Here is a 52239-nt window from a genome sequence, read left to right on the forward strand (position 1 = left end):
CGATATCAAGCTAATAATGTAATCATTGCTACTGGTTATTATGATCAGCCGAATTACATCAATGTTCCCGGCGAAGAACTTGATAAAGTTATGCATTACTTTAAAGAAGCACACCCTTATTACAACAAGGATATAGTCATTATAGGCGGAAAAAACTCTGCTGTTGATGCGGCATTAGAGTTGCATAAAGCAGGGGCTAAAATTACGGTACTATATCGCGGCAGTACGTATTCCAAAAGCATCAAGCCATGGATCTTACCTGAATTCGATTCTCTCGTTAAAAAAGGTATTGTACATATGGAATTTAATGCACACGTTCAAAAAATCACCGAAAATGAGGTTTATTACACCGTAGACGGAAAAAGAAAAGAAATAAAAAACGACTTTGTATTTGCAATGACAGGATACAAACCCAATCTTCATCTTCTTAAAGAGATTGGAATAGAAGTGGACCCGAGAAACGGAAAACCACATTTCAATAAAAATAGCATGGAAACGAATATACCTGATGTATATGTAGCCGGAGTTGTTGCATCCGGATATAACAATAATGAAATTTTTATTGAAAATGGACGTTTACACGGTGAAATAATCGCAAAAGCGATTGTTAATCAATAACGGAGGTAAAAAATACCTCCGTTATCTTTTAAAATCATTTTATAAATCCTCTTCAAACATTCTTCTTACTAAATTGGTTTCGTTCGTTTCTTCTAAAGCAATTAATAATTTAATACGTGCTTTAGGACCTGAAAGCCCATTTGTAAAAATAACCCCCATTTCCCTTAACCGCTTACCGCCGCCTTCATAGGCATATGTTGGCTGCACAATACCTTGATAGCATCTAGAAACAAGCACAACAGGGATATTGCTATCGACCATCTGTTGTAAGGGGGGGATAGTTTCAATTGGTAAATTCCCTTGACCAAGACCTTCTACAACGATTCCATCCGGGTGCGTTTGTCGTACCGCATTCAATAATTTTTCATCCATTCCAGCAAAAGCCTTTAGTAAAAAAACATTCTTATTTACATCAGCTACGGAATGCTTTCGGCTTCGGTGTATCCGATGATGAAAAAATATAGATTCTTTTGTGACAATGCCCATTGGGCCGTATTGGGGACTTTGAAATGTTGCGATGTTACTTGTAGATGTTTTTGTTACATTTCTAGCAGCATGTATTTCGTCATTCATTACAACCAAAACTCCATTATTGGATGCTTTGTTCTCAGATGCTACCCGAATTGAACTAATTAAATTGTACATAGCATCTGAACCTATTTCATTACTAGATCGCATTGCACCTGTAAGAATGATTGGTTTACTCGTTTTGAGCACTAGATCTAAAAAATAAGCTGTTTCTTCTAATGTATCCGTTCCATGTGTGATGACGATTCCATCATAATAAACTATTTTTTGTTCTATTTTTTTAGCTAACTTAAGCATATGTTTAGGTGTAATGTGCGGAGATGGCAAATGAAACTCTATTAGCTCATCAACATTGGCATAATTATGTAAAAGAGCAGACAAATTTGTTAAAGGGTGCTTATCCGATGTTGTTACTTCCCCATTTTTTTTATTTTCTAACATCGAAATCGTACCGCCTGTATGAATAATTAATATGTTTTTTATTGTCCTCACCCACCTGCATGAAACAAATTTTTCAGTTCCTAGTTCAATACTACCTTCCAGCGCCAAAAACAACAAGTGTAAAACTATTATATATATATTTCATACTATTTTCTCTAAAACTTATTCGTTAATCATGAATAAAAAGAAGTTTTATTCAAAAAATAGGTATCACAATAAAGTTTTGGAAAAATAGGAGGAAAAAGTATGACCTATAGAAAGCTGTCTCTATTAATAATCATTGTCTGTTTTTTATTGACTGGGCTAAACACCCTAACTTCCCCGAAAGTTGTTGATGCTTTTAGCCCACAAGTAATTCAACACGGGGCTACTGGAGATGACGTTATCGAATTGCAATCAAGATTAAAACATGTAGGATTTTATAATGGGAAAATTGATGGCGTTTTTGGTTGGGGGACATATTGGGCATTAAGAAATTTTCAATATGAATTTGGTATGAAAGTTGACGGTCTTGCCGGAGCGGCAACAAAAGAAAAGCTCGTTAAAGCAAGTAAAAATTATGATGGGGCTACAGCAAATCAAAATGCTTCACAGGAGAAAAATACCACCGCAGTTAATGTACCCCAAGGTTATTCTCAAAATGACATTCAATTAATGTCTAACGCAGTTTATGGGGAAGCTAGAGGAGAACCTTATGAAGGACAAGTTGCTGTTGCAGCAGTTATTTTAAATAGGGTAGAAAGTGCTACTTTCCCAAATACTGTATCAGGGGTTATTTTTGAACCAAGGGCATTTACTGCAGTTGCGGACGGACAAATATGGCTAACACCAAATGACACTGCAAAATCGGCTGTTCTGGATGCAATCAATGGTTGGGATCCAACAGGTAATGCAGAATATTATTTTAATCCAGATACAGCGACCTCAGCTTGGATCTGGTCTAGACCACAAATTAAAAAAATCGGAAAACATATATTTGCAAAGTAGAAAAGGAGTGAGTCACATGATTCGTTGGATATTGATTACAATTCTGACTTTAGGTATTGCTGGAACAGCCTACTGGGGATACCAAGAACATCAAGAAAAAAATGCTGTATTAATCCAAGCAGAGAATACGTACCAACGTTCTTTCCATGATTTATCATATCGTATGGATTTGCTACATGATAAAATTGGTACCACACTTGCGATGGATTCGAATGAAATCCTCTCTCCGCAACTCGTAGAGATATGGCGCCTCACTTCGGAAGCACAAGCAGATGTTGGCCAATTGCCATTATCATTACTTCCTTTTAATAAAACAGAAGAATTTCTATCAAAAATAGGTGATTTTACTTATCGCACAGCTGTTAGAGATTTAGAAAAGGATCCTCTTTCAAAAAAAGAAAGCAAATCTCTTAAAAATTTATATAAACAAGCTGGTGAAATCAAAGATGAATTAAGAGAAGTTCAACACCTTACCTTAAAAAATAACTTACGTTGGATGGATGTCGAGCTTGCTTTAGCCACACAGGAGGAACCAGCAGATAATACAATTATCGACGGATTTGAAACCGTTGAAAAGAAAGTAGAAGGCTTTGCTGAAGCAAATCAAAATTCTTCCATTAATGGAGATACAAACGAAGATAAAGGCTATAAATATATAACAGGGAAAAAAATAAATAAACAAAAAGCCTTAGACCGCAGCAAAAAGATATTTAATGTTTCAAATGAAAATAATTTAAAAATCACAAACAGTGGTAAAGGATCGGAAATTCCTTTATACAGTATATCCTATAAAAACGGGGACAAAAGTGCCTATATGGATATGTCCCAAAAAGGTGGTCATCCGATATCACTTTTAGTTAATAGAGATGTGAAAGATAAAAAAATCAGCTTAAATGAAGGACAGGAGAGAGCGGAGGAATACATTAAGCAATTCGATTTTGAGAACATGACTGTTTATCAAAGCAGTGAATATGACAATGTAGGCGTATATTCATTCCTATATGAAGATGATGATGTACATGTATACCCCGACTCTTTAGAAGTAAAAGTAGCCTTGGATAATGGAGATATATTAGGATTTAATGCGAGGAACTATCTTAAAAACCATACAGATAGAGATATCTCTAAACCAAAGCTATCGCAGGAAGAAGCTAGGGAAAAAGTTAATTCTCAAGTGAAAATAAACGAAGAATCTCTAGCCATGATTGAAAATGAAATGGGAGAAGAAGTATTGGTCTATGAGTTTCTAGGTGTTTTAAATAATGAAACATATCGTATTTTTATAAATGCGATGGACGGAAAAGAAGAAAAGGTTGAAAAGTTAAACGGAAAGGAAATAAATTTTGCTAGTACGAGATAAGATCAAAAAAGGATTGGCCTACGCCTTTCCTTTTTTGGTATCATTAAACTATATGTACGTTTCCGCTAGCACCATATATTTTTTATTTTAAAAACTACGGATCCCTCTTCAATATGTTATTATTTAATCATATGGCTATGAAGAATTGAACAAGGAAAACTGAAACTTACATACATTTACAAGATTATGAGAGGGCTGAAGGGTATAATGAAGAGTAAATCGATCGCAATTGCTATTGATGGTCCTGCTGCAGCAGGAAAAAGTACAGTGGCAAAGTTGGTGGCAAACAAATTATCATTTATATATATTGATACTGGAGCAATGTATCGAGCTTTAACAAAAAAGGCGCTGGATGAAAAAATAAACTTAGATGATGAACAATCTCTCGTTGAATTACTGAAACAAACAGAAATAAATCTCAAACAAAATGAAAAAGGTCAAATGGTCTGTATAAATGGCAACGATGCCACTTTACAAATTCGGATGCAAGATGTAACAAATAATGTTTCTTACGTCGCCAAACACCCTCTCATTCGAGAAGAAATGGTGAATCGACAACAGAAACTAGCGGAAAAACGCAGTGTTGTGATGGATGGAAGGGATATAGGCACCCACGTACTCCCTCATGCCGAAGTAAAAATTTTTTTAGTAGCTTCTGCAGAAGAGCGTGCAAAGCGACGTCATAAAGAAAATCTTCAAAAAGGATTCCCATCAAATATAGAAAAATTGAAAGCGGAAATAGAGCGAAGAGATTCGATCGATACGAAACGGGAGATAGCACCGTTAGTCAAAGCAGATGATGCAGTTGAAATCAATACGACGACATTAACAATAGACGATGTTGCAAATCGAATTTTAAAAATTGCTGAACAAAAACTCCAGTTATAAGCATTTATGATAATCTTAAAAAAATATTTTGAATCTGCTTTGCTTGACAAATAATTAAAAATATTAGAAGTTATAAAAAAGAACGTTTATAATGGATTAATATATTCCATAAACAATTAGATAAAGGGTTTTTTTAATGTGATTAGGAGGGTAAGCATATGGATGAAGCAAATAACGAATTAGCAGAAGTGAGTGTAGGATCGATTTTAACAGGTACCGTTGTTAAAATAGAAGAGAAACAAGTTTTAGTTGATATTGGCTATAAAACAGAAGGAATTGTACCAATTAGTGAATTATCAAATCTTCATGTCGAAACATCTAGTGATGTTGTTCAAGAAGGAGATCAATTATCATTAAAAGTAAAGAAAGTAGACGACGATGAGGTAGTCTTATCTAAAAAGGCAGTAGATTCAGAAAAAGCATGGGATAAGCTAGAGCAAACATATCATAATAATGAAATATTTGAAGTGGAAATTAAAGAAGTAGTAAAAGGTGGACTTGTTGTAGATGTAGGTGTTCGTGGATTTATACCTGCTTCACTTGTAGAAACTTATTTTGTAGAGGATTTTTCCGATTATAAAAATAGAATCCTTAAGGTAAAAATTGTAGATCTAAATAGAGATCAAAATAGAGTTATTTTATCTCATCGAGCAGTTACAGAAGAAGAGGCTGATTCGAAAAAACAAGCTTTATTACAAACATTAGAGCCTGGACAAATTATAGAAGGAACCGTTCAGCGTTTAACAAATTTTGGTGCATTTGTCGATATTGGAGGGATAGACGGTCTTGTCCATATTTCTGAGCTAGCACATGAACATGTTGAAAAAGCTTCTGATGTTGTTTCAGAGGGGGAGAATATAAAAGTTGAAGTTTTATCAATAGATCGGGATAATGAGCGTGTTTCACTTTCACATAAAAAAACATTACCTGGTCCATGGGAAAACATAAGTAATCGAATTGCTTCAGGTGATATTATAAATGGAACCGTCAAGAGATTAGTTAATTTTGGAGCATTTGTAGAACTGCAACCAGGAGTAGAGGGACTAGTTCATATTTCTCAGATTGCTAATCGTCATATTGGTACCCCTCAAGAAGTTCTAGAAACCGGCCAGCAAATAGACGTGAAAGTATTAGATGTCAATGAGAAGGAAGAACGTATCTCGCTAAGTATTAAAGAACTTGAACAGGAACAAGAAGCAACTGAGTATAAGCAATATGAAAAAACGGAAGACCAATCCGGCTTTCAACTTGGTGATTTTATAGGGGATAAATTAAATAAATATAAATAAGAACACTGTTTTGTATCAGGAACCTTGGTACGTCTTCCACCAACGGCGTATGAAGTAGGCTATTATCAGAAAAAGGTTTTTCCTTAATAGGATAAGCCTTTTTTGTTTAAAAAATAATTGTTATAGTCATAATGCTAATGGTGGTGATCGATATGACGGAAGGACTGATATTCTATTGGTTCAGTTGGATCTTGTGGATCATAGTAACCTTTTTAATGAAAAAAAATAAAAGGAGAACATTACTGGCTTGCTATATATTAATAGCAATAATAAGCTCAAATACCTATATTTCAATTAATAGTCACAGTATTTCTGTAACTATTATATTATTACTGTTTGTAACAATGGTATTACTTTCCCGACCGCCTCATTTTATATATCATGTGTTCATTTCATTTACAATGATGATTGGTTATGCGGCTATGCTAATATGGAAAATGAATACGCCTATTTGGCTTCTTACTCATGATTTCATCATGATTCCATTCATCAGTGCACTAGTCATTACCTTATTGGTAAAAGGGGTGCGTAATAAAATTGTTACCGGATTCTTAGGCATAACTGCAGGAGAATTTATTTATAGTATCCTATTAATAGAATATGATTTACAGAAAACAATAGGAGAAATGAGTTTTTTTGATATGCTTATAGTTACGTTAATGTTCATTGTATTATTGGATACACTACAGAAGGTAAAGTCTAAATTATTCATCCTGCCTGTTCATCATAAAAAAATAATAAAATGGCAACATTAATCATTATACTTTTTATCAACACCATTCTTCAAAATCAATTGTTAATATCAATTTCTTTTGCTAGAATAAATTAATGTTGCTAAAAATATAAAAAATACTATAAATATAAGCACATTATTAAAGCGTTGTTTAGAACGTATAAAAGAAAGGGAGTTCCTTTCATGAGGAAATCTGTTGTAGCTATCGTAGGAAGACCTAACGTTGGAAAATCAACAATATTTAATCGCTTAGTAGGCGAAAGAATATCCATAGTAGAAGATACCCCAGGAGTTACTAGGGACCGGATATATGCTGAAGCTGAATGGTTAATGACTACATTTAGTGTTATTGATACCGGCGGTATAGAAATTGGTGATGAACCATTATTAAAACAAATGAGAAATCAAGCAGAAATTGCCATTGATGAAGCAGATGTAATCATTTTTATGGTAAACGGAAAAGAAGGGATTACAGCAGCTGACGATGAAGTTGCAAAGATTTTATTTAAATCAAATAAACCAGTTGTGTTAGCAGTTAATAAAATAGATAACCCTGAAATGCGTGATACCATTTATGAATACTATTCATTAGGATTTGGAGAACCATTTCCCATTTCAGGTGCACATGGACTTGGACTCGGAGATTTACTTGATGAAGTAGTAAAACATTTTCCAATTACTGATAAGGAAGAAGCAGAGGAGGATACCATTTATTTTAGCCTTATTGGAAGACCTAACGTCGGAAAATCCTCCTTAGTTAATTCCATTATAAATGAAGAACGGGTTATTGTAAGTGAGATGGAAGGAACAACAAGAGATGCCATTGACACTCCCATACGTAAAGATGATCAAAATTTCGTGATTATTGATACCGCTGGTATGCGCAAACGAGGAAAGGTATACGAAAAAACAGAGAAATATAGTGTTTTACGCGCATTAAAAGCCATTGAACGCTCTGATGTGGTTCTCGTTTTGATTGACGCAGAAACAGGGATAAGAGAACAGGATAAAAATATTGCAGGTTATGCACATGATGCTGGTCGTGCAATTGTCATTGTTGTCAATAAATGGGATATAGTAGAAACGACCGAAAAGACAATGAAGGATTTTGAAAATAAAATACGAGCACATTTTCAATTTTTAAATTACGCCCCAATCGTGTTTCTTTCAGCTAAAACAAAAAAAAGGTTACATACCTTAATGCCATCCATTAAAATCGCAAGTGAAAATCATACTAAACGCATTTCTACAAACATTTTAAACGAAGTAGTTATGGATGCTATAGCAATGAATCCGACTCCAACATTTAAAGGAAAAAGATTGAAAGTACTTTATGCAACACAAGTTTCAGTAAAACCGCCAAGTTTTGTCATATTTGTAAATGACCCTGAATTAATGCACTTCACGTATAAACGCTTTCTAGAAAATAAAATCAGGGATGCGTTTGGATTTGTTGGTACTCCGATTAAAATATTTTCCAGGAAAAGATAAGAAGGAGGAAGAATAATGGCAAAAGTGGCAGTACTAGGAGCTGGAAGCTGGGGGACAGCTTTAGGCATTGTACTAGCAGATAACGGACATGATGTTCGACTATGGACACATCGCAAAGAACAAGCAGACGCTATTAATTTAACACACAAAAATGAAAATTATCTAGAAATCATGATTCCTGAACAAATAAAAGCATACCATGATTTACAAGAAGCTATCACTAACGTAGAAGCAATTGTTATTGTTGTTCCTACAAAAGCAATACGAGAAGTATGTAAAAATTTAAATGGGTTGTTAGATTCATCTTCAGCAACTTTAATCCATGCTTCCAAAGGAATCGAACCTATATCATTAAAACGAGTATCACAAATGATTGAAGAGGAAATGGAAGGGTATCAATATGAAGATATTGTTGTGTTGTCCGGACCAAGTCATGCTGAAGAGGTTGCTAAAAGACAGCCAACAACCGTAACTGTATCTTCTGTTAATCGATCAAATGCTAAAATCGCTCAAGATTTGTTTATCAACGAATCTTTTCGTGTTTATACAAGTACAGATATGGTTGGGATCGAACTCGGTGGAGCCTTAAAGAATATTATTGCTTTAGGTGCAGGAATTTCAGACGGGCTAGGATATGGCGATAATGCGAAAGCAGCTCTTATCACAAGGGGACTAGCTGAAATAGCACGTTTAGGCACTTCACTCGGAGCAAACCCATTATCATTTTTAGGTTTACCAGGTGTGGGAGATTTAATTGTTACTTGTACAAGCGTTCATAGCAGAAATTGGCGAGCTGGGAATTTACTAGGTAAGGGAAACAAGCTTGAAGAAGTTTTAGATCAAATGGGCATGGTTGTTGAGGGCGTAAGAACAACGAAAGCCGCATATCAATTTGCCAAGAAGCAACAAGTTGAAATGCCCATTACAACTGGCATATATCAAATATTATTTGAAGACAAAAATCCGAAAGACGTGGTAGAACAGCTCATGAATAGAAATAAGCGCGAAGAAATGGAAGATCTAGCTGCATTATTAAGAAGCATAAATACAAAATAACATATTTATCCTCCTCGCATATACTATGTTGAAGAAATATTGCAAGGAGGAGAGCATGTGAGTAACCAAAAGGGACTTTTTGACAAAATACAGCAAAATTCGAATATCAATCCGGATGAAGTTTATAAAATCGCTAATTCTGTTAAAAACGCTGATTTTTCAAATGAAAAAACAGTAAGGAAATTGGTACGCCACTTAGCAAGGTTAGCAAATAAACCTGTTTCAAAGGCAAAAGAGGATAAAATTGTTCAAGCAATAACCAAAAATAATATGCCAATGGATATGCAATCTTTAAATCGTTTATTTAAAGATTAACGATGTCTGGGCAAGTGAGGATACATGAATTCGTGTACTCGCATAGAATATAATCGCACAGATGCATAGATATATAGAGTTGCTGTGGGTGTTATTTAGTTACACCGGGATGAAACTAGCCCCTTTCATCCCGGTTTTAAATTGTTCATTTTTTTATATTGCTTTTTATATCATATTTTAATGCCTGAATATACACCGTATGTTATAATACTTTGTGCAAAGAAAAAGGAACACAAAGTAAGAGGTGAAAAAAATGTCAGTTTCAATGCTTAAAATGTATGTATCATTTGCTGGTATGATACTCTTGCTTTTAGCAATTGGACTTATCTTACTAAGCAGATACAAATTAAAAGGCTTTTTAGCAGGAATTGTATCGTTCCTTGCATATATATCCTTCATTCTAGGCGCATTAATTATTTTATATATTGTTTTTAGCGGTCCAACGGGGTAGGCTGCATTAGGAGGCTATTAAATGAAATATACATATGTGCGACTCTTTAGTTTGCTATTTATGTTATTTATTCTAAGTGGTTGTTTATATCCACAAAGCGAGCTATCAAAAAATCAATCACCAAATGAAGCTCAACTAGAGTTAGTGCAGACAGCAGTCGATAAATACAAGGAACAAACGAATGGGCTGGTCCCAATAAAGACAAAAGAGAGCAATTCACCAATATTTCAAAAGTATTTAATTGATTTCAATGCATTAAAGGAACAAAATACTTTGGCTGAAATACCGGGAAATGCCTATGAAAATGGTGGTGTATATCAATATACAATCATAACCCCTGAGGATAACCCTCGTGTTAAATTAATTGATTTACGCAGTACGGAAGAATTAAGAAAAGTTAATATTAAACTTGAAATTTATCGAGATAAACATATTTATCCACCATTCGGTGAGGAAATTGCGAATGGAATATTTAAGATTGATTATAAAAAGTTAGGACTAAAATCTGAACCATCTGTGGTAAGTCCATATTCGAAAGAAAACTTACCTATTATTATGGATACGGATGGACAACTTTATATCGATTATCGAATCGATTTAAACAATGCACTAAAAGAATATGATAATCATTATAAAAAGGGCGAAGATATTCGTACTATTTTGCCGGAAAACACTCCCTTCGTTCCTGCATATTCACTACCATATACGGTGGACAACGGTGAACCAGTTTTTTTAGAACAAAATAAATAAATCATCATAATCATTCCCTTGTAACATAAAATGTTGCAAGGGTTGTTTATTTATCCTCTATTTTTGTTCATTGCACTGATAGAAACCATTCTTTTTAATTTCATGCAAAATTAAGTCATATTCTTATCGGACAACATCATAGACTTGTAATGTCAATTAATCGTAATTTGTTCATTATACAATGGTATAGGAGATCGGGAGGGGATCGTTTGGAAAGAATTGATGTTTTTAAAGATATTTCGAAACGAACGAATGGAGATATTTATCTTGGAATTGTAGGAGCAGTTCGGACGGGTAAATCAACTTTCATAAAGAAGTTTATGGAATCAGTCGTTTTGCCTAATATTGAAGATGAGAGTGAACGTGCTAGAGCACACGATGAACTTCCTCAAAGTGCAGCTGGTAAAACAATTATGACTACAGAACCTAAATTTATACCCAATCAAGCTGTATCTGTAAATGTGGAGGAAGGACTTGATGTCAATGTACGCTTAGTTGATTGTGTTGGATATGCTGTTGATGGCGCCAGGGGATTTGAAGATGAAAATGGCCCTAGAATGATTCATACACCTTGGTATGAAGACCCAATACCGTTTCACGACGCAGCTGAAATTGGCACACGTAAAGTAATTCAAGAACATTCTACTATCGGTGTTGTAGTAACAACAGATGGTACAATTGGTGAAATTGACCGAGCAGAGTATGTGGATGCAGAAGATAAAATAGTAGAGGAATTAAAAGAAGTAGGAAAACCTTTCATCATGGTTATTAATTCCTTAAGACCAAATGATCAAGAAACGGAATTTCTGCGTCAAGAATTAGCTGAAAAGCATGATATGCCAGTACTCGCAATGAATATAGAATCAATGACAGAACACGATGTATATAGCGTGTTGCGCGAAGCACTGTATGAGTTCCCGGTATTAGAAGTTAATGTTAACCTTCCTAGCTGGGTGATGGTTCTAAAGGAAGAGCATTGGCTAAGAGAAAATTATCAAGAAGCAATTCAATCTACGGTAAAAAATATTAGGAGATTGAGGGATGTAGATTATATTGTAAATGATTTTGCAGATTATGATTATATTGACAAAGCGAATTTAGCTGGAATGGAAATGGGAGAAGGTGTCGCTGAAATTGATTTGCACGCACCAGACTATTTATATGATCAAGTCTTAAAGGAAATTGTAGGAGAAGAAATCAGGGGCAAAGACCATTTACTTGAGCTCATGCAAGGGTTTGCGCATGCCAAAAGGGAGTATGACCAAGTAGCAGGTGCCCTGCAAATGGTGAAACAGACTGGTTATGGGATAGCAGCACCAACTATAGAAGACATGGCACTTGATGAACCGGAGATTATTCGTCAGGGTTCTAGATTTGGGGTAAGGCTTAAAGCAGTAGCTCCTTCTATCCATATGATTAAGGTAGAAGTAGAATCAGAATTCTCCCCTATAATCGGGACAGAAAAACAGAGTGAAGAATTAGTTAGGTACCTTATGCAAGATTTTGAGGAAGATCCATTATCGATCTGGGAATCAGATATCTTTGGCCGATCACTTAACTCAATTGTAAGAGAAGGCATACAAGGGAAAATATCACTTATGCCTGAAAACGCCAGATATAAATTAAAGGACACGCTTGAACGAATTATAAATGAAGGTTCAGGCGGATTAATAGCAATTATCCTATAGCAGCTGTTAATAGCTGCTTTTTATTTTTTAACATCACTAACCCATACGCTTATTTATAGGTGTTTTGGGTTTTTATCTGTTTGACACATTCTTAACAAATAAATACACTAAAATAGCAGGGATTTCATATTTTCCGTCGTATATATGTAATATAATAAAACAAGCTATTTTAATTAGAAAAAACCTCATAGCGACCAATTTTTTAATAAAAAACACAAAAATCCCGAAAAATAGATAAAAATTGTTGAATTTTATTTTGAAGTCAGTTAAGATAAGCCTTGTCATCCATTGATATAGATGGCTTGTAAGTTTAAAAGGTTGTAATTTGGTGAATAAATAATAAGAGTCTTATTATTTATTAGTGACAATTAAAAATATTGGGAGGAGGTGAATGTCATGAATAAAACAGACTTAGTAAATGCAGTGGCTGAAAAAAGCGAACTTTCAAAAAAGGATGCTGGTAAGGCTGTTGACGCAGTTTTTGAAACTGTCATGGATTCACTTAAAGATGGTGAAAAAGTACAACTAATTGGTTTCGGTAACTTTGAGGTACGTGAGCGTTCAGCTCGTAAAGGCCGTAACCCGCAAACTGGAGAAGAAATTGAAATCCCAGCAAGTAAAGTTCCTGCTTTTAAACCAGGTAAAGCCCTTAAAGATGCTGTAAAATAACATTACATAGGGCAAAAGGGTGCGTTTAAAACGTACCCTTTTTTATGTGTATATATGGACAACCTGCCTAATTTGTAGTACATATATTGCTTTTAAGATTATAGGTAAAATGCAAACAACTCTTCCAACAGGTATGAGGAAATAATTAATCATTTATAAACTATAATGGAGTCTTGCCATCTTTATTTTTTTGGTTATGATGATATATAATTTGTGCTATAATAACATTAAAGTTTGAATGAAAGGACCTAGGTGGTTGCTTTGCATGGCTCTAGACAAGAAATAGAAGAACTAAAAGTGCTGATTGAAGATAAAATGCAGCATACATATTTAGATAAAAACATAGAAAAATCGATGATAGATGAGGAAAAACTTTGTATCTTAAACGCAATGATAAATAATACATCTATGAAAGCTTCCGAAAAAAAGCAGACCATTATTACAACGATGCTAGTACAAATAGCATTAGATACCCATGATATGGTGCCCATATCCAATGATGAAAAAGAAAGTGAAGCAACCAGAGTTTCAAAACAATTAACAGTTTTAGCTGGTGATTACTATAGTGGCCTATATTATTTTCTGTTGTCGGAGCTGAAAGCTTATGATATGATACAGGTTCTTGCTTCAGCAATTAAAGAAATTAATGAATACAAAATGAAGCTATACTATAGAGAATTAGACTCTTTTGAAAGCTATATTTTACTTTTGAAAAAAATAGAATCATTATTGATTCTTCAAATCGCCGAGTATATAAAAAAACCTGTGTTAATACCGATTATTGAAGAATGGTTAGTGACGAAAAGATTAATGGAGGAAACAAATAATTTTGATAATAATCGTTTCTCTCCAATCATTCATACGTGGTTGAATTTTTCAAAAGAGCAAGATGATTCATCGATAGTAACGAGCATGAAAGATATCATTATAAAGAACACAAACCGAATAGAAGAACACACATTACGGCTTTCTGATCAGCATAAATTATTTAAAACATACATCCTTTCTGGTTTAAAAAAGCTGGGAGATAAAACCTCTGTGATGGAAGAAGGGTAAGATATGTACGGACAATCCAAAGAAGAACGTGTACATCACGTATTTGAAAATATATATAAAAAGTACGACAAGATGAATTCAATCATTTCTTTTCAAAAGCACAAGACATGGAGAAAAGATGTAATGAAACTAATGCAAGTTCAAGAGGGGGCAAGCGCCCTTGATGTTTGTTGCGGAACAGGAGATTGGTCCATCGCTCTTGCTAAAGCAGTAGGTGCTAATGGAAAGGTAATTGGCCTGGACTTCAGCGAGAATATGCTTTTAGTCGCTAAAGAAAAGAAAAAACAACTACCGCCTAACAAACGACTTCAATTCATTCATGGTAATGCAATGAAACTGCCATTTGACGATAATACATTTGATTACGTCACAATTGGCTTTGGTTTGCGCAATGTTCCAGACTATCAAACCGTTTTAGAAGAGCTCTATCGGGTTGTTAAACCAAACGGAAAAGTTGTTTGTTTGGAAACTTCCCAACCCACTATTTTCGGATTCCGGCAAATTTATTACTTATACTTTCGTTTTATTATGCCTCTACTTGGCAGATTGTTTGCAAAGAGTTATGATGAATACGCTTGGCTACACGAATCAGCAAAAAGCTTCCCTGATAAAAATGAGCTAAAGCAGATGTTTCTGCAAGCTGGATTTTCTAAAGTTAAGATGAAGACTTATACAGGTGGTGTAGCAGCAATGCATATGGGGATTAAAAGATAATTTCAAATAATAATAAGTGGACAGAATATTAAAAGGTGACACGCATGAAACTAGCCAAAACATACGGATATTTAAAAAAAGATTTGGATATTATTGAAGATGCTTTAAATGAAGCTATCCAGGCAAGGCATCCAGTGCTGAGAAAAGCATCAACGCAATTACTGCAAGCGGGAGGAAAGCGTATTCGTCCTGTTTTTGTTTTGTTATCAGGCAGGTTTGGTCATTATGATATAAACCGCATTAAAACTGTCGCCGTTTCCCTGGAATTAATACATATGGCTACGCTTGTCCATGATGATGTAATTGATGAAGCGGAATTACGAAGAGGAAAGCCCACTATAAAACAGCTTTATGGCAATAGAGTTGCTATGTATACGGGTGACTATATACTTGCACGTGCATTGGAGCATATTACAACTATCAAAGAGCCAGGCATTCATCATCTACTCTCAGAATCTCTAGTAGAAGTAGTTATTGGAGAAATAGAACAAATTAAAGACAAGTATATATGGGAACAGAACCTGCGCGATTATTTACGTAGAATCAAACGTAAAACAGCTTTATTAATTGCAACGAGCTGCAAATTGGGAGCTATAGCTACAGGAGTAACCGAGAAGGAAGCAAATATGTTATATCGATATGGATATTATATTGGAATGTCCTATCAGATTATAGATGATATTCTCGATTTCACCTCTTCAGCAAAAGTACTTGGTAAACCTGTAGGAAACGACCTATTACAAGGAAATGTGACACTACCTGTATTAATTGCTATGAGAGATATAGGGTTTAAAAATGAACTTAAAAAAACCTTCTCCAATCCTGAAACAATAGATACAGATCACTTTAACCATTTGCTGGATTTACTGAATACAACGAATGCCATTGAGACTGCATATAAATTAAGTAATCAATATTTAGATAAAGCTTTACAAGCGTTAGATTCATTTCCGAATCATAAAGCAAAACTAACTTTAGTAAATATCGCAAAATATATCGGAAAAAGGCGCTCCTAACTTTGTCTTTTTCGCTATAATTTGCTAAAATTCTAATTGCTGTGCACAATATTCTACTATACATATTGAAGAGGTGTTAAAATGGAAAAGACATTTTTAATGGTTAAACCAGACGGTGTGCAACGAAATTTGATTGGAGAAATCACTAGCAGATTTGAAAAGAAAGGCTTTAAATTAGTAGGGGCTAAATTAATGATTATTTCAGATGAGCTCGCTAAAAACCATTACGGTGAACATAAAGATCGACCATTCTTTGGTGAACTAGTTGATTTTATTACTTCTGCACCCGTTTTTGCAATGGTTTGGGAAGGTGAAGGAGTAATTAAAATCGCACGTGATATGATGGGTTCAACAAATCCACAAGAAGCAGCAACAGGAACTATTCGTGGCGATTTCGGTATGACTGTTGGAAAAAACGTCATTCATGGATCTGATTCTCCAGAAAGTGCTGAAAGAGAAATCAACTTATTTTTTGATGAAAAAGAAGTACTAAGCTACTCTAAAAACGATAGTGCTTGGGTGTACTAACAAAAATAGCAGCTTTTAAAGGTAACTTTGCTGCTTGAGCTTAGATGAAAACCTCCGTTATGACGGAGGTTTTTTTACAAAAACAAAGAGAGGCACACTGAAATGTCACAAGAATATATTGATTTCATTGAGCACATTAAATCAAAATTAGGTATTGATTTAAATTTATATAAACAGGCACAAATGCAACGTCGGATTACTTCATTACGTAACAAGAATGGGTATACAAATTTTCCGGCATACTATAAGGCACTGGATAAAAGTAAACCTTTACTAAAAGAATTTATCGATCGAATAACAATCAACGTATCTGAATTTTTTCGAAACGTAAAAAGTTGGGAAACGTTAAAAAAGGATATTTTTCCATTTATAATAAAAGATAATAAAAAAATAAGTATTTGGAGTGCCGCATGCTCAACTGGAGAAGAAGCCTATAGCATTGCAATCATGATGAAGGAATATTTTCCACATATTGCTTATGAAATTTTAGCTACAGATATCGATCAAAATGTACTTGATAAAGCTAAACAGGGAATTTATCAAGAGAAAGCTTTAAAAGAGGTTCCATTTATATTAAAGCGCAAATATTTCCATAAAAATAATGATCTCTTTTACATAAATCATACACTTAAACAAAACATTACATTTAAAAAACATAACTTATTAGCAGATCGTTATCCTCAAAATATTCAACTCATTCTTTGTCGAAATGTGTTAATTTACTTTACAGATGAAGCTAAAGAATCGATATATCATAAATTTAGCAGCGTATTAGCTCCAAGCGGGATTTTATTCATAGGAAGTACAGAACAAATTTTTAACCCACAAAAATATCATTTATCTTTATTAGAAACTTTTTTTTATCAAAAGAAATAATGCTCTTAAACTGGAGCATTTTTTGTTTTATTAAAATATAAAAATTTGCATAAATCTACAGAAACAATTATAATTAAAATTTATATTTTACTATAAATAAATATATTTTAAAATTGTACCAAAATTAAATAAAAATATGATATAGTAATACAAAATTAATTTAGATGGAGGATGTTTTATGCGCTATTTAACTGCAGGAGAATCACACGGAAAACAATTAACCACAATCATTGAAGGAATTCCAGCGCGCATGCCTTTAGTGCAAGAAGATATTAACAGCTCATTGTTGCGTAGACAAAAAGGCTATGGAAGAGGAAAAAGAATGCAAATTGAAAAAGATTTGGTGGATATAACAGGCGGTGTTCGTCACGGTTATACATTAGGTTCACCAATATCCCTTGTCGTGCATAATGATGATTTTAAACACTGGATTGATATTATGGGGGAAGACCCCATCGAAAATAATACTAAATTAAGACGTGTAGTAAGCAGACCTAGACCTGGGCATGCAGATTTAAATGGTGCACTTAAATATGGTCATCGCGATATACGAAATGTTTTGGAAAGATCTTCGGCACGTGAAACTACCGTCCGTGTGGCTGCTGGTGCAGTTGCAAAAACATTGCTAAAGCATTTGGGAATCAAAGTCTGTGGATATGTAAAAGAAATAGGCGGTATATGTGCAAAGGAAAATGAATTTACAATGAAAGAACGTATGGAGATTTCCGAGTCTTCGCCTGTTAGGACTTTAGATGCCGATGCAGAAGTTAAAATGATGGATGCAATTGACCAGGCAAAAAAAGAAGGTGATTCAATTGGTGGTGTTACAGAGGTATATGTAGAGGGAATGCCAGCAGGGATCGGTTCGTATGTACATTACGACAGGAAGCTCGATAGCAAAATAGCTGGCAGTGTTGTTAGCATTAATGCGTTTAAAGGCGTCGAATTTGGTATTGGATTCCAAGCTGCAAAAATGAATGGCAGTAATGTTCATGATGAAATTGCATGGAACGAGAAACAAGGATATTATCGATCAACCAATCGCCTTGGTGGTTTTGAAGGCGGAATGACAACTGGTATGCCAATTGTTGTAAAAGGGATTATGAAACCAATACCTACATTAATGCTAAAGCCACTACAAAGTGTTGATATTGAAACAAAAGATCCGTTTAAGGCCACTGTTGAGAGGTCGGATGCATGTGCTGTACCTGCTGCAGCAGTAGTAATGGAACATGTTGTAGCATTTGAGCTAGCTAAAGCCATTACAGAACAATTTACAAGCGATCAGTTCCCACAGCTAAAAAAAGCAATAGAAGCGTACCGTGAAGAGACAAGGTGCTTTTAGTGGAACCTATTATAATTCAGTCGAGTTCCCATTCATATGCCATTCATATTGGAGAGAATATCCGATATGACCTTAGTCATTACATAACTAAAAAGTATTCATCTATTCTAGTAGTAACTGATGAAAAAGTGGCTGACCTTTATTTAAACGATCTAATTCAGGTATTACCTCAATCAAACATTTATTCTATTATCGTACCTGTGGGTGAACAATCAAAAAGCATGGAACAATTTCATCGTATTCAAACCAAAGCGATTGAAAGTCATTTAGATAGAGAATCGCTAATTATTGCTTTAGGCGGTGGTGTTGTAGGAGATTTAGCAGGATTTGCAGCTGCAACCTTTATGCGCGGCATTAATTATATCCAAGTACCTACCACCATTCTAGCTCATGATAGTAGTGTTGGGGGAAAGGTAGCTATCAATCATAAACTGGGTAAAAATTTAATCGGCAGTTTTTATCCCCCAAAAATGGTTGTCTATGATGTAAACACGTTACAATCATTAAAGAAAAAAGAAGTTAGATCTGGTTACGCAGAACTGGTAAAAGAAGCACTTATTGCCAATAAAAGCTTTTTTCATACATTATTAAATACAAACTTAAACCATATTGACAATTTTAAGTTAATTGATCATTTAAAAAAGGGTATAAAGATAAAAGCTAAAATTGTAGAAGAAGACGAGAAAGAAGCTGGAATCAGAAAATACTTAAACCTTGGCCATACATTAGCTCATGCGTTAGAAGCAGAGCTAGGATATGGAACAATTACACATGGTGAAGCAGTAGCACTTGGATTGTTATTTGCACTTTTCGTCAGTGAAAATCATTTTAATAATAAGCTCCCATTAGAGGATCTAAAAAAATGGTTTCAATCAAATAAATATCCATTCCAGTTACCTGCTCTTAACCCGGAAGTATTGATGGCTAAAATGAAATCCGACAAGAAAGCAGTAAATAATAATATTCAGATGGTTCTTTTAAAAGAAATTGCCGAACCTTGTGTGATAGAAGTAGACGATAATGCATTATATTTTCAATTACAGGCATTTCTAGAGTATATCCAAGTAAAAATAAGGAACTAAACTCCCTTCGAAAAATATACTTGAGGAAAGTTGGTGGATAAATGATGCGTGGAATACGCGGTGCTACAACAGTCACTGAAAATAACGAAACTCAAATACTTATAAACACAAAGACACTTGTGGAGGAAATGGTTTCAAAAAATAATGTAATAGTTGAAACAATCTCTCATGTTTTTATATCTGTAACAGAAGATTTAAATGCCACTTTTCCAGCTAAATCCTTACGGCAAATACCTGGCTGGACTTATGTACCTGTTATGTGCATGAAAGAAATTGATGTACCAAATAGCTTATCCCGTTGCATCCGAGTAATGATGGTTGTTAATACAAAGATAGAGCAAGATAGCATACAACATGTTTTTCATAATGATGCAACCCAATTACGACCAGACTTAATACAGAAATGAGGTTAGAAAAATGATGAAAAGTAAACACGCATTAAAAAAGCTTACTCCGTACCAACAAGGAAAACAAACAGAAGAAGTAAAAAGAGAATATGGGCTAGATAGAATAATAAAATTAGCTTCTAATGAAAATCCTTTTGGCTATTCTGATCAAGTTAAAAATTCCCTTTCCTTAGATCACGGTTTAAATACCTATCCTGATGGGCACACTAGCGAACTACGAAATGCACTGGCAAAAAAATTAAATGTCGAGGAAGATCAGATCATCTTTGGAGGCGGATCAGATGAGCTAATCCAGATTATTTCTAGGGCATTTTTATATCCAGGTGTAAATACTGTGATGGCCGCACCTACATTTCCCCAATATAAACATAATGCTACAATTGAGGGAGCAACTATAAAAGAAATTCCAACACTCGATGGATATCACGATTTAAAAGGAATGCTCCAAGCAATCGATGAAAATACAAGTGTTGTTTGGTTATGTACACCAAATAATCCAACAGGATCGCTTATTCCAAAAGAGGAGCTTTATGACTTTATGAATAAATGCCCAAAGCACGTACTTGTTGTACTGGATGAAGCGTATTTTGAATATGTTGAAACGGAATTTGATAGCAAAATAATTGAACATTTTTCAGATTTTCCAAACCTTATATCGCTAAGAACTTTTTCAAAAGCATATGGATTAGCTGGGTTACGTATTGGATACGGAATTGCTAATAAGGAACTTATTGCTAAATTAGAGGTTGCCAGAGGCCCTTTTAACACCTCATCACTAGCTCAAAAAGCAGCTTTGATTGCTTTATCCGATGATGAATTTATTGAGGAGACAGTACAAAGAAATAAAGCAATTAGAGAAAATCTACAGCAATTTTTGAAGGACCTCGGGTGGCATTCCTATGATTCGCAAACTAATTTTATTTTAATCACAACACCGATTGATGGAGAGGAAATGTTCAACTATTTATTAGAAAGAGGGTACATTGTTCGACCTGTTAAGGTATTAGAGGATTCAAACAAAATACGAGTTACTATAGGCAGTGAAGAAGAGATGGATATTTTCAAAGATTTACTACAACATTTACATTCTAGTGTGAGCAAGGAGATAAAATCGTGACACGAACAGTATTAATAGCCGGGTTAGGTTTGATTGGCGGGTCACTTGCTAAAGGAATTGCACTTGCTGGACAAGATCGTGTGATCGGTTATGATGTAAATGCAGAAACACTTGAATATGCATGCAAAAATGATCTCATTCATAAATCTTTTTCCAATTTTAAACAGGCAGCGAGGCAATCCGATATCATTATTTTAGCCACGCCAATATCAAAAACAATCAAATTGATGCAAGAATTAAACAGCATGGTATTTAAGCATGATGTCATTGTATCTGATGTTGCATCTGTTAAAAGCTCGATCATAAAAGAAGCAAACTTGTTATCGAATGATCGCATTATTTTTATTGGCGGTCATCCGATGGCCGGTTCACATAAAAAGGGTGTTACAGCAGCAAAAGAACATTTATTTGAAAACGCTATTTATGTATTAACACCTACTACCTACAAATCCAAAACAAAAGTAGACATACTAAAAGAGACATTAAAACAAACAAAAAGCCATTTTGTTATTTTAGACCCAACCGAACACGATGAAATGACTGGGGTGATTTCCCACTTTCCGCATTTGATTGCATCAGCACTCGTACATCAGGCAAAAAGTTGGGAATCAGCCCATCCATACTTGCCACACTTAGCTGCAGGGGGATTCCGGGACATCACTAGAATAGCGTCGAGCAATCCTGAAATGTGGCAAGATATCTTTTATCATAATCGAGCTAAAATGGTGCATCTTTTAGATGAATGGATAGCTGAAATGACGTCATTGAAAGAGTTGGTAGAAAGAAACAAAAAACAGCATATGATCGCTTACTTACAACAAGCTAAAGATTATAGAGATGGTTTAGGCCAGACTAAAAAGGGAGCTATTCCTTCATTTTACGATTTGTATATTGATATAAGAGACAAACCGGGTGCAATTGCCTCGGTGGTACAGCTACTGGCCAATGAACAAATAAGTATAAAAAATTTACAAATACTGGAAATTCGTGATGGAATTAACGGTGCTCTAAGATTAAGTGTTTCAACACTTGAAGATCAAAAACAAAGCTATCATTTATTACAGAAAGATGGCTTTGAGACAATGATAGAAACCAGTTAAATACATTTATTATGAACAGGGGGGAGAATATGAATGAAGTAACATTACAACCTTGTACCAAAGCGATAGCAGGAGAGATAACAATTCCTGGCGACAAGTCCATTTCTCATCGGGCGGTAATTTTAGGTTCAATGGCAAAAGGAACTACAAGAATTACCAATTTTTTAGATAGTGAAGATTGCAAACGAACCATAAATGCCTTTCAAGCATTAGGTGTATCCATTGATAAAAATGATACGTCGATTCTTGTTGAGAGTAACGGGATTTCGACATTCACAGAACCTCAAACCCCATTGTTCTTTGGAAATTCTGGAACAACGGCTAGATTAATGCTGGGGGTCCTGGCTGGATTACCCTTTTTCTCCACTGTCTATGGAGATCCCTTTTTAACGAAACGACCAATGGATCGTGTAACAATCCCTTTACAAAGAATGGGAACAATTTTCGACGGAAGAGAAAAAGGAGGATATTTACCGCTCTCCGTTAGAGGAGGAGACCTTCAAGGTATTACCTATGCACTTCCCGTAAAGAGTGCCCAAGTAAAATCTGCAATTTTACTAGCTGGTTTATTGGCAAAGGGAGAAACAACTGTTATTGAAGAAACCCCTACAAGAAACCATACGGAGCAAATGTTGCGTGCCTTTGGTGCCGATATAACCATAAAGGGAAATGGGATTACCATAACAAGTCAAAAACATTTGGATGCGACGGATGTTCACGTTCCAGGAGATATTTCCTCCGCTTCTTTCTTTCTGGTTGCGGCCGCAATTGTACCTGGAAGTAATTTAATATTAAGGAACGTAGGTTTAAATAAAACACGAACAGGGATAATTGATGTTCTTAAAAGAATGGGAGCAAATATTCATATCCAAAACCAATCAACGACTAGCGGTGAGGTTTTTGGAGATATTGAAATTACATACGCAAATTTGCGAAGCACGACGATTGAAGGGGATGTTATCCCGCGGTTAATCGACGAAATTCCTGTTATCGCTTTATTGGCTACACAAGCCGAAGGGACTACAATAATTAAAAACGCAGAAGAATTGCGGGTAAAAGAAACAGATCGAATTGCAGCTATTGTAGATAATTTATCCCGATTAGGCGCTAGAATTGAAGCTACACAAGACGGAATGATCATTCAGGGTAAAACTGTTTTACGTGGTGGGAAAATAGCATCTTATCACGACCATAGAATTGCAATGACAAACGTGATTGCCTCACTAATAGCAAGTGAGCCTGTTATCCTCGATGATTCTTCTTCGATTGCCATTTCATATCCGAAATTTTTCGAAGATTTAAAGCTAATACTTAATGAATAAGAAGGAATCTACAAAATAGTAGGTTCCTTTTTTAGCTATCTTATTTGATTGAACAAAAAAGAGCTTTTCTGTATCATAAGGTTTACTAAAGAATTATTGATGTATATAGAGAGGATGTTCCTAAAATGGAAACAGTTATGGAAGCAATCCAATTAATGGAAAATAAACAAACAGATAAGGCGTTAGAACTACTTGAGAATTATTTACCATTATCAAATGATGAAGAAAAATATACAATAGCTGAACTTTATATGAATTGGGGCTTCTTACAAGAGGCAAGGGGTATCCTGACTCAGTTATTACAAATGTATCCAGATGAAAATAACATAAAAATCATACTCGCTGATATATATATAGAATTAGAAGATGATGAAAGAGCAATTAACATATTAAGTGACATTGATATTGATGATCCAACCTATATACAAGCATTACTTCAACTAGCAGATTTGTACCAGGCACAGGGTTTATTCGAAGTTGCAGAACAAAAACTGTTAACAGCAAAACAACTGGAACCAAATGAAGTCATCATCGATTTCGCGCTCGCAGAATTGTTATTTTCGACAGGTGCATACCAAAAAGCAATAACATATTATGAGAAGGTCAAATTAAAAGCAGAAGAAATAGCAACTATTTCGATTAACGAACGATTAGCGGAAGCGTATGCCGCCACAGGCGAATATGAAATCGCCTTGCAATATTTCCAAAACATTGATAATGAAAATGCAGATGCTTTATTTAAATATGGATTTACAGCTTCTCAAGCAAATCGACAAGATATAGCCATTAAAGTATGGGAACAAGTCATTAAAAATGACCCTTATTATCATACTGTTTATGATCAGTTAGCTAAAGCATATGAAGAGGAAGAGCTGATTGAGGAAGCGTATAAAACCGCAAAAAAGGGATTAAAAATTGATGAATATAATAAAGAACTTTATTTTTATGCCGGTGCTTTAGCACATCAACTCAGTAAGAATGCGGAAAGTGAAAGCTATATCCGTGAAGCAATTGCATTAGATCCTGATTATAAAGAAGCAATTATGTTTTTGATTAAAATGTTAAAAGAAAAAGATAAATTTACAGATATTATTGATCTGATAACGAATATAAAAACCGCTGGTGCAAACGATCCATTATACGAATGGGAGCTAGCCCGGGCATTTGTTGAAACTGAATCATATAAAAATGCATTAAAGCATTATACCGAGGCATATAATAGCCTTAACCAAGATAGTGAGTTTTTAAAAGAATATGGATACTTTCTAATCGAAGAAGGGAGGATGAGAGAGGCAATTTCAATTTTAGAATCATATTTAATCCAACAGCCTTTAGATATGGAAGTAGAGGAATATTTAGAGCGCTTAAAACAATCAAATGAAAGTTGATAAAGAGTAAACTTTAAAGGGGGTAGAACATACGGATGCAGACTCCTATTTCCGTACAAGACAAGAAAAGTTTTATTCAATGGTTTTTAAATCATTATCAACTGAAAAAACGTGAAAGCGTCTGGATATTAAATTATTTAGTTAACCATAGTGAAATTTTAGCAAATGTACATTTTGTAAGAGAAGCTAAATTTTGCCCCAGAGGGATCATCATTACTACGTATTGTTCTGATGAGGTACCATTTCGATTTTATAAAAAACAATTAGTAACAACGGATGCTGAGAAATCTTTTCATGATATACGACTAAATCAAGATGAACCTCTATATATCCAGTTAAACTTTAAGAATGCAAAACAAAGTGCTTTTTACGTGGCAGTCTTAGAAGAAAACCCCTATATACCTAATGAATATTTCATTACAAAAAAAGATAAACAAATAGCTAAAAGAATAATGGATAAATCGCTTTTTGATTATAAAAGAAAAACACTTAAACACCAAATTGACTGTGCATTAGATGAAATGAATGAAAAAAAATTCATGGATTTGTCGGAAAAGCTCCGAAAGTTAGAAGAAGCTTATTTGAATCAACCTAAAACACTTATGCAATAGGTTGATTTTTTTTGCATTCATACGATATTATTTAGGAAATAGTATTATATTTTTACATCTTTGCGAAAGAATAGAAAGAAGGTTTAAAAAGCATGAAGTGGAACAAGGAAAATCTCAAGCAATATGTACAAGCTAAGGAATATGTAGACACCATAGTGCTCCCATTAATGCCTTTCCATCTATCACAGAATGCCGAATTAGAAAAAAGCGCATTTCAACGGGAAGTCCTATCCATTTTTTTAACGGAAATCGAACAAGAGCTTACAGGCAGAATAATGTTGACTCCTGATTATAATTATTTAAAAAGTACTGATAAAACAACAGAAGTAGAACGAATTAATGCTTGGATTGAGGAAATAACAACACAACCATTTGAGCATATTTTCTTAATCACATTTGACTCAACTTGGAAAAAACATGAAGAATCTTTAAACGGACATTTACTGTGGCTCCCTGGAATACAATCGGGTGATTTACATTCCAAAGAAATGCACACTTTTATACATGGACAGGTGGAACAAATCAGCGAGCTTATCCAATCCTATTGGTAATAAATTTCACCTCTCAATTAAAGCCTGTTTTTGAATTTTTGAGGTAAAAAAATGAAATATATTGACCAGACAAGTAGTTTAAGCTATTATGGTAATGTCCTAGTAATCTGATTTAACATTATTTGTCCGTGATTATTGTATAAGGGGGGAAAATCATGAGTGAAGAAAAGCAACAAGTATCCCGTCGAACATTTCTGAATTACACACTTACTGGTTTAGGTGGATTTATGGCTGCAGGCATGCTTGTTCCAATGTTACGAATGGCTGTCGACCCAGTTTTACAGACATCAGGTGGTGGCGACTTTACAAATGTTGGCTTGGCTGTTGATGATATAACAACAGAACCACAACGTGTCGACTGGAAAATTGATCAAGTTGATGGATGGTATGAATCAGAAGTTAGTAAATCGGCATGGGTATTTAAGAATGACAAAAACGAAATTGTAGCGTTTTCTCCAGTATGTAAGCACCTTGGTTGTGTCGTATCCTGGGAAGGTAATGAAGATTACCCTAACGAATTTTTCTGTCCTTGTCATAATGGTCGCTATTATAAAGATGGGACGAACGTTCCGCATACTCCACCTTTGGCACCATTGGACGAATATGATCAAAAAATTGAAAATGGAATGTTGTTCCTGGGTAAAGTTAGAACACGAGAAGAGGCAAAACCAAGAGAGGAGGCGTAATAAAACATGCTACAAAAAATATATGACTGGATTGATGACCGCATAGACATTACGCCTATATGGCGTGATATTGCTGACCATGAAGTGCCAGAACACGTTAACCCCGCTCACCATTTTTCAGCATTTGTATACTGTTTCGGTGGCTTAACGTTCTTTGTTGTAGTTATACAGATTCTTTCCGGAATGTTTTTAACGATGTACTATGTACCGGATATTGAAAATGCTTGGAAATCTGTATATTATTTACAAACAGAAGTAGCACATGGTCAAATAGTAAGAGGTATGCACCATTGGGGCGCTAGTGTCGTTGTCGTAATGTTGCTATTACATACGATGCGTGTGTTTTTTCAAGGAGCATATAAAAAACCACGTGAGCTTAACTGGATGGTTGGAGTATTAATTTTCTTTGTTATGCTAGGCTTAGGGTTTACAGGTTATTTATTGCCATGGGATAATAAAGCTTATTTTGCAACGCAGGTTGGGCTTGAAATTGCAGAACAAGTTCCATTTATCGGCACGCATTTAAAAACATTGTTAGCTGGTGATGCAGATATCGTTGGTGCTCAAACGTTAACTCGATTTTTTGCAATTCACGTATTCTTCTTACCAGCAGCATTATTTGGATTATTAGCAGTACATTTCATCTTAATTCGCAGACAAGGTATTGCTGGACCACTATAAAAAGGAGGGATAACTGTGCAAAGAGGAAAAGGTATGAAGTTTGTCGGAGACTCACGAATTTCTGCTGAAAGTAAACCAAATATACCCAAAGACTATTCCGAGTATCCTGGGAGAACAGAAGCTTTTTGGCCCAACTTTTTATTGAAAGAATGGTTAGTAGGATCAGTATTTTTAGTTGGATTCCTTAGCTTAACACTAGCACATCCTTCTCCATTAGAAGGGGTTGCAGATCCAACCGACGCTGCCTATATACCATTGCCGGACTGGTACTTCTTGTTCTTATATGAACTTTTAAAATATGACTTTGCAAGTGGACCGTATGTATTATTTGGTATTCTAATTATCCCTGGTTTAGCATTTGGTGGACTATTACTGGCACCATTTCTAGACAAAGGACCTGGACGCAGACCACACCGACGTCCAATCGCTGTTACAATGATGCTGCTAGGATTAGCCTCTGTTATATGGCTAACTTATGAATCTGCAGCTGCAGTTGACTGGGAGGCACGTGCTGAAGAGAACAAACCTGTACCAGAATCAGACATAGAAATTGATCAAGAAGATCCGGGATATGCTATTTTTGAATCAAACTGTATGTCCTGTCATGGAGAAGATCTTTCTGGAGGAAGTGCAGGACCGTCCTTAATTGGAACCGAACACTCTCCTGAAGAAATAGGAGATATAGCAAAAAATGGTATCGGAAGTATGCCAGCAGATCAATTTACAGGGTCAGATGAGGAATTAAAGCAATTAGTTGATTTTATTGTTTCGGTGAATGAACAGGCTGAATAAAAAACGAAACTAAAAGAAGAACATCTTTGCCATGTATCGGTAAAGATGTTCTTTTCATCTAATTAGCTGTTTCGAACTCTCTTTATTAGTAATAAGTTTGCATCCTATTTCCATTTAAAGAAAGGGCATTTTCCATGATTAAATATATTTTGCTTGATAAAAGATTTTTACTTGGACTTTTTTTGATTAACCTAATTGGAACCATATACGGTTTTGTTTGGTATAAAAGCCAATTAGCCATAACCCCTGGTATCTTTTTAGCTTTTGTGCCTGATAGTCCTACAGCAAGTTTATTCTTTACCATTTTCTTATTATTTTTCTTATTTAATAAAAACACACCATACATAGAGGCACTTGCCATGATTACCTTGTTTAAATATGGTGTTTGGGCTGTAATTATGAACTTTCTCACATTAATTCTAAGTGGTAATTTGGGCTGGGAAGGCTATATGTTAATGATTTCCCATGGTGCAATGGCAATTCAAGGATTATTATATGCCCCTTATTATGCAATTAGATTAAAACATATTGCCGTTGCAGCAATTTGGACATTACATAATGACATCATTGACTACGTTTTTGAAATGATGCCGGTTTATTCATCATTAACAAAATACATGAACGAAATAGGCTACTTCACTTTTTGGCTAAGTATTATCTCAATTATTATTACTTATCGTTTAACACTTTCTTCAAAACATAGCTTCTAGATTTTTCTATGGTGTAAAAGTAAATTGTTATATCTTCCTACTTCCTCACATACATTAGTATAACAAGATGGATGCGAGGTGATCTCTATGGTGAAGATTGTTAAAACTCAGATACAATTACTCGTCATCATACTCGTAGGGATTATTATTTATTTTATAACCAATATTAATCCAATAGAAGCGGCTGAACAACCTCCACCAGAACCTGCTACAGCACCTAAGAAAGATTCTGAAATGATTCCTTTTTATTGGATGATTATTATTGTTGGAGGATGTATAGCTTTTACATTATCCTATGTTAGTTGGAGAAAATATAAAGGCGAAGAAAAAAAAGAAAAGGATTCAAATAGTTGACGTTAATCCTATTTTTGACTAAAATTGACCTATGGATATAGTAAAATAGGAGGAATGAATATGTCACTGGGTGGTTATATTATTTATATTGCCCTGCTTATGATTATTCCATTGTGGGCGCAATCTAAAGTCAAAAAAACATATAAAAAATATTCAAAAATACCAACATCATCAACAATGACAGGTGCAGAAGTTGCACGTACAATTCTAGATGACAATGGATTATATGATGTCCAAATTGAAGAAACAAAAGGGGTGCTTTCTGATCACTATGACCCTCGAAAAAAAGTAGTTCGACTCTCTAGTGATAATTATCATGGCCACTCAATGGCTTCCTCAGCTATTGCTGCACATGAAGTCGGACATGCAATTCAAGATGGAGAAGAATATGCATTTTTACGATTCAGAAGTGCATTAGTACCCGTTGCAAGTTTAGGGTCAAATATGTCGTTTTTTCTTATTCTAGCAGGCTTTATTTTTGGTATGATGAATTTAGTGCTATTTGGTATTATTTTTATGTCCGCTGCCGTTTTATTTCAGCTTGTAACATTGCCTGTTGAATTTAATGCTTCAAGTAGAGCGATGACACAATTAATATCAACAGGTATTATTAAAAACAATGAAGAACGCGAAACCAAAAAAGTTTTAAATGCAGCAGCACTAACATATGTTGCAGCAGCGCTAGTAGCAGTCGCTGAATTAATCCGATTTGTGATGATGTTTTTGGCAAGTAATGAATAAAAAAATGGCCGTCACGGAAGACGGTCATTTTTTTATTCAACTATTCCGACAATTGTTTCACATATTTCAAGTATTAATCGGGTTTTTATTTTCATCTAATGTAAATCCTTCTCCAGCAACATCATGCACAGAGCTTATTGCAACAAATGCGTGGGGATCAATGGTATTAATCAAATTCTTTAAACGTACGATTTCGTTCCTTCCAACAACACAGTATAAAACATCCCGGCTTTCTTTTGTGAAACTGCCCCTTCCAGCTAAAACGGTGACGCCACGATCCATATCCACGTTAATTTTTTCCGCTATTTCATCACTTCTCCCAGAGATTATCGTAGCACCCCGAGCAGCATAAGCTCCCTCTTGAATAAAATCAATTACTCGAGAAGCGATGAAAACAGCCACAAGTGTATACATTCCTTCCACTAAATCTAAAATCACAAATACGGATGTGGTAATAACAACAAAATCAAATGCAAACATCGTCTTTCCCATACTCCATCCTACATATTTGTGGACAAGCCGTGCTATAATGTCCACCCCTCCGGTAGTGCCTCCATAACGAAAAATAATACCCAGGCCAACTCCAATAAATACACCAGCAAAAAGGGACGCTAACGTCATATCTGATTGTAAATAAGTAGGAAATGGGTTAATTTGAAAAACACTTAAAAAAAGAGATACAGCCACTGTTCCAATTATGGTATAAAGAAATGTATTTCGTCCAAGAAATTTCCATCCAATAAAAAATACTGGAATATTAAGTACGAGATTTGATATTGCAGGGTCTAAATCCCAAAGAAAATACAAAAGTAGCGTAATACCGGTAAATCCACCCTCACTCAGATTATTCTGCATATTAAAATGAACAATTCCAAAAGAGAAAATAGCTGAACCAAATAAAATAAAAAATATATTTTTAAATTTTAAGCCGAAAATCATATAAATGAACCTCCCATTTATATATTTCTTTTCCAAAACAAATGATTGCTTTTACTCATTATAATTCATTATGTATTCCTTGCACAATCCTATGCAATTTATTTAAACAGAATATATCATTTGTCAAAGAGGCTTCTTTTAGCTAACATAATAGAAGAATAAATCATAAAAGGGGATTTTACTATCAATAAAGTTATATACAATACGAAAGATATACAAAAACGTGTCGATGACTACATATCGCAATTTAAGGAAGGTTATTTTTCCCCGTTAAGTTTAATGGCTCGCTTAACGGAAGAAGTTGGAGAATTAGCACGTGAAATAAATCATTCCCATGGGGAAAAGCCTAAAAAAGCAACAGAACCAGAAAAAACAGTAGAAGAGGAGCTCGGTGATATAATATTTGTCCTCACTTGTTTTGCAAACTCCCTCGATATTGATTTATCAAAAGCCTTCGAATCTTCTATAACAAAATTTGAAACAAGAGATAAGAATCGGTGGACACGCAAATGAATAATAATAAATTGGGGGGCCTACAATGATGAACATTAAAGTAATTATAGCTGGACCGCGGGGGAAAATGGGTTCAGAAGCAGTTAATATGGTTTATCATGAAGCTAACTTTGAACTAGTTGCTTGTATCGATCGAAAGAATAATGGAAAACAAGTAAAAGATATTGAAGGTTTGCCAGATATTGAAATACCTATATTTGATAACCCAAATGAATGCTTTCAAAATGTGAATGCAGATGTGTTTGTCGATTTGACGATACCAGAAATCGGCTTTGAACATACAAAATTGGCATTACAATACAACATTCGTCCCGTTATAGGTACTACTGGATTTACAAAGGACCAAATTACGGAGCTCACCTACTTATCAAATGATAAACAGATCGGTTGTCTTATTGCTCCCAACTTTGCAATAGGCGCAGTACTTATGATGCAATTCGCACAAATGGCGGCAAAATTTTTCCCAGATGTAGAAATTATTGAAAAGCATCATGACCAAAAATTAGATGCCCCGTCCGGAACAGCAATCAAAACCGCTGAACTTATCATGGATACAAGAAATGCAAAAAATCAAGGACATCCAGAAGAAAAAGAAACATTGCAGGGGGCACGCGGAGCCAATATTGATGGTATGCGAATTCATAGTATGCGATTACCAGGACTTGTAGCACATCAAGAAGTTGCATTTGGCAGCTCTGGACAAACCCTTACCATCAAGCATGATTCTTATAACCGGCAAAGCTTTATGGAAGGAATCAAGTTTGCAATAGAAGAAGTGATGCTCTTAAAAGGACTTATTTATGGCTTAGAAAACATACTGCTTAACAAATAACATCCTATCCTCTTATATAGACAGATACTGCATTTTCCCATGGAAGTGAGGGGGTCTTTTATGAATATAGCATTATTTGCACATGATAAGAAAAACCAATTTATTAAGGAATTAAATAGTAATAGTAGGAATTCGAATTGGCGAGATGTTGTAAAAAAACATATAGAAAAGGATAGAAGATTATGAAAAAAATAGGAATTACATGTTATCCAACTGTTGGCGGCTCTGGTGTAATTGCAACAGAGTTGGGCATGCTCTTAGCTGAGCAGGGAAATGAAATTCATTTTATAACATCTAGTTTGCCTTTTCGTTTAAATTCAGTATCACCAATGATTTACTATCATGAAGTTGAAATTAATCATTACCCGGTTTTCCAATATCCTCCATATGATCTTGCTTTGGCTACGAAAATGGCAGAAGTTATTGATAGAGAAAAACTTGATATTTTGCATGTACATTATGCTATGCCTCATGCAATTTGTGCCATATTAGCAAGAGATATAGCGGAACATGATGTAAAAATTGTTACTACGTTACATGGAACTGATATTACAGTTTTAGGGTTCGATCCTACATTTAAAAAGATGATTAAACACGGGATTGAACAATCAGATGCAGTTACCGCAGTCTCACAAAGTCTAGCTAAGCAGACAGTCGATATGTTGGGAGTAACCAAAGACATATCAGTGATTTATAATTTTGTAAATGAAGAGGATTACGAAAAAAAGGAAGACCCTACGTTAAAACAACAATACGGGATTAAACCAGATGAAAAAGTAATCATCCATATATCCAATTTCAGGAAAGTCAAACGTGTTCAAGATGTCGTACAAACTTTTAAAAAAATAAACAATGAAATAAACTCCAAATTACTCTTAATTGGGGATGGTCCAGAATATTCTTCCATATGCCAATTGGTCAAAAACCTCGGATTAAGTAATGATGTATTCTTTTTAGGTAAACAAAAAAACATTAGTGAATTATTATCCATATCAGATTTGAAATTACTTCTTTCCGAAAAAGAAAGCTTTGGACTTGTTTTGCTCGAGGCAATGGCGTGTGAAGTACCATGCATAGGAACGAATGTAGGAGGAATACCTGAAGTAATTCAACATGGTAAAACCGGCTATTTGGTAGAATTAGGAGATACCGATGAAGCGGCCCACTACGCAATACGATTACTGAGTGATCATGAATTACTACAACAAATTTCAGAGAATGCTCTAATAGATGCTGAAGAACAATTTCATTCTCAAAAAATAGTAAAACAATATATCGATATTTATAATAACGTATTGGGTATATCCTAGAAAAAGGTGATTCATATGCTCACAGAAGCTTTTCTTGCAGGGAAAGAAGTCATTGATAAATTGAATAGTCACAACCATCAAGCTTTCTTTGTTGGCGGGTGCGTTCGCGATTTGTTATTGAACCGTGAAATAGGGGATATTGATATAGCAACATCTGCAGCACCAAAAATGGTTCAAAATATTTTCGATAAGGTAATCCCTGTTGGAATTGAACACGGAACAGTCATTGTTAGGCACAAACAACAATCTTTTGAAGTTACTACATTTAGGGTAGACGGCAAATATACAGATCAGCGCCACCCTGATGAAGTAACGTTCGTAAGTGCCGTTGATAAAGATTTAGAGCGAAGAGACTTTACCATAAATGCTTTAGCGATGGATATGAATGGAAAAATCATTGATTTATTTGGTGGAAAAAAAGATTTACAACAAAAAGTAATACGTACGGTAGGTGATGGATATGAAAGGTTTACAGAAGATCCATTAAGAATTATACGTGCTATACGATTTTCTGGTCAGCTTGGTTTTTTCATTGATCATGATACACTGCAAGCGATGGAACAAGTTAAAAAGCAAATTAAAAACCTTGCGAAAGAGCGTATCACACAAGAAATTACAAAACTATTTGCCGGCAGCTATTTAAACTTAGGAATTGACTATTTAAAAAGGACGGAAATTTATAAAAACCTGCCTATTATAGCACAATACCCAGGTATTATTCACAAACTGCCAAAATCATTAAAACCGCTCTATTCTTTTGGAGAAACCATAGCTTTATTCCATTATATCGAACCACAAGTTCCTATCATAAATTGGGTCAAAGCATGGAAATGCTCCAATAAAATAAAGCAGGAAGCGATACAATTGATAGATGCGCTTCGTTATTACCAGGAACATCAAATAGATAAATGGCTAGTTTATCAATTGGATTCAGTCTATTATAGTGGATTTGACCGATTAATAAGTATTTTTCATCCGGAGGATTATCCGATTGAACCAACAATGAAAAAATTGGTACGTGAACTCCCTATACAATCTAAAAAAGATTTAGCTCTTAATGGTAATCATTTAATGGAGCTTTTTCCAGAAGCACCAAAAGGACCTTGGTTAAAAAATACGATCAATCGTCTGGAAAAAGAGGTAGTTTTAGGAAGAATAATAAATACAAAATACACATTAAAGGAATGGATACGATGCAATCCACCCGAAATAAATTAATAAAACTTTTAGCAGCTAGTAAAGATGACTATATATCTGGTCAATTACTATCAGAAAAGCTCAATATATCGCGAAGTGCAATCTGGAAACACATGGAAAAATTAAAAAAAGATGGTTATGAAATTGAAGGTAAATCAAATCAAGGATACCGTATGATACGCCTGCCGGATAAACTAAGTGAAAATACAGTTCAATGGGGATTAAATACACAATGGATCGGTAAATCTATTATCCACAAAACTTCTACACCATCTACTCAAATCATTGCACATCAAGCAGCACAAAATGATGCTCTGCACGGAACAGTCGTCATAGCGGATGAACAAACAAGTGGTAGAGGAAGAATGAGCAGGCAGTGGCATTCGACGAAACAAAAGGGGATCTGGTTAAGTCTTATTTTAAGACCTAACATTTCACCTTACCTTGCTCCGCAATTAACATTATTAACCGCTACAGTACTGGCAGATGTCATTTATTCCGTTACCAAAATTAGACCTCAAATTAAATGGCCAAATGACATTCTTATGCACAGTAAAAAAACAGCTGGTATATTGACTGAAATGCAAGCGGAACAGGATCAAATACAATATGTTGTCATAGGTATGGGCATTAATGTGAATCAAGCAAAGAATGACTTCCCAGATATCATACAAAAGAAAGCTACATCATTAAAAATAGAAACAAATCAAACGTGGGATATTGTAAAACTTATCCAAGAAATATTAGTAACATTTGAACAAAGTTATGATACATACATAAAAAATGGATTCCCACATATTAAAAATAAATGGGAAAGTTACGGATTTAAAATCGGAAAAACCATTTGGGTTAAAACATTACAAGAAGAATTCAAAGCAATATTTTCAGGAATTGCGGAAGATGGTGCATTATTAATAAAAACAATACAGGGAGAAACTAAACAATTATATTCTGGAGAAATCAATTGGTTTCAAAAGGAGGAATAATGAACATGTTAAGCACGCTTGATTTGCAAAAAATGAAACAGCAGAACGATAAAATATCGATGATCACCGCTTATGACTATCCATCAGCAAGAACTGCAGAAGAAGCCGGTGTTGATATGATTTTAGTGGGAGATTCTCTCGGAATGGTTGTACTTGGCTATACATCTACAATTCAAGTTACGATTGATGATATGATTCATCACGCAAAAGCTGTAAAACGAGGAGCAAAAGATACTTTTATGGTAGTTGATATGCCTTTTATGTCTTATCATATATCATTAGAAGAATCTCTGGCCAATGCACGAAATATTTTTCAGCATACAGATGCTCAAGCCCTCAAACTAGAAGGGGCTTCCAGTGGGGTATTAAATCTAACAAGACATCTAACTAATGCCGGGATTCCAGTTGTAGCACATTTAGGATTAACACCGCAAACAGTTAATGTATTAGGCGGATATAAAGTTCAGGGAAGAGATAAAGATACAGCTAAAAAACTGCTTGAGGACGCCAGACAGGTAGTTGATCATGGAGCAATTGCTTTAGTGCTTGAATGTATACCGCAAGATCTGGCAAAAATAGTTACGGATGAACTTTCTATTCCAACCATCGGTATAGGTGCAGGCGCTCATTGCGATGGTCAAGTTCTTGTTTATCACGACATATTAAAATATGGGATAAACCGTTTACCTAAGTTCGTAAAACCTTATGCTGATTTTAATGTCATGGGTAAAGAAGCTATTTCATCCTATATATCAGACGTAAAACAAGGTGAATTTCCTTTAGATGCGCATTCTTTTAAATGATAAACTATTATTACCAAATGAATGGTAGGTTGATATTATGGAGATTATTCACTCCATCGAAGACATGCTTGAAAAAATTAATCAATTGAAAAAAAGTAATAAACAAATCGGTTTTGTTCCAACAATGGGCTTTTTTCATGATGGTCATACAAATTTAATGGAAAAAGCAAAAAAAGATAATGACATTGTTGTTACAAGTATATTCGTAAATCCCCTTCAGTTTGGACCGAATGAAGATTATGAGCAGTATCCTCGTGACGAGGAAAAAGATAAGCTACGCGCTGAAGAAGTAGGCGTTGATATTTTATTTATTCCGGATGCTAAAGATATGTATCCAAATAAACGGATTATTGAACTGTCTATTAAAGGTAGGATTGATGTATTATGTGGTAAATCTCGACCTGGACATTTTGAAGGGGTAATAACAGTATTGACAAAATTATTCCATATTGTCCAACCCAATAAAGTATATTTTGGGATGAAGGATGCACAGCAGCTTGCTGTTGTTTCTGCACTCCTCAACGAATTGAACTTTCCAATCGAATTAGTCGGTGTTCCGACTATTCGAGAACGAGATGGACTAGCAAAAAGCAGCAGAAATGTACATTTAAACAATGAAGAGAGGGAAGAGGCTGCATGGTTATATAAGGCTTTATTACAGGGGCAACAATTAGTAGTTGACGGAGAATTAAATCCTGATATTATTGTAAAAGAGGTTTCGGATACAATCATCGATCAAACTAATGGGGTTATTGACTATGTCGAAATCTTTAGTTATCCAAAATTACAACCTATTACTGTAATTGATCAACCTGTTATATTAGCATTAGCAGTTCACTTTCAGCATGCTAGATTAATTGACAATCTTATCTTTGATAAACGTGGACAACTCATAAACCATTTATAATAGGAGGAACCAGTATGTTTCGAACGATGATGAAAGCAAAAATTCATCGGGCACGTGTTACAGAAGCAAATTTAAATTATGTTGGCAGTGTTACGATTGATCAGGATATTCTAGAAAAAGTTGGCATTTTACCGCATGAGAAGGTACAGATTGTAAATAATAATAATGGTGCTCGCTTAGAAACGTACGTTATCCCTGGTCCTAAAGGTTCCAGAATGATTTGCTTAAATGGTGCAGCTGCTCGTCATGTACAACCTGATGATGTTGTTATTATTGTATCTTATGCACTCCTTTCTAACGAGGAGTTATCATCACATAAGCCAAAGGTTGCAATTATGAATGAAAATAATGAAATTGAGCAATTTTTAGAGCAAGAGCCACCATTAACGGAAGTGGTTGATATTAGATAAAGGTTAAAAAAGCTCTTATCAACTTGAATGATGATAAGAGTTTTATTTATTCGTATAAAAGTATGGAAAGAGAGTAGGTAGAAAAGTGGAGAGATATGTTATAATCGATTTGGAAACTACAGGTCACTCTCCAACAGAAAATGACAAGATCATTGAAGTTGGGATGGTTATCGTTGATAATGATACAATCGTAGATGATTACTCTACTTTATTCAATCCAAATAAAAAAATTCCACCTTTCATATCCAATCTAACGGGGATCCGAAATGAAGATGTTCAAAACGCACCAACTTTTAAAGAAAAAGCAAAAAAAATGATAGAGTTATGTGGCAATCACTATTTAATAGCACATAACGTGCCGTTTGACCTTAGCTTCTTAAATACTGAATTAAGCAACCATGGACTAAATAAACTTACAAATCCTGTTTTGGATACAGTGGAACTTGCTCGAATTTTATATCCGCAGGCACCCAGTTATAAATTAGGGCAATTAGCTGAATATTTGGGGATATTTCATGAAAGCCCGCATAGAGCTTTATCAGATGCATATGTCACGGCAAAATTATTTCTAAAGCTTAAAGAAAAACTAAATGCTTTACCATATGAAACAGTAACCCATTTAATCAATTTAGAAAAGATGCTAAAATCTGATCTTTATGCACTGCTAGAGCAGCGTCAGCAAGCATTAGCATTTTCTACAACCGAAACAAAGAATATTGAATCTTTTCGGGGTCTCGCATTTAAACAAATTCAAAATTCAAAAGAAAAATCCCTTAACTTGGATATGTCCTTTGGTGATTATTTAGATTCGATCTATGAATGGAACGGAAGCATGCAAAAACAAATGAAAAATTTTGAAAAAAGAGATGGTCAACGAGAGATGTCTGAAGACATTTTCGATGCATTTCAATCACATAAACATGGATTAATTGAAGCTGAAACTGGGACAGGAAAGTCATTAGCTTATCTAATTACAGCCATTTATGAAGCATTGCGTTCAAATAAGAGGCTTGTAATCAGTACATATACAACACAATTGCAAACGCAGCTCTTAGATGAGGAAATTCCTTTACTTCAAAAGTTAATTTCTCTTCCATTTCAAGCAGCTTTGTTAAAAGGAAAACACCATTATCTTAGCTTGGAAAAATTTGAACATGAATTAACTTCAAGCGAACAGGATAATTATGGTATTACACTAACAAAGGCGATGATTCTTGTTTGGATAACAGAGACAGAAACCGGTGATATTGACGAGATACATTTACCTTCAAACGGCTATTTCTTCTATAAAAAAATAGCCAGTGATACAGAAAGCTACGTTGATCCAACTTCACCATGGTTTTCTAAATCCTATTATCAAAAAGCCCGCAATAAGGCGCAACAAGCAAATATTATCATAACGAATCATGCATTATTATGTACAGATATTTTTAATGATTATCAATTTTTACCAAGTTATGATAAAGCAATTATCGATGAAGCTCATCATTTTGAAGATATTGTATCACGCCATTATGGTTTGCAATTAGATTATTCAAATATGCAATACAACTTAAATCAAATTGGAACAACAGATGATGGAAAATGGTTAAATCGTATCGTAGAAAAATGTGCTTTAGGGCCTAACGCATTATCACTAGAAAAATGGAACGAAATCTTCCTGCGGACAAAATATGAGGTAGATGACTTATTTCGTACGCTATTTCAGTATGTAATGGATCAAAAAGTGAATAAAAAATCTGTAAGTGACATCGGGAGGATTCAATACAAAATAGAAGAGGACCAGGAAGCATCAAAGGCATGGCAATTAATAAAAGAAATGGCCAATCGTTTATCCTTTTTATTAAGGGATTTAATCCATATTCTCAGCTTTTTAGATCAACAAATGGATAAACAGGAAGTCTTTGATAAATATGATAAAGAAGATTTGAAGAGACATTTGCAGCATTTACAAAACTTTATTGATCATCTCGAGTCTTTCTTCTTGTTAAACGCGTCTGCAACACATGTAAAATGGGTAGAAATGGAAAGACACAGCTTTAATAATGCGATATACTTATACAGTGAACCAACGGAAGTAGCAGCATTATTAGCACAAGACTTTTTTGATAAAAAAGAGAGCATTATACTGACTAGTGCTACCCTAACTATGAGGAATTCATTTTCATTTATTGTTAACAGATTAGGTTTAGACTCTGAAAAATTAATTACAAACAAAATAATATCTCCTTTTGATTATACGAACCAAGTTCAATTGATGGTCCCAAATGATTTCCCTGATATTAAACATGGAAATTTGGGTGATTTTATTTATTCCACTTGTGAAGCTATATTATCCTTAGCGGAAATAACAAAAGGAAGAATGCTTGTACTTTTCACATCCTATAACATGCTTAAAAGATCTTATTCCTTGTTGAGAGAAATAATGGATCTAAATCAATATGTTTTAATTGCACAGGGAATCTCAAGCGGTAGCAGAACCCGATTAAAGAAGAATTTTCAAACTTTTGACAAAGCCATTTTATTAGGGACAAGTTCATTTTGGGAAGGTGTTGATATTCCTGGTGAGGACTTATCATGCTTGATGATTGTAAGACTACCTTTCCAGCCACCTGACCATCCTGTCTATGAAGCACGAGCAAATCATATTAAAAAAGAAAGAAAAAACGCATTTTTTGAATTAGCTTTACCCAATGCCGTGATTCGATTTAAACAAGGTTTTGGCAGATTAATTCGTTCCAAGAAAGACCGTGGCATTGTTTTCGTCTGTGATGCACGGATTATGAAAGCACGATATGGCAAGTTTTTCATAGAATCAATTCCCAATGTTCCAGTTAGCTTCCAGCCTACGTATGAGTTAATGAATAAAGCAGATGAATGGTTTTAGAAAGCAAAAGAAACAAAAAAATACTGATGCATCCACGCATGCATCAGTAAGATTGTGGTATGGTATAGGTTAGAAATTTTTTATTATACATCAAATATAATTTAATATCATATTTAATATGTGATACTTAGTTTGAACTAAGAATAATGTTGTATGTGTAGCAAATTTTGATAAAAAATGAAGATTTTTTAAGGATGAAAATAAATGAAGAACAATTATATGCAATCCAACGCTCCAAGTTGGTTAAAATGGGGCTTTTGGATTTTATGCCTTTTTCTTTTAGTAGGCTTGATATACAGTATTTATTTATACCATTCCATTCAAAAAAGCAAAGTAGCAGGATTTGCAGAAACCAAAGAAAAAATATTAGAGGAAACAGACCTTGTCTCGATTGATGAAATAGAGCGTTTTAATGGTGAACAGGCTTTTCATATTCTTTTCGGCAAAACAGAAGAAGGGAAAAACAAAATCGTTTTTTTCCCACTTAAGAAAAAAGAAAAAAAAGTTAAAATTATAGATAAATCAAAAATCGTTCCAAAAGAAAAAATTTTAAATCAGTGGAACTCCGAATGTAAAGACTGTAAAATGATTAAAATTAAACCAGCAATGGTCAAAGATAAACCATTATGGGAATTGACTTATATTGATAGTACAGACCGATATGCATTGGATTATTTATCTATTTATGATGGATCTCATTATGAACAATATCGATTTAAAAAAATGTTTTAATAAAAAATAAGAATAGATTTTTAAAGGTGGTTTTTAAGTATGGAATTAGCAAATAGGGTAAAAACTTTAACGCCATCATCAACATTGGCAATTTCAGCAAAAGCAAAAGAATTGAAACAACAAGGATATGATGTCATTGGCTTAGGTGTAGGAGAGCCAGATTTTAACACTCCTGACTATGTTATTCGAGCTGCAGAGAAGGCAATGAAAGACGGAATGACAAAATATACTCCATCAGGTGGGATAAATGAACTTAAACAAGCTATTATACACAAATTTAAAGACGAAAATGAATTAAGCTACTCGGCTGACGAAATAGTGGTTACAACAGGAGCTAAGCATGCTTTATACACTTTATTTCAAGTTATATTAAATAATGATGATGAAGTCATCATCCCTGCTCCATATTGGGTCAGCTATCCAGAACAAGTAAAACTTGCTGGTGGCAAACCTGTAATTGTTGATGCATCAGAAGACAATGAATTTAAAATTACACCATCACAACTAGAGCAAGCCATTACAGAGAAAACAAAAGCAATTGTAATAAATTCACCAAGTAACCCAACTGGAATGATGTATAACAGAGATGAATTAGCTAAAATCGGGGAAATCTGCGCAAAGCATAACATAGTAATTGTTTCAGATGAAATATATGAAAAACTTATTTATACAGAAGATAAACATGTATCAATTGCATCTTTATCCGATAAGCTTAAGCAACAAACAATTGTTATCAACGGGGTAAGTAAATCACATGCTATGACTGGATGGCGTATTGGTTATGCTGCGGGTGATGCGAAAATTATTAAGGCGATGACCAGCCTTGCTTCTCAATCTACTTCTAACCCTACATCAATCGCTCAATACGCAGCACTTGCAGCATACGAGGAAACCGACACAGAAACATTGTCAAATATGAAGAAAGTGTTTTCAGAAAGACTTGAAATTCTTTATGAATTACTTGTTGAAATCCCCGGAATTAAATGCGTAAAGCCTAAGGGAGCATTTTATTTATTCCCTAATGTAAAAGAAGCTGCACTCATAAATGGTTATAATAATGTTGATGAGTGGGTTACAGCTTTACTGGAAGAAGAAAATGTAGCTCTAGTACCTGGGTCTGGCTTTGGATCACCTGACAATGTACGATTATCATATGCAGCAGCAACTGATTTATTAAAAGAAGCAGCAAAAAGAATTAAACGATTTGTAGAAAATCATCGAGGATAATACAGAGTAATGGAGGTCATTGTTTTGAAAACAACGATAGCACAGGCAGCTAATTATGAAGAACAAACAGTAACAATTGGAGCTTGGCTAACGAATAAACGGTCAAGCGGAAAAATTTCCTTTTTACAACTACGTGATGGAACTGGCTTTATGCAAGCAGTTGTAGCTAAAAATGATGTAAGTGAGAATACTTTTCAGCTAGCTAAAAATATGCATCAAGAGTCATCTTTTTATATCACGGGGAAGATCGTAGAGGATAAAAGATCTCCTTTAGGCTATGAGATGCAGGTAGAGAATATTGAACTTATTCACGAAGCGAATGACTATCCAATTACACCTAAGGAACATGGAATTGAGTTTTTAATGGATCATCGCCACTTATGGTTACGTTCAAAAAGACAGCATGCAATAATGAAAATACGTAATGAAATTATTCGTGCAACTTATCAATTTTTTAACGATAATGGTTATGTCAAAATTGATCCACCTATTTTAACTGCTTCTTCTGCAGAAGGAACGACTGAACTATTTCACACGAAATACTTTGATGAAGAGGCGTATTTATCACAAAGCGGCCAATTATACTTAGAAGCAGCTGCTCTCGCTTTTGGTAAAGTGTTTTCCTTCGGACCAACTTTCCGTGCAGAAAAGTCCAAAACACGCAGGCATCTAATCGAATTTTGGATGATCGAACCAGAAATGGCTTTCGTAGACCACGATGAAAGTTTAGAAATACAAGAAAACTATGTAAGTTTTATTGCGCAATCTGTACTGAAAAATTGCCAGCTGGAACTAGCTGCGCTCCATCGTGATATATCTAAGTTAGAACAAATTAAAGCACCGTTTCCTAGAATTTCATATGATGAAGCAATTAACTTATTAAAAGAAAAGGGATTTTCTGATATTGAGTGGGGAGAAGATTTCGGAGCTCCTCATGAAACGGCTATCGCTGATCACTTTGATAAACCAGTATTTATTACAAATTATCCTGCAGATATCAAAGCGTTTTACATGAAACCTCATCCAGATCACCCTGAAGTGGTTTTATGTGCAGATTTAATAGCGCCAGAAGGATATGGAGAAATAATAGGCGGTTCTCAGCGTATTGATGATTTAGAATTAATGAAAGAAAGGTATGAACAACACGGATTAACCGGAGAGGCATATGAATGGTATTTAGACTTACAAAAATACGGCAACGTTCCACATTCGGGATTTGGTCTAGGACTTGAACGCACAGTTGCATGGATAGCTGGTATAGACCATGTGCGGGAAACGATTCCTTTCCCACGCTTATTAAATCGTTTATATCCATAATGTTGACAAATACTAAATGGAATTAAAAATCCCTTGCATGAAATTTTAGCAAGGGATTTTCATATGACATCTGTTTATTTTTACATGATATACTTAGAATGAGGTGTTATATAATGACAAAATCCCTTTCGATTCAACAATTATTATTAAATCAAATCCAAATTCCAACAAAGTTGCTCACATCTTATAAATCCCTAGGAATGAACGAGAAAGAAGTAATGGTTGTTTTACAGCTACATCGCTTTTTGCTTGAAAATAACGATTTTCCTACTCCGGCTGATCTTTCGTCATACTTAACAGTAAATGAAAAAGAATGTGCAAACATACTTCGAAGACTTATTCAGAAAGATTTGCTTACCATTGAACAAACGGAAAATAATCAAAACCAATTAAGTGAAGCGTATTGTCTCAATCCACTATGGGAAAAGCTCTTTAATGAAAAAAAAATAGAAAAGGAAAATTTGGATGGAACTATATTTATTTTATTTGAACAAGAATTTGGGAGACCGCTCTCACCTTTTGAAATCGAAACAATTAATTCATGGCTAGATGCGGATAAAATAGCCCCATCATTAATAAAAGCCGGGCTGAGAGAATCCGTATTAATGGGAAAGTTAAATTTCAAATACATTGATCGTATACTAAGAGATTGGCAAAAGAAAGGAATACATTCTGTCGAACAAGCTCGAGAAGAAAGCAAATCATTTCGTGATAAACAGGTGATGAAACCCAATAACAATGCAAAAAGAGATACATCATTTTATTACAATTGGTTGGAGAGCGAGGAATGATATGTTAAATAAAAAAGAAATATCCCATTGTTTAGATGTCATGAGGGACATGTTTCCTCGTGCAGAATGTGAATTGACCCACTCGAATCCATTTGAACTTGTTATCGCTGTACTACTATCTGCTCAATGTACAGATGTACTTGTAAATAAAGTAACCAAGGATCTGTTTAAAAAGTATAAAACACCAGAGGATTATCTGTCTGTACCCTTAGAAGAATTACAAGAAGACATCCGTTCAATCGGACTTTATCGAAATAAGGCAAAAAATATCCGCAAATTATGTCAATCCTTAATAGATGATTATGGGGGAGAAGTTCCTAACTCTAAAACAGAACTAATGAAACTTGCAGGTGTAGGTAGAAAAACTGCAAATGTAGTAGCTTCCGTCGCATTTAAGGAACCAGCAATCGCAGTCGATACGCATGTAGAACGGGTTGCTAAACGTTTAGCCTTTTGCAGATGGAAAGACTCCGTATTAGAAGTAGAAAAAACTCTAATGAAAAAAATACCAATGGAAGAGTGGGGGGAAACGCATCATCGTATGATCTTTTTTGGTCGTTACCATTGTAAAGCTAGAAATCCTGAGTGCCCAACATGCCCTTTGTTAGACCTATGCCGTGAAGGGAAAAAGAGGTTGAAAAAAACGAAGTGACATCTAACTACAATAGAAAAGAGGCCTTCCCTAAATTGTCATAGGGAATGCCTCTTTTTTGTTATTCTCTATCAGCATTATTATCAGAGGGACTTGAGTTCGTATCTCCTTGTTGATCACTTTGATCTGTTTGTTCCTCATCATTCTGTTGCTGTTCCTGATTATTTGATTCTTGTTCTTTATCTTGGTCTTGATTTTGTTCTTGATCCTGATCCTGTCCTTGATCACTTTGTGGATCTTCTTGTTCTTTATCTTGATCTTCCTGCTGATTTTCTTGTTCCTGACCATCTTGACTATTTTCATTATCGGTATTTTGGTTTTCCTCTTCATCTATGCTTTCTTTTTGATCATTATTTTCGTCTGTCTCAGATTCAGAGTCATTTTCTTCTTCCTCGTTCGGGTCTTCTGGTTCTTCACCTTCGCTTGTTTCATCATCAGGAATCGATATTTTTGTACTTTGACTATCACCTTTATTATCATTATCTTTCCCTATTGAAGTCACAGTAATGGTATAGGTTTCGCCAGGAGTAGCACCACCGACTTCTATACCATTGGAACTCACTGTTTGAGTTTGCCCACCTGGTGATACTTCTACTTCAAATGAAGCAGATGGTCCATCATAAGCCCAAGTCACATCAATCACTTTTTTATCTTCATTATATTTTGCACTTAAATCAGATACAGAAGGGATATCTTCATCCTCTTCGTCTGAGAGTTTTACCTTCGTTGTCTTTGGATCACTTTTACTTGAGGTTTCCGTATTAACTGCAACAACTTGAATTTCGTATTCAGCATCTTTTTCAACTTCCGATATTTCGATGGATTTATCTTCTGTAGATGAAATACCTTTCATTCCGCCACCATTTACACTTGCGCTAACCTCAAATTCAATATCATCTTTCGAATTATAATCCCAACTTACTTTAATGGAATTACTATCCTCATCATATGTTGCAGATAAATTACTGACTGGATCTAGCTTATCGAATTTCTCTGATGTTTTATCTGGTTCGTGCCCTTTAACAAACAATTCAGTGATAATTTTATCACTTGGTGTATGACTGCTTGGTAATTTAGCTGGGTTGGATCCCTTTTCCACATCAACCTCAACAACGGAATCCGGTTTTACAAAGTCTTTTGTTTCCTTATCCTTTGATAACTCTGTCATTGTATTTTTAAATAAGGCATGTGGAATCTTTGTATTCGGTAATGGAATATTATTATCGTCGTAGCCGGTCCATATAGAAATTGTATAATCTGTCGTATACCCACTAAACCATGAATCAGGACTTCCATCAACATTTTTTCGATTCGTGGTACCGGTTTTTCCAGCTACATGAAGTCCGGGTATATTCGCTTCAACTCCAGTCCCTTCACTCATAACAGTTTTTAGCATATCCGTAACCATATATGCAGTGTAATCAGACATAACAGCTTCTGATTCTGGTTTTAAATCAACTGTCTTACCATCTGGAAATTCTACTTTCGTAACAGCATATGGTTCATTATAGATTCCTTCATTTCCAAAAGCTCGATAAGCACCAGCCACTTCAAGAGGTGTAAATAACGACCCGGAACCACCAATTGCATCTGTAAGGGCAAGCTTGCCATCTTTAAAGTTTAGTCCAAGTCCCTTAGCAAACTGCTGTGCTTTATCGTATCCTACTTCATCAAACGTTTTTAATGTCGGTACGTTTAGTGATTTACTTAATGCGTAACGTGCTGACATCCATCCTTCATGCTGTTTATTCCAGTTATCAATTGTTTTATTAGATCCCGCAATTTGATATGGCTGATCATCATTAATTTGATGATAGGTGGACCATTTATTATACTCAATTGCCGGACCGAAAGCTATAATCGGTTTAAATGTGGAACCCGGCTGTCTCCCACCATCAATTGCGTAATTATAACCACCAATTTTTTCACTATTACGTCTGCCGCCGATCGCTTGTATAGCTCCTGTTTGTGTATCTAATACAACCATACCGGCTTGCATGTCATGCTTATTTCCTTCATCATCTACTACTTCTTCAGGGTAGGGGATAGGGTTTTCATCACTATCCGTTAATAAAGACTCTACATGTTTCTGTGCATCTTGATCCAATGTCGTATGAATCTTTAAACCATCTGTATTTATATTAGCCCCGTCAACTTTTTCTTCAACTTCTTTTTCAACTTGTTGGATAAAAGCTTCATATAGATTTGGATCAGGGCGTTTACCAGCTAATAATGATTCAATATCAACCTGCCTAGCTTCTTCTGCTTCTTTTTCAGAAATTTTCCCATGTCTAACCATTAAATTTAATACCGTATTCATTCTTTCTTTCGTTAACTCCGGATTTTCGTACGGATTATAAGCAGATGGTCGCTGTGGCAATCCTGCAAGTATAGCTGCTTCAGGTATCGTTAGTTCGTTTAAATCTGTTTTACCAAAATAAACTTCTGAAGCTTTAGCTACGCCATATGCGCCACTACCGTAAAATATTTTATTTAAGTACATCTCTAAAATTTCTTCTTTTGAATATTTACGTTCTAATTGTAGAGCCAACCATTGCTCTTGAACTTTAAGCTTTATTTTCTTATCAGGTGTTAAGAAAGAATTTTCAACAACTTGTTGGGTTATCGTACTGGCTCCTTCTGATCCGAAACCCTCTGTTATATTAGCTTTAATTGCACCCGCAATTCTTCGTATATCAATCCCACTGTGTTTAAAAAATCGGGAGTCTTCGGTTGCTACTACAGCATCAATTAATACTTGCGGTAAATCCTCATATTCAATTTTCGTCCGCTGTTCTTTACCTAAACTTTCTACTACTTCACCGTCTTGATCCAGGACAACGGATGGAAATGGATCTGATAGCTTAGCTTCGTCAATTGGGGGTGCTGTGGCAATATAATACGTAAAGAGGGCTCCAACACCGATTCCAATTGCTAAAACAATGATCAATAATGTGTATAATATCTTTTTCCAAATTGGTTTCTTTTTTGGTTTATTTTGCTTCCTTCGTGCTGTACGAGTTTGGCGTTTATCTGCCATTGCTCATATTCCTCCAATCTAAAAGTAAAGCTTATCTATGACTTTTAAATAATCAACCCTGGCTTGATATTGAAATGGTATCTGGTAGCCCTCCTGTTTTATTGCAGAATATGGAATTGATTTTCTGCCCCCATTTAATTTATCTTTCCAATAAGACAAGAGGGTTTCAGCTTTGATGTAGTACGTTTCATTGAAGGCGGTAAAACGGACTATTAAGAAACATATTCCACCATGGTTTACAATAGATTCCATATGTTTGATTTGATGTTCGTGTATATTCGATAACGGAAACAATGTCTTATTCCTCGTTTCTTTTGCTTCAAAATCAATATATCTATTTCGATATATGCCATTATAATCAGTGGTAGATGCCTGCTTAAAATATCCCTCAGTAATAACGGCTGCGCTTCTTTTTGGGTAATGAACGTTTACAATTTGAACTGGGGTTGGTTTTTTATGAATAATTGCCTTATCACTAGTCAAATAATAAGCATTCGTATGATTAATATCTTCTTCTAAAGTCATCCCCCGATTACTATAGTTTTGTTTTCCTTGACCTTTTGCTTCCTGATGTAATACCGCCTTTTTTCCATTTGGATAATTCATATAGATGTCCCCCTAAGTATATTACAGTATCATACCAGAAAAACGAATACTTGATAATTATAAATAAATTCTGTGGCATTTCCTTATTAAATCTGAATAATAATAGAGTAAATGTACGAAACTAACTTTATTATATATCAAAACCAATAAATACGCATAATTTCAGGTAAAATATTTGAAATACACCGTTCCCATTTGTATGCAATTTCACAAGCATAAAAAAACTTTAGTATGGTGGGCATGATAATATTCGTAATGAATGAAGTAAATGAGGGGGCATATAAAAGTTCTTTCATTCACCTTCACCTTAAAAGCGTTTGCCATTATTGACAATTCTTTTAAGGTGAAGGTGATAGCAATTTTTAATCCTTTATGTTGCGGGACGATTAGGCCCGTTTAATTTTTTATCACCAGTTTTAAGGGATTTCTTCTTATGATGATTTTCCATTTTCTGTTGCTTGCTTTGACTTTTCATTAAAATTACCTCCTTTCTTAGATAGTTTGTCTATTTATAATAAAAAAATGAGTTTTCTACACTTGTTTTGTGCTTTTCCTTCTAGTTTTGTCGAACATGAAGGAGGTTTATTACTTATAGCGAATATAGCGACTTAAGCAATCAAAAAAAGGTGGAGGTAAAAATGACTTTTGCAGTTAATGAGAATGATCAAATGCAAAATGGCGTACCGAAAACTGAGTTTGAAAAGTCGCTTCAACACATTTCCGAACAAGTACGATTAATGGACCAACAGTTAACAATAAAGGTCGAAAACAACATCTTACTTCATTTCCAACATCAGCAAAATGAAATACATTTTATTGAAGTGATGGTAGAACGAATGAAAGGGGGACCATCGTATACTTAATTTGATGCTATATTTTCTTAAAAATGTTAAAATAAATCAAGATGAATAAAGCATTGTACTAAAAGGCGGTCTTTGTCATGCAATTAATCGAACAAACCAAACAGTTTAAGCAACATCTTGATTATTTAATGAAAATTTATGAAAAAAATAGCCCTCCTGAAAGTAAAAGCGATAAAGAATTCTTTTTAAAGGTTAAAGAGGAAACATTACCAGTATACAGGCTCATAGAGAAGTGGGAGAAAGAAGCACTGCAAACAATTAAAGATAGGAAAGTAAATGTACATCCACACCAAATTTCATCCACAAAAGAAAATATGGAGCTGTTATTAATGCATAGCTACTATATAGATGTTAAACGCAGACGCTACATGGAACTAAACCACTCCATCCACTATATATTGGCACAACTTATTAGAGAATTAGAGTAAAAACTAAATTCTTCCTAACAATAGTTAAGTAAGGAGTAGCACAAATGTCTAAAGATCAATTAATTGCAGAAGCTAAATCAATAAGAAGCAACGCGTATGTACCGTATTCAGAATTTCCTGTCGGAGCTGCAGTACGCACTAGTTCCGGTAAAATATATACAGGCTGCAATATTGAAAATGCTGCCTATCCGGTCACTTGCTGTGCAGAACGAGTTGCAATATTTAAAGCTATTTCAAATGGTGAAAATGAATTTCTTGAGATGGCTGTCATAGCTGATACAGACAGACCAGTGCCTCCTTGCGGTTCTTGCCGACAAGTAATGAGCGAATTCTTTGATAGCTCTATGAATATTCATTTATCAAACCTAACTCAGCAGACAAAAACAATAACGATGGAAGATTTGTTGCCATTTTCGTTCCAGTCAGGTGATTTAAAGTACGAATCGACATAATAAATGGAAGCTGATATTTTCAGCTTTCTTTTTTAATGCTATAATGGTATATAAACTATACTAGGCATAATATAGGATTATCATCATAAAATTGACTTTAGGGTCGTTGTTTGAAAAAATAGAAATGATTTGTATAAAATATGGGGTGATCAAATTGAGTTCAGGTATTCAGCTTAGTGGAAAAGATATTCTTGAAAAAGACTTTAAAACAGCAATGCGTGGTTACAATCAGGAAGAAGTAGATGAATTTTTAGATAAAATTATCCAAGATTATGATGCCTTTCAACAAGAACTAGAAAAACTTCAGCAAGAAAATGAACGGCTTAGGAAAGCCAGTGACCAAACCAGATCAAGAACTGCTAATTCAAATCAGCAAGTAAATTATGATGTTTTAAAAAGACTCTCCAATTTGGAAAAAGCAGTTTTTGGTAAAAAATATGCGGAGGCAGATGCAGAAGCTTAAGTGTTATTAAAAACGAAGTTATCCATTGATGGATCATTTTCCACATTTTGTAAAAGCTTTATAAAAGTTTTTATGGTATAATAACAAATAGAATATGGTATGTATACTCATGTAATCGCTGCACACTAAGTGTAGAGGAAAGTCCATGCTCACACAAACTGAGATGTTTGTAGTGTTCGTGCTTAACGAATTCATAAGTTAAGGTAACCTTTTTGGTTAACGGCAGGAAATATTCCTAAGTCCATTGGATATGGAATATTCCTTGAAAGTGCCACAGTGACGTAGCCAGGATGGAAACATGCTGGGTGGAACGGGTAAACCCCACGAGTGAGCAACCCAAACAATGGTAGGGGCATCCTTGATTAGGGAAATCAACCGAAAGAGGGACAAGTAATAAACTTGTAGATAGATGATTACAACCGGAGTACAAGGCTGACCACCGCTTCAGTACAATGGAACAGAACATGGCTTATCGAGTATACTGCGGTCGCAAAATATACGTACAAAATCTTTTTTACAACACGAATGTAAAAAAGATTTTTT

56 protein-coding genes and 1 other RNA gene are annotated in these 52239 nt (G+C 34.8%); 52 read left to right on the forward strand and 5 right to left on the reverse strand.

Annotation, left to right across the window (positions count from 1 at the left end):
• Positions 1-618 (forward strand): NAD(P)-binding domain-containing protein (locus GZ63_RS0105980; RefSeq protein WP_029267833.1); only part of this gene is annotated, 618 nt, incomplete at its 5' end.
• Positions 619-657: 39 nt separating this feature from the next.
• Here GZ63_RS0105980 and GZ63_RS0105985 read toward each other — a convergent pair.
• Positions 658-1629, reverse strand: coding sequence for an asparaginase (locus GZ63_RS0105985; protein WP_029267835.1), 972 nt, complete (start codon positions 1627-1629; stop codon positions 658-660).
• Between the two features lie 204 nt (positions 1630-1833).
• Here GZ63_RS0105985 and sleB point away from each other — a divergent pair, with 204 nt between their 5' ends.
• The 32 genes from sleB (at position 1834) to GZ63_RS0106145 (ending at position 30341) form a co-directional block, all read left to right on the forward strand.
• On the forward strand, positions 1834-2574 hold the full coding sequence (sleB, locus tag GZ63_RS0105990) for a spore cortex-lytic enzyme (protein WP_029267837.1): 741 nt from the start codon (positions 1834-1836) through the stop codon (positions 2572-2574).
• A 16-nt stretch (positions 2575-2590) separates the two neighbouring features.
• The gene (ypeB, locus tag GZ63_RS0105995; protein WP_029267839.1) at positions 2591-3934 is read left to right on the forward strand and encodes a germination protein YpeB; all 1344 of its coding nucleotides are present in this window, start codon (positions 2591-2593) and stop codon (positions 3932-3934) included.
• A gap of 207 nt (positions 3935-4141) precedes the next feature.
• Positions 4142-4822, forward strand: a complete 681-nt coding sequence (gene cmk / locus GZ63_RS0106000) for a (d)CMP kinase (RefSeq protein ID WP_029267842.1) — start codon at positions 4142-4144, stop codon at positions 4820-4822.
• Positions 4823-4980: 158 nt separating this feature from the next.
• Entirely contained in the window at positions 4981-6111 is a 1131-nt protein-coding gene (gene rpsA / locus GZ63_RS0106005) for a 30S ribosomal protein S1 (RefSeq protein WP_029267844.1), read from the forward strand.
• Positions 6112-6263: 152 nt separating this feature from the next.
• Positions 6264-6866 carry a YphA family membrane protein gene (locus tag GZ63_RS0106010; RefSeq protein WP_029267846.1) on the forward strand — a complete coding sequence of 201 codons (603 nt, stop codon included), beginning with the start codon at positions 6264-6266 and terminating at the stop codon, positions 6864-6866.
• Between the two features lie 161 nt (positions 6867-7027).
• Complete coding sequence (der, locus tag GZ63_RS0106015) at positions 7028-8335, forward strand: ribosome biogenesis GTPase Der (RefSeq protein ID WP_029267848.1); 1308 nt, start codon at positions 7028-7030, stop codon at positions 8333-8335.
• A gap of 15 nt (positions 8336-8350) precedes the next feature.
• Entirely contained in the window at positions 8351-9391 is a 1041-nt protein-coding gene (locus GZ63_RS0106020) for an NAD(P)H-dependent glycerol-3-phosphate dehydrogenase (RefSeq protein WP_029267851.1), read from the forward strand.
• A 57-nt stretch (positions 9392-9448) separates the two neighbouring features.
• On the forward strand, positions 9449-9706 hold the full coding sequence (locus GZ63_RS0106025) for a stage VI sporulation protein F (protein ID WP_029267853.1): 258 nt from the start codon (positions 9449-9451) through the stop codon (positions 9704-9706).
• Positions 9707-9959: 253 nt separating this feature from the next.
• On the forward strand, positions 9960-10157 hold the full coding sequence (locus GZ63_RS0106030; RefSeq protein ID WP_029267855.1) for a DUF2768 domain-containing protein: 198 nt from the start codon (positions 9960-9962) through the stop codon (positions 10155-10157).
• A 21-nt stretch (positions 10158-10178) separates the two neighbouring features.
• The gene (locus GZ63_RS0106035) at positions 10179-10907 is read left to right on the forward strand and encodes a hypothetical protein (protein ID WP_029267857.1); all 729 of its coding nucleotides are present in this window, start codon (positions 10179-10181) and stop codon (positions 10905-10907) included.
• A 209-nt stretch (positions 10908-11116) separates the two neighbouring features.
• Positions 11117-12595: a stage IV sporulation protein A gene (spoIVA, locus tag GZ63_RS0106040; RefSeq protein ID WP_029267859.1), complete on the forward strand. Its 1479-nt coding sequence runs from the start codon at positions 11117-11119 to the stop codon at positions 12593-12595.
• Positions 12596-12991: 396 nt separating this feature from the next.
• Positions 12992-13264, forward strand: a complete 273-nt coding sequence (locus GZ63_RS0106045; RefSeq protein WP_029267861.1) for an HU family DNA-binding protein — start codon at positions 12992-12994, stop codon at positions 13262-13264.
• Between the two features lie 252 nt (positions 13265-13516).
• Positions 13517-14320, forward strand: coding sequence for a heptaprenyl diphosphate synthase component 1 (locus GZ63_RS0106050; RefSeq protein WP_029267863.1), 804 nt, complete (start codon positions 13517-13519; stop codon positions 14318-14320).
• A gap of 3 nt (positions 14321-14323) precedes the next feature.
• Positions 14324-15034 carry a demethylmenaquinone methyltransferase gene (gene menG / locus GZ63_RS0106055; RefSeq protein ID WP_029267866.1) on the forward strand — a complete coding sequence of 237 codons (711 nt, stop codon included), beginning with the start codon at positions 14324-14326 and terminating at the stop codon, positions 15032-15034.
• A gap of 44 nt (positions 15035-15078) precedes the next feature.
• Complete coding sequence (hepT, locus tag GZ63_RS0106060; protein WP_029267868.1) at positions 15079-16050, forward strand: heptaprenyl diphosphate synthase component II; 972 nt, start codon at positions 15079-15081, stop codon at positions 16048-16050.
• An 81-nt stretch (positions 16051-16131) separates the two neighbouring features.
• Positions 16132-16578, forward strand: a complete 447-nt coding sequence (gene ndk, locus GZ63_RS0106065) for a nucleoside-diphosphate kinase (RefSeq protein ID WP_029267870.1) — start codon at positions 16132-16134, stop codon at positions 16576-16578.
• A 102-nt stretch (positions 16579-16680) separates the two neighbouring features.
• Positions 16681-17454, forward strand: coding sequence for a CheR family methyltransferase (locus GZ63_RS0106070; RefSeq protein ID WP_029267872.1), 774 nt, complete (start codon positions 16681-16683; stop codon positions 17452-17454).
• Positions 17455-17632: 178 nt separating this feature from the next.
• Positions 17633-18799 (forward strand): chorismate synthase, encoded by a 1167-nt coding sequence (gene aroC / locus GZ63_RS0106075; protein ID WP_029267874.1) that lies wholly within the window; start codon positions 17633-17635, stop codon positions 18797-18799.
• Positions 18799-19881: a 3-dehydroquinate synthase gene (aroB, locus tag GZ63_RS0106080; protein WP_029267876.1), complete on the forward strand. Its 1083-nt coding sequence runs from the start codon at positions 18799-18801 to the stop codon at positions 19879-19881. Before aroC ends, aroB begins: the two co-directional genes overlap by 1 nt.
• Positions 19882-19922: 41 nt before the next feature.
• A complete protein-coding gene (aroH, locus tag GZ63_RS0106085) occupies positions 19923-20288 on the forward strand; it encodes a chorismate mutase (protein WP_029267878.1) in 366 nt (121 codons plus the stop codon).
• A gap of 13 nt (positions 20289-20301) precedes the next feature.
• Positions 20302-21405, forward strand: coding sequence for a histidinol-phosphate transaminase (gene hisC, locus GZ63_RS0106090; protein ID WP_029267880.1), 1104 nt, complete (start codon positions 20302-20304; stop codon positions 21403-21405).
• Positions 21402-22505 (forward strand): prephenate dehydrogenase, encoded by a 1104-nt coding sequence (locus GZ63_RS0106095; protein ID WP_029267882.1) that lies wholly within the window; start codon positions 21402-21404, stop codon positions 22503-22505. Before hisC ends, GZ63_RS0106095 begins: the two co-directional genes overlap by 4 nt.
• 29 nt (positions 22506-22534) lie before the next feature.
• Positions 22535-23827, forward strand: a complete 1293-nt coding sequence (aroA, locus tag GZ63_RS0106100) for a 3-phosphoshikimate 1-carboxyvinyltransferase (RefSeq protein WP_029267884.1) — start codon at positions 22535-22537, stop codon at positions 23825-23827.
• Positions 23828-23952: 125 nt separating this feature from the next.
• On the forward strand, positions 23953-25215 hold the full coding sequence (locus GZ63_RS0106105; RefSeq protein ID WP_029267886.1) for a tetratricopeptide repeat protein: 1263 nt from the start codon (positions 23953-23955) through the stop codon (positions 25213-25215).
• Positions 25216-25250: 35 nt separating this feature from the next.
• The gene (locus GZ63_RS0106110) at positions 25251-25826 is read left to right on the forward strand and encodes a ReoY family proteolytic degradation factor (protein ID WP_029267888.1); all 576 of its coding nucleotides are present in this window, start codon (positions 25251-25253) and stop codon (positions 25824-25826) included.
• Between the two features lie 92 nt (positions 25827-25918).
• On the forward strand, positions 25919-26377 hold the full coding sequence (locus GZ63_RS0106115; RefSeq protein WP_029267890.1) for a YpiF family protein: 459 nt from the start codon (positions 25919-25921) through the stop codon (positions 26375-26377).
• 155 nt (positions 26378-26532) lie between these two features.
• Positions 26533-27063: a QcrA and Rieske domain-containing protein gene (locus tag GZ63_RS0106120; RefSeq protein ID WP_029267891.1), complete on the forward strand. Its 531-nt coding sequence runs from the start codon at positions 26533-26535 to the stop codon at positions 27061-27063.
• Between the two features lie 6 nt (positions 27064-27069).
• Complete coding sequence (gene qcrB, locus GZ63_RS0106125; RefSeq protein WP_029267893.1) at positions 27070-27744, forward strand: menaquinol-cytochrome c reductase cytochrome b subunit; 675 nt, start codon at positions 27070-27072, stop codon at positions 27742-27744.
• A gap of 15 nt (positions 27745-27759) precedes the next feature.
• Positions 27760-28536: a menaquinol-cytochrome c reductase cytochrome b/c subunit gene (locus GZ63_RS0106130; protein ID WP_029267895.1), complete on the forward strand. Its 777-nt coding sequence runs from the start codon at positions 27760-27762 to the stop codon at positions 28534-28536.
• Between the two features lie 134 nt (positions 28537-28670).
• Positions 28671-29246 carry a lipoprotein heptaprenylglyceryl N-acetyltransferase LhaT gene (locus GZ63_RS0106135; protein WP_029267897.1) on the forward strand — a complete coding sequence of 192 codons (576 nt, stop codon included), beginning with the start codon at positions 28671-28673 and terminating at the stop codon, positions 29244-29246.
• A gap of 90 nt (positions 29247-29336) precedes the next feature.
• Positions 29337-29600, forward strand: coding sequence for a sporulation protein YpjB (locus GZ63_RS0106140; protein ID WP_226374312.1), 264 nt, complete (start codon positions 29337-29339; stop codon positions 29598-29600).
• 60 nt (positions 29601-29660) lie between these two features.
• Positions 29661-30341, forward strand: a complete 681-nt coding sequence (locus tag GZ63_RS0106145; RefSeq protein WP_029267899.1) for a zinc metallopeptidase — start codon at positions 29661-29663, stop codon at positions 30339-30341.
• Between the two features lie 66 nt (positions 30342-30407).
• Here the strand turns inward: GZ63_RS0106145 and GZ63_RS0106150 are convergent, their stop codons facing one another.
• Positions 30408-31280, reverse strand: coding sequence for a YitT family protein (locus GZ63_RS0106150; RefSeq protein ID WP_029267900.1), 873 nt, complete (start codon positions 31278-31280; stop codon positions 30408-30410).
• 195 nt (positions 31281-31475) lie between these two features.
• On the opposite strand from GZ63_RS0106150, the gene GZ63_RS0106155 reads away from it, so the two are divergent.
• The 14 genes from GZ63_RS0106155 to nth all read left to right on the forward strand — a co-directional run bounded on the left by GZ63_RS0106155 (position 31476) and on the right by nth (position 45844).
• The gene (locus GZ63_RS0106155) at positions 31476-31793 is read left to right on the forward strand and encodes a nucleotide pyrophosphohydrolase (protein WP_390337598.1); all 318 of its coding nucleotides are present in this window, start codon (positions 31476-31478) and stop codon (positions 31791-31793) included.
• A 28-nt stretch (positions 31794-31821) separates the two neighbouring features.
• On the forward strand, positions 31822-32625 hold the full coding sequence (dapB, locus tag GZ63_RS0106160) for a 4-hydroxy-tetrahydrodipicolinate reductase (RefSeq protein WP_084179052.1): 804 nt from the start codon (positions 31822-31824) through the stop codon (positions 32623-32625).
• Positions 32626-32807: 182 nt separating this feature from the next.
• Positions 32808-33935, forward strand: coding sequence for an N-acetyl-alpha-D-glucosaminyl L-malate synthase BshA (gene bshA / locus GZ63_RS0106170; RefSeq protein WP_029267903.1), 1128 nt, complete (start codon positions 32808-32810; stop codon positions 33933-33935).
• A 15-nt stretch (positions 33936-33950) separates the two neighbouring features.
• Positions 33951-35153, forward strand: a complete 1203-nt coding sequence (locus GZ63_RS0106175; RefSeq protein ID WP_029267904.1) for a CCA tRNA nucleotidyltransferase — start codon at positions 33951-33953, stop codon at positions 35151-35153.
• Positions 35129-36118 carry a biotin--[acetyl-CoA-carboxylase] ligase gene (locus GZ63_RS0106180; protein WP_029267905.1) on the forward strand — a complete coding sequence of 330 codons (990 nt, stop codon included), beginning with the start codon at positions 35129-35131 and terminating at the stop codon, positions 36116-36118. Before GZ63_RS0106175 ends, GZ63_RS0106180 begins: the two co-directional genes overlap by 25 nt.
• A gap of 5 nt (positions 36119-36123) precedes the next feature.
• The gene (gene panB / locus GZ63_RS0106185; protein ID WP_029267906.1) at positions 36124-36921 is read left to right on the forward strand and encodes a 3-methyl-2-oxobutanoate hydroxymethyltransferase; all 798 of its coding nucleotides are present in this window, start codon (positions 36124-36126) and stop codon (positions 36919-36921) included.
• A gap of 37 nt (positions 36922-36958) precedes the next feature.
• Positions 36959-37828, forward strand: a complete 870-nt coding sequence (gene panC / locus GZ63_RS0106190) for a pantoate--beta-alanine ligase (protein ID WP_029267907.1) — start codon at positions 36959-36961, stop codon at positions 37826-37828.
• Positions 37829-37842: 14 nt separating this feature from the next.
• Positions 37843-38238, forward strand: coding sequence for an aspartate 1-decarboxylase (gene panD, locus GZ63_RS0106195; RefSeq protein WP_029267908.1), 396 nt, complete (start codon positions 37843-37845; stop codon positions 38236-38238).
• 85 nt (positions 38239-38323) lie between these two features.
• Positions 38324-41125, forward strand: coding sequence for an ATP-dependent DNA helicase DinG (gene dinG, locus GZ63_RS0106200; RefSeq protein WP_029267909.1), 2802 nt, complete (start codon positions 38324-38326; stop codon positions 41123-41125).
• 204 nt (positions 41126-41329) lie between these two features.
• On the forward strand, positions 41330-41857 hold the full coding sequence (locus GZ63_RS0106205; protein ID WP_051681409.1) for a cell wall elongation regulator TseB-like domain-containing protein: 528 nt from the start codon (positions 41330-41332) through the stop codon (positions 41855-41857).
• Positions 41858-41896: 39 nt separating this feature from the next.
• Positions 41897-43084, forward strand: coding sequence for a pyridoxal phosphate-dependent aminotransferase (locus GZ63_RS0106210; protein WP_029267912.1), 1188 nt, complete (start codon positions 41897-41899; stop codon positions 43082-43084).
• 24 nt (positions 43085-43108) lie between these two features.
• The gene (asnS, locus tag GZ63_RS0106215) at positions 43109-44401 is read left to right on the forward strand and encodes an asparagine--tRNA ligase (RefSeq protein WP_029267914.1); all 1293 of its coding nucleotides are present in this window, start codon (positions 43109-43111) and stop codon (positions 44399-44401) included.
• 113 nt (positions 44402-44514) lie between these two features.
• Entirely contained in the window at positions 44515-45192 is a 678-nt protein-coding gene (locus GZ63_RS0106220; protein ID WP_029267916.1) for a DnaD domain-containing protein, read from the forward strand.
• Position 45193: 1 nt separating this feature from the next.
• Positions 45194-45844 (forward strand): endonuclease III, encoded by a 651-nt coding sequence (gene nth / locus GZ63_RS0106225; RefSeq protein WP_029267917.1) that lies wholly within the window; start codon positions 45194-45196, stop codon positions 45842-45844.
• A gap of 61 nt (positions 45845-45905) precedes the next feature.
• On the opposite strand, the gene GZ63_RS0106230 is transcribed toward nth, so the two are convergent.
• From GZ63_RS0106230 to GZ63_RS18070, 3 genes are all read right to left on the reverse strand, one after another.
• Positions 45906-48884, reverse strand: coding sequence for a PBP1A family penicillin-binding protein (locus GZ63_RS0106230; protein ID WP_084179046.1), 2979 nt, complete (start codon positions 48882-48884; stop codon positions 45906-45908).
• An 18-nt stretch (positions 48885-48902) separates the two neighbouring features.
• Positions 48903-49490: a Holliday junction resolvase RecU gene (recU, locus tag GZ63_RS0106235; RefSeq protein ID WP_029267921.1), complete on the reverse strand. Its 588-nt coding sequence runs from the start codon at positions 49488-49490 to the stop codon at positions 48903-48905.
• Between the two features lie 370 nt (positions 49491-49860).
• Positions 49861-49965 carry a spore protein gene (locus GZ63_RS18070; protein ID WP_198020912.1) on the reverse strand — a complete coding sequence of 35 codons (105 nt, stop codon included), beginning with the start codon at positions 49963-49965 and terminating at the stop codon, positions 49861-49863.
• Positions 49966-50128: 163 nt separating this feature from the next.
• Here GZ63_RS18070 and GZ63_RS0106250 point away from each other — a divergent pair, with 163 nt between their 5' ends.
• The 5 genes from GZ63_RS0106250 to rnpB all read left to right on the forward strand — a co-directional run bounded on the left by GZ63_RS0106250 (position 50129) and on the right by rnpB (position 52173).
• Positions 50129-50353 (forward strand): hypothetical protein, encoded by a 225-nt coding sequence (locus GZ63_RS0106250; RefSeq protein ID WP_029267923.1) that lies wholly within the window; start codon positions 50129-50131, stop codon positions 50351-50353.
• A gap of 77 nt (positions 50354-50430) precedes the next feature.
• Entirely contained in the window at positions 50431-50781 is a 351-nt protein-coding gene (locus GZ63_RS0106255) for a DUF1798 family protein (RefSeq protein ID WP_029267925.1), read from the forward strand.
• Between the two features lie 44 nt (positions 50782-50825).
• On the forward strand, positions 50826-51233 hold the full coding sequence (locus tag GZ63_RS0106260; RefSeq protein WP_029267927.1) for a cytidine deaminase: 408 nt from the start codon (positions 50826-50828) through the stop codon (positions 51231-51233).
• Between the two features lie 154 nt (positions 51234-51387).
• Entirely contained in the window at positions 51388-51696 is a 309-nt protein-coding gene (gene gpsB / locus GZ63_RS0106265; protein WP_038221003.1) for a cell division regulator GpsB, read from the forward strand.
• Between the two features lie 103 nt (positions 51697-51799).
• Positions 51800-52173: RNase P RNA component class B (rnpB, locus tag GZ63_RS17340), an RNA gene on the forward strand.
• Positions 52174-52239 lie beyond the last annotated feature (66 nt).

It is taken from the genome of Virgibacillus alimentarius (assembly GCF_000709085.1).
GTDB lineage: Bacteria > Bacillota > Bacilli > Bacillales > Amphibacillaceae > Virgibacillus_B > Virgibacillus_B alimentarius.

What these genes read in the sequence shown, in the direction of transcription:
- recU (WP_029267921.1), bottom strand. Translation starts at nt 49,490, where the DNA reads ATGAATTATCCAAATGGAAAAAAGGCGGTATTACATCAGGAAGCAAAA.
- dapB (WP_084179052.1), top strand. Translation starts at nt 31,822, where the DNA reads ATGAACATTAAAGTAATTATAGCTGGACCGCGGGGGAAAATGGGTTCA.
- GZ63_RS0106045 (WP_029267861.1), top strand. Translation starts at nt 12,992, where the DNA reads ATGAATAAAACAGACTTAGTAAATGCAGTGGCTGAAAAAAGCGAACTT.
- ypeB (WP_029267839.1), top strand. Translation starts at nt 2,591, where the DNA reads ATGATTCGTTGGATATTGATTACAATTCTGACTTTAGGTATTGCTGGA.
- aroC (WP_029267874.1), top strand. Translation starts at nt 17,633, where the DNA reads ATGCGCTATTTAACTGCAGGAGAATCACACGGAAAACAATTAACCACA.
- GZ63_RS18070 (WP_198020912.1), bottom strand. Translation starts at nt 49,965, where the DNA reads ATGAAAAGTCAAAGCAAGCAACAGAAAATGGAAAATCATCATAAGAAG.
- GZ63_RS0106115 (WP_029267890.1), top strand. Translation starts at nt 25,919, where the DNA reads ATGAAGTGGAACAAGGAAAATCTCAAGCAATATGTACAAGCTAAGGAA.
- panD (WP_029267908.1), top strand. Translation starts at nt 37,843, where the DNA reads ATGTTTCGAACGATGATGAAAGCAAAAATTCATCGGGCACGTGTTACA.
- GZ63_RS0106030 (WP_029267855.1), top strand. Translation starts at nt 9,960, where the DNA reads ATGTCAGTTTCAATGCTTAAAATGTATGTATCATTTGCTGGTATGATA.
- GZ63_RS0106180 (WP_029267905.1), top strand. Translation starts at nt 35,129, where the DNA reads ATGCAATCCACCCGAAATAAATTAATAAAACTTTTAGCAGCTAGTAAA.
- aroH (WP_029267878.1), top strand. Translation starts at nt 19,923, where the DNA reads ATGATGCGTGGAATACGCGGTGCTACAACAGTCACTGAAAATAACGAA.
- GZ63_RS0106035 (WP_029267857.1), top strand. Translation starts at nt 10,179, where the DNA reads ATGAAATATACATATGTGCGACTCTTTAGTTTGCTATTTATGTTATTT.
- GZ63_RS0106145 (WP_029267899.1), top strand. Translation starts at nt 29,661, where the DNA reads ATGTCACTGGGTGGTTATATTATTTATATTGCCCTGCTTATGATTATT.
- cmk (WP_029267842.1), top strand. Translation starts at nt 4,142, where the DNA reads ATGAAGAGTAAATCGATCGCAATTGCTATTGATGGTCCTGCTGCAGCA.
- GZ63_RS0106070 (WP_029267872.1), top strand. Translation starts at nt 16,681, where the DNA reads ATGTCACAAGAATATATTGATTTCATTGAGCACATTAAATCAAAATTA.
- GZ63_RS0106105 (WP_029267886.1), top strand. Translation starts at nt 23,953, where the DNA reads ATGGAAACAGTTATGGAAGCAATCCAATTAATGGAAAATAAACAAACA.
- GZ63_RS0106020 (WP_029267851.1), top strand. Translation starts at nt 8,351, where the DNA reads ATGGCAAAAGTGGCAGTACTAGGAGCTGGAAGCTGGGGGACAGCTTTA.
- aroA (WP_029267884.1), top strand. Translation starts at nt 22,535, where the DNA reads ATGAATGAAGTAACATTACAACCTTGTACCAAAGCGATAGCAGGAGAG.
- der (WP_029267848.1), top strand. Translation starts at nt 7,028, where the DNA reads ATGAGGAAATCTGTTGTAGCTATCGTAGGAAGACCTAACGTTGGAAAA.
- GZ63_RS0106255 (WP_029267925.1), top strand. Translation starts at nt 50,431, where the DNA reads ATGCAATTAATCGAACAAACCAAACAGTTTAAGCAACATCTTGATTAT.
- GZ63_RS0106210 (WP_029267912.1), top strand. Translation starts at nt 41,897, where the DNA reads ATGGAATTAGCAAATAGGGTAAAAACTTTAACGCCATCATCAACATTG.
- panB (WP_029267906.1), top strand. Translation starts at nt 36,124, where the DNA reads ATGTTAAGCACGCTTGATTTGCAAAAAATGAAACAGCAGAACGATAAA.
- rpsA (WP_029267844.1), top strand. Translation starts at nt 4,981, where the DNA reads ATGGATGAAGCAAATAACGAATTAGCAGAAGTGAGTGTAGGATCGATT.
- GZ63_RS0106220 (WP_029267916.1), top strand. Translation starts at nt 44,515, where the DNA reads ATGACAAAATCCCTTTCGATTCAACAATTATTATTAAATCAAATCCAA.
- panC (WP_029267907.1), top strand. Translation starts at nt 36,959, where the DNA reads ATGGAGATTATTCACTCCATCGAAGACATGCTTGAAAAAATTAATCAA.
- GZ63_RS0106230 (WP_084179046.1), bottom strand. Translation starts at nt 48,884, where the DNA reads ATGGCAGATAAACGCCAAACTCGTACAGCACGAAGGAAGCAAAATAAA.
- GZ63_RS0106010 (WP_029267846.1), top strand. Translation starts at nt 6,264, where the DNA reads ATGACGGAAGGACTGATATTCTATTGGTTCAGTTGGATCTTGTGGATC.
- GZ63_RS0106120 (WP_029267891.1), top strand. Translation starts at nt 26,533, where the DNA reads ATGAGTGAAGAAAAGCAACAAGTATCCCGTCGAACATTTCTGAATTAC.
- GZ63_RS0106205 (WP_051681409.1), top strand. Translation starts at nt 41,330, where the DNA reads ATGAAGAACAATTATATGCAATCCAACGCTCCAAGTTGGTTAAAATGG.
- GZ63_RS0106110 (WP_029267888.1), top strand. Translation starts at nt 25,251, where the DNA reads ATGCAGACTCCTATTTCCGTACAAGACAAGAAAAGTTTTATTCAATGG.
- GZ63_RS0106135 (WP_029267897.1), top strand. Translation starts at nt 28,671, where the DNA reads ATGATTAAATATATTTTGCTTGATAAAAGATTTTTACTTGGACTTTTT.
- GZ63_RS0106150 (WP_029267900.1), bottom strand. Translation starts at nt 31,280, where the DNA reads ATGATTTTCGGCTTAAAATTTAAAAATATATTTTTTATTTTATTTGGT.
- ndk (WP_029267870.1), top strand. Translation starts at nt 16,132, where the DNA reads ATGGAAAAGACATTTTTAATGGTTAAACCAGACGGTGTGCAACGAAAT.
- GZ63_RS0106175 (WP_029267904.1), top strand. Translation starts at nt 33,951, where the DNA reads ATGCTCACAGAAGCTTTTCTTGCAGGGAAAGAAGTCATTGATAAATTG.
- GZ63_RS0106260 (WP_029267927.1), top strand. Translation starts at nt 50,826, where the DNA reads ATGTCTAAAGATCAATTAATTGCAGAAGCTAAATCAATAAGAAGCAAC.
- qcrB (WP_029267893.1), top strand. Translation starts at nt 27,070, where the DNA reads ATGCTACAAAAAATATATGACTGGATTGATGACCGCATAGACATTACG.
- hepT (WP_029267868.1), top strand. Translation starts at nt 15,079, where the DNA reads ATGAAACTAGCCAAAACATACGGATATTTAAAAAAAGATTTGGATATT.
- GZ63_RS0106250 (WP_029267923.1), top strand. Translation starts at nt 50,129, where the DNA reads ATGACTTTTGCAGTTAATGAGAATGATCAAATGCAAAATGGCGTACCG.
- nth (WP_029267917.1), top strand. Translation starts at nt 45,194, where the DNA reads ATGTTAAATAAAAAAGAAATATCCCATTGTTTAGATGTCATGAGGGAC.
- sleB (WP_029267837.1), top strand. Translation starts at nt 1,834, where the DNA reads ATGACCTATAGAAAGCTGTCTCTATTAATAATCATTGTCTGTTTTTTA.
- menG (WP_029267866.1), top strand. Translation starts at nt 14,324, where the DNA reads ATGTACGGACAATCCAAAGAAGAACGTGTACATCACGTATTTGAAAAT.
- bshA (WP_029267903.1), top strand. Translation starts at nt 32,808, where the DNA reads ATGAAAAAAATAGGAATTACATGTTATCCAACTGTTGGCGGCTCTGGT.
- hisC (WP_029267880.1), top strand. Translation starts at nt 20,302, where the DNA reads ATGAAAAGTAAACACGCATTAAAAAAGCTTACTCCGTACCAACAAGGA.